This window comes from Rhizobium sp. BK289, assembly GCF_014193575.1.
GTDB classification, from domain to species: Bacteria; Pseudomonadota; Alphaproteobacteria; order Rhizobiales; family Rhizobiaceae; genus Rhizobium; species Rhizobium tropici_C.
The window spans coordinates 57,516-115,186 of the sequence record NZ_JACHZO010000012.1; the positions used below are offsets into that span (position 1 = coordinate 57,516).

At 60.7% G+C, this 57,671-nt stretch carries 52 protein-coding genes (2 of these 52 cut by a window edge); 27 read left to right on the forward strand and 25 right to left on the reverse strand.

From position 1 onward, the window contains the following. The 4 genes from FHT84_RS22130 to FHT84_RS22145 form a co-directional block, all read right to left on the reverse strand. A protein-coding gene (locus FHT84_RS22130) for an L-aspartate oxidase (protein ID WP_112342289.1) crosses the window boundary here: on the reverse strand, positions 1–125 show its beginning. Its footprint begins 1,417 nt before the window's first position; 125 of the gene's 1,542 nt are visible here — the first part of the coding sequence; it begins with the start codon at positions 123–125; its stop codon lies beyond the left edge, outside the window. Further along, positions 122–1,093 (reverse strand): quinolinate synthase NadA, encoded by a 972-nt coding sequence (gene nadA / locus FHT84_RS22135; protein ID WP_112342290.1) that lies wholly within the window; start codon positions 1,091–1,093, stop codon positions 122–124. Before nadA ends, FHT84_RS22130 begins: the two co-directional genes overlap by 4 nt. Positions 1,094–1,162: 69 nt before the next feature. After that, entirely contained in the window at positions 1,163–2,065 is a 903-nt protein-coding gene (locus FHT84_RS22140) for a hypothetical protein (protein WP_112342291.1), read from the reverse strand. Between the two features lie 110 nt (positions 2,066–2,175). Beyond that, on the reverse strand, positions 2,176–2,868 hold the full coding sequence (locus FHT84_RS22145; RefSeq protein ID WP_183764078.1) for a GntR family transcriptional regulator: 693 nt from the start codon (positions 2,866–2,868) through the stop codon (positions 2,176–2,178). Positions 2,869–3,087: 219 nt separating this feature from the next. Between FHT84_RS22145 and araD the strand changes: the two genes are divergently transcribed. Further along, positions 3,088–4,824 (forward strand): L-arabinonate dehydratase, encoded by a 1,737-nt coding sequence (araD, locus tag FHT84_RS22150; protein ID WP_112342293.1) that lies wholly within the window; start codon positions 3,088–3,090, stop codon positions 4,822–4,824. An 18-nt stretch (positions 4,825–4,842) separates the two neighbouring features. Continuing rightward, positions 4,843–5,568, forward strand: coding sequence for a ribonuclease activity regulator RraA (locus tag FHT84_RS22155; RefSeq protein ID WP_112342294.1), 726 nt, complete (start codon positions 4,843–4,845; stop codon positions 5,566–5,568). A gap of 51 nt (positions 5,569–5,619) precedes the next feature. On the opposite strand, the gene FHT84_RS22160 is transcribed toward FHT84_RS22155, so the two are convergent. Next, a complete protein-coding gene (locus FHT84_RS22160) occupies positions 5,620–6,198 on the reverse strand; it encodes a DUF922 domain-containing protein (RefSeq protein WP_246698598.1) in 579 nt (192 codons plus the stop codon). A 99-nt stretch (positions 6,199–6,297) separates the two neighbouring features. Further along, complete coding sequence (gene recX, locus FHT84_RS22165; RefSeq protein WP_112342296.1) at positions 6,298–6,834, reverse strand: recombination regulator RecX; 537 nt, start codon at positions 6,832–6,834, stop codon at positions 6,298–6,300. 260 nt (positions 6,835–7,094) lie between these two features. Here recX and FHT84_RS22170 point away from each other — a divergent pair, with 260 nt between their 5' ends. Then, on the forward strand, positions 7,095–8,126 hold the full coding sequence (locus tag FHT84_RS22170; protein ID WP_112342493.1) for an aldo/keto reductase: 1,032 nt from the start codon (positions 7,095–7,097) through the stop codon (positions 8,124–8,126). A 73-nt stretch (positions 8,127–8,199) separates the two neighbouring features. Here the strand turns inward: FHT84_RS22170 and FHT84_RS22175 are convergent, their stop codons facing one another. Next, positions 8,200–9,234, reverse strand: coding sequence for an aldo/keto reductase (locus tag FHT84_RS22175; protein ID WP_112342297.1), 1,035 nt, complete (start codon positions 9,232–9,234; stop codon positions 8,200–8,202). Between the two features lie 94 nt (positions 9,235–9,328). Between FHT84_RS22175 and FHT84_RS22180 the strand changes: the two genes are divergently transcribed. After that, positions 9,329–10,231 (forward strand): LysR family transcriptional regulator, encoded by a 903-nt coding sequence (locus FHT84_RS22180; RefSeq protein ID WP_112342298.1) that lies wholly within the window; start codon positions 9,329–9,331, stop codon positions 10,229–10,231. A 63-nt stretch (positions 10,232–10,294) separates the two neighbouring features. Here the strand turns inward: FHT84_RS22180 and FHT84_RS22185 are convergent, their stop codons facing one another. From FHT84_RS22185 to FHT84_RS22215, 7 genes are all read right to left on the reverse strand, one after another. After that, positions 10,295–10,954 carry a peroxiredoxin gene (locus FHT84_RS22185; protein WP_112342299.1) on the reverse strand — a complete coding sequence of 220 codons (660 nt, stop codon included), beginning with the start codon at positions 10,952–10,954 and terminating at the stop codon, positions 10,295–10,297. 114 nt (positions 10,955–11,068) lie between these two features. Beyond that, positions 11,069–11,653: an alpha/beta hydrolase gene (locus tag FHT84_RS22190; RefSeq protein WP_112342300.1), complete on the reverse strand. Its 585-nt coding sequence runs from the start codon at positions 11,651–11,653 to the stop codon at positions 11,069–11,071. A gap of 65 nt (positions 11,654–11,718) precedes the next feature. Further along, positions 11,719–11,895: a hypothetical protein gene (locus tag FHT84_RS22195; protein WP_162736953.1), complete on the reverse strand. Its 177-nt coding sequence runs from the start codon at positions 11,893–11,895 to the stop codon at positions 11,719–11,721. A 51-nt stretch (positions 11,896–11,946) separates the two neighbouring features. Then, on the reverse strand, positions 11,947–12,507 hold the full coding sequence (gene msuE, locus FHT84_RS22200; protein WP_112342301.1) for an FMN reductase: 561 nt from the start codon (positions 12,505–12,507) through the stop codon (positions 11,947–11,949). Positions 12,508–12,925: 418 nt separating this feature from the next. After that, positions 12,926–13,828 carry an NADP-dependent oxidoreductase gene (locus FHT84_RS22205; RefSeq protein ID WP_112342302.1) on the reverse strand — a complete coding sequence of 301 codons (903 nt, stop codon included), beginning with the start codon at positions 13,826–13,828 and terminating at the stop codon, positions 12,926–12,928. A 161-nt stretch (positions 13,829–13,989) separates the two neighbouring features. Further along, on the reverse strand, positions 13,990–14,412 hold the full coding sequence (locus FHT84_RS22210) for a DoxX family protein (protein ID WP_112342303.1): 423 nt from the start codon (positions 14,410–14,412) through the stop codon (positions 13,990–13,992). A 109-nt stretch (positions 14,413–14,521) separates the two neighbouring features. Further along, positions 14,522–15,370, reverse strand: coding sequence for a class III extradiol ring-cleavage dioxygenase (locus tag FHT84_RS22215; protein ID WP_112342304.1), 849 nt, complete (start codon positions 15,368–15,370; stop codon positions 14,522–14,524). A gap of 149 nt (positions 15,371–15,519) precedes the next feature. Here FHT84_RS22215 and FHT84_RS22220 point away from each other — a divergent pair, with 149 nt between their 5' ends. Both FHT84_RS22220 and FHT84_RS22225 read left to right on the forward strand, forming a co-directional pair. Further along, positions 15,520–16,443: a LysR family transcriptional regulator gene (locus FHT84_RS22220; protein WP_113249709.1), complete on the forward strand. Its 924-nt coding sequence runs from the start codon at positions 15,520–15,522 to the stop codon at positions 16,441–16,443. Between the two features lie 226 nt (positions 16,444–16,669). Then, complete coding sequence (locus FHT84_RS22225; protein WP_183764072.1) at positions 16,670–18,106, forward strand: family 16 glycosylhydrolase; 1,437 nt, start codon at positions 16,670–16,672, stop codon at positions 18,104–18,106. 90 nt (positions 18,107–18,196) lie between these two features. Here FHT84_RS22225 and FHT84_RS22230 read toward each other — a convergent pair whose 3' ends face one another. From FHT84_RS22230 to htpG, 4 genes are all read right to left on the reverse strand, one after another. Further along, entirely contained in the window at positions 18,197–19,507 is a 1,311-nt protein-coding gene (locus FHT84_RS22230; protein WP_183764069.1) for an HlyD family type I secretion periplasmic adaptor subunit, read from the reverse strand. Then, a complete protein-coding gene (locus FHT84_RS22235) occupies positions 19,504–21,198 on the reverse strand; it encodes a type I secretion system permease/ATPase (protein ID WP_210278915.1) in 1,695 nt (564 codons plus the stop codon). Before FHT84_RS22235 ends, FHT84_RS22230 begins: the two co-directional genes overlap by 4 nt. Before the next feature lie 378 nt (positions 21,199–21,576). Next, a complete protein-coding gene (locus tag FHT84_RS22240; protein WP_183764063.1) occupies positions 21,577–22,350 on the reverse strand; it encodes a siderophore-interacting protein in 774 nt (257 codons plus the stop codon). Between the two features lie 275 nt (positions 22,351–22,625). Continuing rightward, the gene (gene htpG, locus FHT84_RS22245) at positions 22,626–24,515 is read right to left on the reverse strand and encodes a molecular chaperone HtpG (RefSeq protein ID WP_183764060.1); all 1,890 of its coding nucleotides are present in this window, start codon (positions 24,513–24,515) and stop codon (positions 22,626–22,628) included. 326 nt (positions 24,516–24,841) lie between these two features. Here htpG and FHT84_RS22250 point away from each other — a divergent pair, with 326 nt between their 5' ends. The 17 genes from FHT84_RS22250 (at position 24,842) to FHT84_RS22330 (ending at position 46,229) form a co-directional block, all read left to right on the forward strand. Then, positions 24,842–25,492 carry a hypothetical protein gene (locus FHT84_RS22250; protein ID WP_183764057.1) on the forward strand — a complete coding sequence of 217 codons (651 nt, stop codon included), beginning with the start codon at positions 24,842–24,844 and terminating at the stop codon, positions 25,490–25,492. A 205-nt stretch (positions 25,493–25,697) separates the two neighbouring features. Next, positions 25,698–26,582 (forward strand): AraC family transcriptional regulator, encoded by an 885-nt coding sequence (locus tag FHT84_RS22255; RefSeq protein WP_183764054.1) that lies wholly within the window; start codon positions 25,698–25,700, stop codon positions 26,580–26,582. Positions 26,583–26,751: 169 nt separating this feature from the next. Continuing rightward, positions 26,752–28,938: a TonB-dependent siderophore receptor gene (locus FHT84_RS22260; RefSeq protein WP_112342313.1), complete on the forward strand. Its 2,187-nt coding sequence runs from the start codon at positions 26,752–26,754 to the stop codon at positions 28,936–28,938. A gap of 101 nt (positions 28,939–29,039) precedes the next feature. Further along, positions 29,040–29,933 carry an ABC transporter substrate-binding protein gene (locus FHT84_RS22265; protein WP_112342314.1) on the forward strand — a complete coding sequence of 298 codons (894 nt, stop codon included), beginning with the start codon at positions 29,040–29,042 and terminating at the stop codon, positions 29,931–29,933. Positions 29,934–29,979: 46 nt separating this feature from the next. Beyond that, complete coding sequence (gene fhuB, locus FHT84_RS22270; RefSeq protein ID WP_245430349.1) at positions 29,980–31,932, forward strand: Fe(3+)-hydroxamate ABC transporter permease FhuB; 1,953 nt, start codon at positions 29,980–29,982, stop codon at positions 31,930–31,932. Further along, entirely contained in the window at positions 31,929–32,981 is a 1,053-nt protein-coding gene (locus FHT84_RS22275; protein WP_112342315.1) for a siderophore-interacting protein, read from the forward strand. Before fhuB ends, FHT84_RS22275 begins: the two co-directional genes overlap by 4 nt. A gap of 116 nt (positions 32,982–33,097) precedes the next feature. Next, a complete protein-coding gene (locus FHT84_RS22280) occupies positions 33,098–33,685 on the forward strand; it encodes an ANTAR domain-containing response regulator (RefSeq protein ID WP_112342316.1) in 588 nt (195 codons plus the stop codon). Between the two features lie 55 nt (positions 33,686–33,740). After that, on the forward strand, positions 33,741–35,039 hold the full coding sequence (locus FHT84_RS22285; protein ID WP_245430361.1) for a CmpA/NrtA family ABC transporter substrate-binding protein: 1,299 nt from the start codon (positions 33,741–33,743) through the stop codon (positions 35,037–35,039). Positions 35,040–35,405: 366 nt separating this feature from the next. After that, on the forward strand, positions 35,406–36,704 hold the full coding sequence (locus tag FHT84_RS22290; RefSeq protein WP_183764051.1) for a CmpA/NrtA family ABC transporter substrate-binding protein: 1,299 nt from the start codon (positions 35,406–35,408) through the stop codon (positions 36,702–36,704). Between the two features lie 34 nt (positions 36,705–36,738). Beyond that, positions 36,739–37,635, forward strand: a complete 897-nt coding sequence (gene ntrB, locus FHT84_RS22295; protein WP_112342319.1) for a nitrate ABC transporter permease — start codon at positions 36,739–36,741, stop codon at positions 37,633–37,635. Between the two features lie 10 nt (positions 37,636–37,645). After that, positions 37,646–38,443 (forward strand): ABC transporter ATP-binding protein, encoded by a 798-nt coding sequence (locus FHT84_RS22300; protein WP_183764048.1) that lies wholly within the window; start codon positions 37,646–37,648, stop codon positions 38,441–38,443. Positions 38,444–38,447: 4 nt separating this feature from the next. Next, on the forward strand, positions 38,448–40,898 hold the full coding sequence (gene nirB, locus FHT84_RS22305) for a nitrite reductase large subunit NirB (protein ID WP_112342321.1): 2,451 nt from the start codon (positions 38,448–38,450) through the stop codon (positions 40,896–40,898). A gap of 4 nt (positions 40,899–40,902) precedes the next feature. After that, positions 40,903–41,238, forward strand: a complete 336-nt coding sequence (gene nirD, locus FHT84_RS22310; protein ID WP_112342322.1) for a nitrite reductase small subunit NirD — start codon at positions 40,903–40,905, stop codon at positions 41,236–41,238. A gap of 219 nt (positions 41,239–41,457) precedes the next feature. Further along, positions 41,458–44,115 (forward strand): nitrate reductase, encoded by a 2,658-nt coding sequence (locus tag FHT84_RS22315; RefSeq protein WP_145644626.1) that lies wholly within the window; start codon positions 41,458–41,460, stop codon positions 44,113–44,115. 136 nt (positions 44,116–44,251) lie between these two features. Next, positions 44,252–45,283, forward strand: coding sequence for a zinc transporter ZntB (locus FHT84_RS22320; RefSeq protein ID WP_112342324.1), 1,032 nt, complete (start codon positions 44,252–44,254; stop codon positions 45,281–45,283). A gap of 262 nt (positions 45,284–45,545) precedes the next feature. Then, on the forward strand, positions 45,546–45,854 hold the full coding sequence (locus FHT84_RS31775; protein ID WP_348647368.1) for a hypothetical protein: 309 nt from the start codon (positions 45,546–45,548) through the stop codon (positions 45,852–45,854). Between the two features lie 201 nt (positions 45,855–46,055). After that, a complete protein-coding gene (locus FHT84_RS22330; RefSeq protein ID WP_015342656.1) occupies positions 46,056–46,229 on the forward strand; it encodes a hypothetical protein in 174 nt (57 codons plus the stop codon). A 77-nt stretch (positions 46,230–46,306) separates the two neighbouring features. Here FHT84_RS22330 and FHT84_RS22335 read toward each other — a convergent pair whose 3' ends face one another. From FHT84_RS22335 to FHT84_RS22345, 3 genes are all read right to left on the reverse strand, one after another. Continuing rightward, positions 46,307–47,140 carry an alpha/beta hydrolase gene (locus FHT84_RS22335; protein ID WP_112342326.1) on the reverse strand — a complete coding sequence of 278 codons (834 nt, stop codon included), beginning with the start codon at positions 47,138–47,140 and terminating at the stop codon, positions 46,307–46,309. A 354-nt stretch (positions 47,141–47,494) separates the two neighbouring features. Then, positions 47,495–48,427, reverse strand: coding sequence for an alpha/beta hydrolase (locus FHT84_RS22340; protein WP_246698597.1), 933 nt, complete (start codon positions 48,425–48,427; stop codon positions 47,495–47,497). 339 nt (positions 48,428–48,766) lie between these two features. Further along, on the reverse strand, positions 48,767–49,456 hold the full coding sequence (locus FHT84_RS22345; protein ID WP_183764040.1) for a DJ-1/PfpI family protein: 690 nt from the start codon (positions 49,454–49,456) through the stop codon (positions 48,767–48,769). 85 nt (positions 49,457–49,541) lie between these two features. Here FHT84_RS22345 and FHT84_RS22350 point away from each other — a divergent pair, with 85 nt between their 5' ends. Together FHT84_RS22350 and FHT84_RS22355 are read left to right on the forward strand one after the other, a co-directional pair. Beyond that, positions 49,542–50,492: a GlxA family transcriptional regulator gene (locus tag FHT84_RS22350; protein ID WP_183764037.1), complete on the forward strand. Its 951-nt coding sequence runs from the start codon at positions 49,542–49,544 to the stop codon at positions 50,490–50,492. A 141-nt stretch (positions 50,493–50,633) separates the two neighbouring features. Beyond that, the gene (locus FHT84_RS22355; protein WP_183764034.1) at positions 50,634–51,545 is read left to right on the forward strand and encodes an acetamidase/formamidase family protein; all 912 of its coding nucleotides are present in this window, start codon (positions 50,634–50,636) and stop codon (positions 51,543–51,545) included. Between the two features lie 15 nt (positions 51,546–51,560). On the opposite strand, the gene FHT84_RS22360 is transcribed toward FHT84_RS22355, so the two are convergent. Further along, a complete protein-coding gene (locus tag FHT84_RS22360) occupies positions 51,561–53,303 on the reverse strand; it encodes a cation:proton antiporter (RefSeq protein ID WP_183764031.1) in 1,743 nt (580 codons plus the stop codon). A gap of 172 nt (positions 53,304–53,475) precedes the next feature. Continuing rightward, entirely contained in the window at positions 53,476–54,522 is a 1,047-nt protein-coding gene (locus FHT84_RS22365; RefSeq protein ID WP_183764028.1) for an NAD(P)-dependent alcohol dehydrogenase, read from the reverse strand. A 248-nt stretch (positions 54,523–54,770) separates the two neighbouring features. On the opposite strand from FHT84_RS22365, the gene FHT84_RS22370 reads away from it, so the two are divergent. Further along, complete coding sequence (locus tag FHT84_RS22370; protein WP_162943969.1) at positions 54,771–54,911, forward strand: hypothetical protein; 141 nt, start codon at positions 54,771–54,773, stop codon at positions 54,909–54,911. Between the two features lie 22 nt (positions 54,912–54,933). On the opposite strand, the gene FHT84_RS22375 is transcribed toward FHT84_RS22370, so the two are convergent. After that, positions 54,934–56,394 carry a DHA2 family efflux MFS transporter permease subunit gene (locus tag FHT84_RS22375; RefSeq protein WP_210278914.1) on the reverse strand — a complete coding sequence of 487 codons (1,461 nt, stop codon included), beginning with the start codon at positions 56,392–56,394 and terminating at the stop codon, positions 54,934–54,936. Between the two features lie 414 nt (positions 56,395–56,808). Between FHT84_RS22375 and FHT84_RS22380 the strand changes: the two genes are divergently transcribed. Further along, the gene (locus tag FHT84_RS22380) at positions 56,809–57,603 is read left to right on the forward strand and encodes a FadR/GntR family transcriptional regulator (RefSeq protein ID WP_112342333.1); all 795 of its coding nucleotides are present in this window, start codon (positions 56,809–56,811) and stop codon (positions 57,601–57,603) included. Positions 57,604–57,609: 6 nt separating this feature from the next. Here the strand turns inward: FHT84_RS22380 and FHT84_RS22385 are convergent, their stop codons facing one another. Beyond that, positions 57,610–57,671: the 3' end of an MDR family MFS transporter gene (locus FHT84_RS22385; RefSeq protein ID WP_183764025.1), read on the reverse strand. Its footprint extends 1,438 nt past the window's final position; only the last 62 of its 1,500 coding nucleotides appear in the window; its start codon lies beyond the right edge, outside the window; the stop codon is at positions 57,610–57,612.

A 57,671-nucleotide genomic window follows, 5' to 3' on the forward strand; every position in this document is an offset into this window, starting at 1 on the left:
CCGATCAGGGCACGGGTGACGATAACGGCCGGCTCGGGCGCCAGCGTCAGCGCCGTCATCAATCCGGCAAGGCCGCTGCCGACGATGACGACGCGGCCGCCAAGTTCTTCGAGGATCTCGCTCATATCGCCAGCATCCTTTCTACCGCCCGACGGGCGTCGGCGGCAATTGCCGGGTCGACCGTCACCTCATGCCGCCCTTCTTCCAGGGCCTTGCGGATGTTGCCGAGGGTGATGCGCTTCATATGCGGGCAGAGATTGCAGGGCCGGATGAACTCGACGTCCGGATGATGCACAGCGACATTGTCGCTCATCGAACATTCGGTGAGCAAGACGACGCGCGACGGACGTTTCTTGCCGACATAGTCGGACATGACGGCAGTCGAGCCGGCGAAGTCCGCCGCCTCGACGACATCGGGCGGGCATTCCGGATGAGCCAGCACGGTTACGCCGGGATAATTCTCACGGAGCTGGCGTATATCGTCCGCTGTGAAGAGTTCGTGAACCTCGCAATGCCCATGCCAGGCGATGAGCTCGACATTGGTTTCGCGCGCGACGTTGCGCGCAAGATATTCATCCGGCAGCATCAGCACCTTCGGCACGCCGAGCGATTCCACCACCTGCCGGGCATTGCCCGAAGTACAGCAGATATCGGAAGCCGCCTTCACGGCTGCCGACGTATTGACGTAGGTGACGACGGGAACGCCGGGATGAGCCTGACGCAGCAAGGCGATATCCTCCGGCGTGATCGATTCCGCGAGGGAGCAACCGGCCTCCAGATCAGGGATCAAAACGGTCTTTTCCGGGTTCAGTAGCTTGGCAGTCTCTGCCATGAAGTGCACGCCGGCCAGGACGATGATGTCGGCATCGACCTCCACGGCCTTCCGCGCAAGCGCGAGACTGTCGCCGACGATATCGGCAACACCATGGAAGATTTCCGGTGTCTGATAGTTGTGGGCGAGAATGACGGCATTGTGCCGCCGCTTCAAACCAAGGATCGCCTCGACGTCGTCCTGGAATGACAGCCATTCGGCTTTCGGGATGACGCGGCTGACACGATCGTAGAGTGGGGATGCGGATACGGGAAGATTCATGACCGGCTCCTTATTATACTCATTTTGAGTATATTATGAGCAAATAGATATTCTCAGTGTGAGCATATGTCAATTGCGGGAGAGGGGTAATTTCGTTCCGGCGAATTCACGCTCTTCAAGCACGGCGCGGCGGAAGCGGAAGAGCTTGGCGGGACGGCCGCCGGTTTCGCTTTCAGTGCCGCCGGTTTCCTCGACCAGCTCCTGCTGCTCGATAAGCCGGCGGAAATTCTGCTTGTGCAGCGTCAGGCCGGCGAGCGCCTCGACCGTCTTCTGCAATTGCAGCAGCGTAAAATTCTCGGGCATGAGCTCGAAGACGACGGGACGGTACTTGATCTTGGCCCGCAGCCGGGCCATGCCGGTCGCAAGGATGCGGCGATGATCGGCAAACATCGACCGGCCGAAATTATGCTTGAGATCGCAGCCCGCCTCGGCAACGAGCCCTGCTTCGTAGAGCAGTTCATAGCGCTGCAGAACGAGATCCTCGTTCCATGCCGCACCATTCAGCCCGAAATCGAAGTCGGCCCGCCGGCGGCGCTGGCCCCTGCGCATCGCGTCCTCCTCGATCCAGGATGTGAGCCGAGCGGCGATATCGTCCAGCATCGCCGGTCGCCCGCCCCGATGATCCTCCCAAGGGAGATATTCATACCAGCCATGCCAGCCCGGCGTTCCGCCCCCGGGGGCCGCCTGCTCGCGCACGAGCCCCAGATAGCTGATGGAAATCGTGCGCCCGCCGAGAATTTCGTTGTTTCGATCGCGATCAGCAAACGTGTAGAGCTGCTCCAGATAGCCGACAGGGTGGGCCGTCTGTTCCTGAATCCATTCGCGCAATCCGCTCTGCAGCGTGCGATGTCCGAGTTCAAACGGGCCGGATGGCAAGGCATCGCCCGACCGAACCGTCATCACCCTTGGATCGCCGCCCGTAACGGCCGTCAAAACTGCGATCAACTCGGCATGCGCAAGCCCGATGGTCAAGCGAACTCCATGATTTGTTTGCCTGTAAACCTTGTCGCATGAAGTAAGACACAAGCCAATGCGGGTTCTGGTACGCTCCACACCTCACATCGGTCCGAAAAGCCGACAGGCTAACGGCTCACATAATCCGGATATTGCTCGCAAATGAGATCGACGATCGACAAGGTGCCTGACAAATGCCGGCGCAGAGCAGCGACGGCGGCTTCCGCATCGGCCGAGCGGACAGTATCGACCACGGCTTGATGATCGACAATGATCTGCTCGAGCTTGCCTGGCATTGGCAGGTTGAGCATGCGCAGCCGGTCGAGATGCACGCTTTGGCGCCGGACCGTAGACCAGAGACCGAGAATGCCGGCCCGCTCATAGAGAACGCGATGGAAATCCTTGTCGAGCATGTCGAAGAGATCATAGGTTTCCTGTGACGCCATATGCTTCTGGCGCGCCAGGATGCCTTCGAGGATTGCTGCGGTTTCCGCAGGCGAATCCGCAGCCAGCCTGCGGACCGCCTCGAGTTCGATCGACAATCGCAGGAAATGCGCCTCGGTCGCGTTGCGAATATCGATCCTCGCAACGACAGTCGCATATTGCGGATAGACCTCCACCAGCCCCTCCTCCTCAAGCCGGATCAGGGCATCGCGCACGGGGGTCTGGCTGACATTGAATTCGCGTTGCAGCGAGATGCGCGACAAGACTGTCGTTGGCGGCAGGCTCATCGAAAGAATGCGTGATCGCAGGATCTCCAGAATCTGAGGCGCGACTTGGCGGGAGCGATCAAGGGCAAATTCCTTCGGATTGAGCTTCACCGGCGGCCTTTCTGGTCAAGAGCGTCTACTCATTAAGCACAATTCATGGCTTGATGCACTGATACATTAGTGCTTTAGTGAGCCGACGCCAACCTCATTTCTGGCAGTTGGCGCAATCAACAGGATTGAGCGTGCAGATGTCGCAGCCAGCAATCGGAATTGTGCGACGCTTACATCGCCCCACTCTTCGCCCCTCGTTAAAGACAAGGCGCAAATACGATGAACAGCAGGAAGAAGCCCCAGGACTTGCGCAGTGCCAGATGGTTTGCGCCTGATGATCTCAGAAGCTCGGGACACCGCTCACGCACGATGCAGATGGGCTATGCGCCCGAAGAATGGACCGATAAGCCCGTCATCGCCATCCTGAACACATGGTCCGACGCCAATCCCTGCCATGCGCATTTCAAGCATCGCGTCGAGGACGTCAAACGCGGCATCCTGCAAGCCGGCGGCTTCCCTCTGGAACTGCCTGCCCTTTCGCTGTCGGAAAGCTATGTGAAGCCGACGACCATGCTCTATCGCAACATGCTGGCGATGGAAGCAGAAGAACTCTTGCGCTCGCACCCTGTCGACGGCGCCGTGCTGATGGGCGGCTGCGACAAGACCACGCCCGGCCTCGTCATGGGCGCGCTTTCCATGGGGCTGCCGATGATCTACCTCCCGGCCGGCCCGATGCTGCGCGGCAATTATCGCGGCGAATATCTGGGGTCGGGATCCGATGCCTGGAAATTCTGGGATGAGCGCCGCGCCGGCACCATTTCGGAGAAGGAATGGGTCGATGTCGAGGCCGGCATCGCCCGCTCCTATGGTCACTGCATGACCATGGGCACGGCAAGCACGATGACGGCGATCGCCGAGGCGCTGGGCCTCAACCTGCCTGGTGCAAGCTCGATCCCCGCGCCGGATGCCAATCACATCCGCATGTCATCAGCTGTCGGCCGGCGTATCGTCGAGATGGTTTGGGAAGATCTGGTCCCCTCGAAGATCGTCACGCAGGCCGCCGTCAACAATGCGGTTGCGGTGGCGATGGCGACGGGCTGTTCCACCAATGCCGTCGTGCATCTGATCGCGATGGCCAGGCGCGCCGGCATCAATCTCTCGCTCGACGATCTCGACAAGGCAGGGCGCACGACGCCGGTGCTCGCCAATATCAGACCGACCGGCAAGACCTATCTGATGGAGGATTTCTACTATGCCGGCGGCCTGCGCGCGCTGATGGCGAAGCTCTCTTCCAAGCTCGATCTCTCGGCGCTGACCGTCTCCGGCGTCACCCTCGGCGAGACGCTGGAGGGGGCGAAATGCTACAATGACGACGTCATCCGCTCGCTCGACAATCCGGTCTATCATGAGGGGTCGCTTGCGGTGCTGAAGGGCAATCTTGCGCCGACCGGCGCCGTCATCAAACCGGCCGCCTGCGACCCACGCTTCCACAAGCATCAGGGACCGGCACTGGTCTTCGACAGCTATCCGGAGATGAAGGCGGCCGTCGACAACGAGAATCTCGACATCACACCCGACCACGTCATGGTACTGCGCGGCGCCGGCCCGCAAGGCGGCCCCGGCATGCCGGAATGGGGAATGCTGCCGATCCCGAAAGCACTGCTGAAGAAGGGCTACAGGGACATGCTCCGCCTCTCCGATGCCCGCATGAGCGGCACGAGCTATGGCGCCTGCATCCTGCACGTCTCGCCGGAATCTTATGTCGGCGGCCCGCTGGCGCTGCTGCGCAACGGCGATATCGTTCGTCTTGATCTCGAGGCGCGGCGCATCGACATGCTTGTCGACGAGGACGAGCTGAAGCGGCGGCGCGATGCCTGGGTCAAGCCGGCGGAAAAATTCGGCCGCGGCTATGGCTGGATGTTCTCGCGCCATGTGGCGCAGGCCGATACCGGCTGCGATTTCGACTTCCTGGAACGCAGCTTCGGCCCGACGCCGGGCGAACCCGACATCTATTGATCACGAGGGATTTATCGCATGAGCAATTTTGTGCTGAGCAATGAGACGCGCGACAAGCTGATGGGCGTCGCAACACCGACGATCGCCACCGCACTTTTCCGGCGTGGCCTGCGCAACCAATTCATTCAGGATGTGCGGCCGCTCTCACCGAAGAAGGCGAACATGGTCGGCCAGGCCTTCACGCTGCGCTATATTCCGGCGCGAGAGGACCTGAACACGCTCGAAGTCTTCCGCAACCCCGAGCATCCGCAACGGGCCGCCGTCGAACAATGCCCGCCCGGCTTCGTACTGGTCATGGATAGCCGCAAGGATGCACGCGCCGCCTCGGCCGGCTCCATTCTCATCTCGCGCCTACAGGTACGTGGCGTGGCCGGCGTCGTCACCGATGGCGGCTTGCGCGACAGCCCGGAAATCGCCGCCCTCGACATTCCCTCCTATCATCACCGCCCGTCCGCGCCGACGAACCTGACGCTGCATCAGGCCATCGAAATCAATGGCCCGATCGGCTGCGGCGATGTGGCGGTTTTCCCAGGCGACGTTCTCGTCGGCGACAATGAGGGCGTCATCGTCATTCCGGCGCACCTTGCCGATGAAATCGCCACTGAGACCGTGGAAATGACGGCCTATGAGGATTTCGTCACCGAGGAAGTCATGAACGGCGCGACCATCATCGGTCTTTATCCTGCGACCAGCGACGCCCCGAGACAGAAATTCGCCGAATGGCGAAAGAGGAAGGGCCGATAAAACCACATTAGGTCACGCAGCCGGCGGATTTGCCCGGCTGCGGTCCCTCAATTACTCTTCCTTGACCAGCTTCAAGACCAGCTGCTGGAGATTGCCGCCGTCGCTGAATTCGACCTTGTCGAAGTCGCTGTTTTTCTGCCGCTCTTTGCTGGAAATCTCCCCGAGCCGTTTTGTGAGCTCGACGCGGATCTTGCTGCATTTCGGGTCATCCGGCACGGAGAAGCCGACGCTCACGGCTTCGATCTCCTTGACCATGTCCTTGATGAAGCCGCCATGCACACGCTCATGCGCTTCGACCCCGGCGATGAATTTTTGCCAGCTTTTGCGGGTCGAAGCGGGCAATTGCGCCGAAGGTTTCGGCAATGTGTAAGTGATGATCAGCTTCGGTATGTTGACCGTGATCATGCAGGCGCCATCCGGCTGCGGTTCGTATTTCCGGGTCCAGGTCAGCTTGAAATCGGTATGGGCAATCGCCCTCACCTTGGGTCCGAGCAAGGGAGCGCGCTCGCCGATCGAATCGTAGAGTTCACGCCCCGATCTTCCGGCAATCGCGTAGGTCTTGACGGTCTCGATCGGCTGCCAATCCGCCTGTGCTGCAAAAGGATAAAAAGCGATGCCCATCGCCACCATACCCAACGCAATATCTGATTTCACCAAGATCCCCATGCATCGCCGCACGCAAGCGCGGCAAATTAGCTGGCGCGATCAACCATGACAATGCGGCCCGTGTCAAACGGCCGAGGTCGATTGCAACAGGTCTTCGGCATCTTCACGCTCCATATCGAAAACCCGTTTGCCAATCGCAAAGCTGAAACCGTTGCGGGCGAAGGCGGATAATTCCTTTGCCTTGCGCTTCTCGTCGAGGTCACCGCGCCGGAAGGGGCCGAAGCCACGCTTCCGGGCAAAGATGACGGCGGAATGGAGATCATCGACCTCCTCCACGGCCGCAACGACCGTTTCACCGGCAATTCCCTTGGATGCGAGCTTGAAGGCGATGGCTTTCCTCGACTTGCCTGATCGAACTGCCGAACGCGTGCTGATCTCGGCATAGGCGACGTCATCGAGCACCTTCAGCTCATAAGCGAATTTGACGGCAAAATCGGCAAGCGCCCTGACCTGTGTATCGTTGATATCCTCGAACTTCTGCCGCGCCTTTTTAGCGATCGCATCGAACAGCTGCTTTTCAGTCATCATCCGGCGTTCGAGGCGATAGATGGTGGAGTTGCGTGCCCAGGAGAGCATGCGGCTTGTCGGCGCTTCATCCATGAAGGGGGACATTCGAGAAGAGAGGAATCATCACGGAGAATTTTACGCGAGCAAGGCCAACCAGGCAATGAATGCACTTGGTAATCATGGGATGATTGGCTATGGTGTCTCTGCGGCCACGGCATTGAAACGCCGAGCGTCGAACCCCCATCGACGGTGGAGGCCGTCTCAAGCATCACATTGCTATGGATCACGGAGCCTGCGGCTTTCCCGACCGCTTTGCCGATCGGGCACCAGCGCTCCGTTCAGAGGAGGCAGAAATGGATTATCGCAAGCTCGGCCCAAGCGGGGCCGTTGTCACGGCCTATTGCCTTGGCACCATGACTTTCGGCGCGGAAGCAGACGAGGCCGCATCGCATAAACTTCTTGACGATTATTTCGCATGGGGCGGCAATTTCATCGACACCGCCGATGTCTACAGCGCCGGCAAGTCTGAGGAGATCATCGGCCGCTGGCTGAAAGCTCGCCCCGCCGAGGCCCGCCAGGCCATCATCGCAACCAAGGGCCGTTTCCCAATGGGCAACGGTCCGAACGATCTCGGTCTGTCGCGTCGTCATCTCGGCCAGGCGCTGGACGATTCCCTGCGCCGTCTCGGCATCGAACATATCGATCTTTATCAGATGCATGCCTGGGATGCCCTGACGCCGATCGAGGAGACGTTGCGGTTTCTCGACGATGCCGTGCGCGCCGGCAAGATCGGCTATTACGGCTTCTCCAATTACGTCGGCTGGCATATCGCCAAGGCCGTCGAGATCGCCAAGGCACAGGGCTACACGCGGCCGGTGACGCTGCAGCCGCAATATAATCTGCTCGTTCGCGACATCGAACTCGAGATCGTCGATGCCTGCCTTGATGCCGGCTTGGGCCTGCTTCCCTGGTCGCCACTTGGCGGCGGATGGCTAACAGGCAAATACAAGCGCGACGAAATGCCGACCGGCGCCACGCGGCTTGGCGAGAACCCCAACCGCGGCAGCGAATCCTTTGCTCCACGCAACGCACAGGAGCGCACCTGGGCGATCATCGCCGCCGTGGAGGAGATCGCCAAGGCGCGTGGCGTTACCATGGCGCAGGTGGCGCTTGCCTGGACAGCAGCCCGGCCCGCGGTCACCTCCGTTATCCTCGGCGCCCGCACGCGTGAGCAGCTTGCCGACAATCTGGGTGCGGCCGAACTGAAGCTCACGGAGGCGGAAATGGACAGGCTGAACGAGATCAGCGCTCCTCAGCCCGCCGCCTATCCTTATGGCGAGAGCGGCAGGAACCAGCGCCATCGCAAGATGGAGGGCGGCCGCTAAATGCTGTTGGCGGCGGGACAGCCAATTTGCTCCGCCGCCTTCGTTGCCATGGTCCACAGGAATACCTGCCGCGTCAGACCAGCGGCGGATTGAGTCTCGCAAAGCCTTCCTGACGCCGATACGGAAAATAGGGATAGGGAGCCGTCAGCTCGCTCACCTTGTCCAACTTCTCGATCTGCTCTTTCGAAAGCGTCCAGCCGACCGCGCCGAGATTCTGGCGCAACTGCTCCTCATTGCGCGCGCCGATGATGACGCTTGCAACCGTCGGCCGGGACAGCAGCCAGTTGATCGCGATCTGCGGCACGCTCTTTCCGGTCTCGACAGCAATCTCATCCAGCACATCGACAATATCGAACAGCTTCTCGTCATCGACGGGCGGGCCGAATGACGCCGTCTCATGCAAGCGGCTCTTTTCGGGCAATGGCTGGCCGCGGCGGATCTTGCCAGTGAGCCTGCCCCATGCCAGCGGACTCCAGACCAGGGCGCCGACGTTCTGATCATGACCCAGCGGCATCAATTCCCATTCGTAATCGCGGCCAGCGAGCGAATAATAGACCTGATGGGCGACATGGCGTGCGTAGCCGTACTTCTCGGAGATCGCGAGCGATTTCATCAGCTCCCAGCCGGCGAAGTTGGAAGCGCCGATGTAGCGGATCTTTCCCGCCTTCACCAAGCCATCGAGTGTGGAAAGCGTTTCCTCAATGGGCGTCGAGGCATCGAAAGCATGCAATTGTAAAAGGTCGATGTAATCGGTCCCGAGACGCCGCAAGGCGGCGTCGACCGATGTGATCAATCGCGAACGCGAACTCCCCCAGTCGGCCGGCCCGTCGCCCATCGGCAGTGCTGTCTTCGTCGAGATCAGCACGGCATCCCGCCTGCCCCGGATCGCTTGGCCGAGCACCTCCTCCGATGCGCCTGCCGAATAGACATCCGCCGTATCGAAGAGATTGACGCCCGCCTCCAGGCAGATGTCGACCAGACGGCGCGCTTCCGTCGCATCCGTCGAACCCCAGGCGCTGAAGAGGAGCCCGCTACCGGCAAACGTGCCGGCGCCGAAACTGAGCACGGGGACGCGCAGGCCGGAGGCGCCGAGATTTCTGTAGTCCATCGTCTATCTCCTGTTGGTTCTTCAGATAGATAGACTGCTAAAAAGGCATGATATAGATTGCCGATCAGAAATTGATTTGTGATTTTAATTCATCATGAGCCGCCAAGAAATCAATCGTTCCGGCGAAATGGAAGTCTTCGTGCGCGCCGTGGAGCTTGGTGGCTTCACTGCCGCCGCCATGGCCTGCCGCATGACGCCCTCGGCGGTCAGCAAACTCATCACGAGGCTGGAAAGGCGTCTCGGCGCCCGTCTCATCAACCGCTCGACACGGCGGCTGCAGCTAACCCCCGAGGGCTGCGCATTCTTCGAACGGAGCGTTGCCATCCTCGCCGATATCGCCGAGGCCGAACGCCACGCCTCGGCGGGAGAGCAGGCTGCCGGCCATATCCGCATCAACACCAGCGGCTCCTTCGGCAATCATGTGCTGGCCCCGCTTGTGCCCGCCTTCATGGCGCTGCACCCGAATATCTCATTGGAGATTTTTCACACAGACCGGATCGTCGACCTGATGGAAGAGCGGGCCGATGTCGCAATCCGCGCCGGACCGCTGAAGAGCTCCAGTCTGACGGCCCGCAAGCTTGGAGCAGCGCGTAAGGTCATCGTCGCCTCGCCAGCTTATCTGCAGCGGCACGGCACGCCCCGCTCCTTAAGAGAACTGGAGAAACATTGCCGCATCGGTTTTGCCTATTCCCGCGCAATCGAAGGCTGGCCGTTGCTGGTAGACGGCGAGATCGCGACGGTACCGCCCCCTCGCAGTCTGCAGGTGAGCGACGGAGAGGCCATGCGCCACCTTGCGCTCGGTGGTGCCGGTCTGGCACGGCTTGCCGCCTTCACCGTCGGATCGGATATCGCGGCTGGTCGCCTGCTGCCGGTCCTTGAAGAGCTAAACCCCGGCGATATCGAGGAGTTCCATGCCGTCTATATCGGCCAGGGCGGCCCGCTGCCGGCCCGCGTGCGCGCGCTGCTGGAGTTTCTGCGTGAAAACGTCAGCCTTTGAAAAGAGTGATGCGGCTTTTGGAGCCGCATCACCTTTTTTGCAAATTTCAACCGCTGATCCCCATCAGGCTGATGGCTGGCGGGTCTTGCGCAGATAGGGCAACACCGTGTCAAACGAGCCGAAACGGGCAATAGCGTCTTCGTTGGAGACGGCTGCCGTGATGATGACGTCTTCGCCCTGCTGCCAGTTTGCCGGTGTGGCAACCTGATGCTTCGATGTCAGCTGGATCGAGTCGATCGCACGCAGGATTTCTCCGAAATTGCGGCCCGTCGTCATCGGATAGGTGAGGATCAGCTTGATCTTCTTGTCGGGCCCGATGACGAAGACGGAGCGCACGGTGGCGTTGTCGGCCGGCGTGCGGCCTTCCGAACTCTCGCCCGCACCGGCCGGCAGCATGTCATAGAGCTTGGCGACGTTGAGGTCCTTGTCGCCGATCAGCGGATAGTCGACATCGAAACCGGTCGCCGTCTTGATGTCGTTCTTCCAGCGACCGTGACTTTCGACGGGATCGACAGAGATGCCAATGATCTTGACGCCGCGCTTGCGGAATTCGCCTTCCAAGCCGGCCATCGCGCCGAGCTCTGTCGTGCAGACCGGCGTGAAGTTCTTCGGATGCGAAAAGAGCACGGCCCAGCCATTACCGATCCAGTCATGGAACTTAATCTCGCCCTGTGTCGTCTCGGCCGTAAAATCCGGGGCGATATCGTTGATGCGCAAACTCATTGTCTTACCTCCAAAGTTCTGCCCCCGTTGCTCGCCTTGAATGCGCCGATGTGGGGTACGATCAGAACATCCGCAGCACAATGGCGTCGAACGTTCGATATGAAAAGCCTTCTTTTAAATGGAAACGGCGACAGCCCTCGAAAACCCCTGCGGCTGGCGATGTCTGCTGCGGCTCTTCAGTATTTCCAGGAAGCCATAACCGCTTGGCCAGCGCCCGAAGCCGCTGGCAATATTGATGTGCCCCGCAAGGCCGATATTGCGGACATCGGAATTCCAGAGCCGCCCGAACAAGGTCAGCCGGTCGAGCCTCATATAGATATCGTTCAGGCTTCCGATCGTGATGCTGGGAAAAGGCAAGGCTTCCGTCGGCATCGTGCCGAAGGAAAGATGCCCGGCATGCAGGGCTTCCGTCACCGGAATGTCGCAGGGTGCGACGAGCAGCGCTCCCTTGACCCTTCGCGCGGCCGGACGGCCGGCCAATCTTGCCGTCAATACGCAGCCCAGGCTGTGCGCCACGATATAGGCATCGCCGGCCTCTTCCAGCGCTTCCTCCAGCCTTTCCATCCAGCTGCCGAGATGGGGAAAATCCCAATCGTCCTGCTCGACTAGTTGGACATCCTGATGATCCTGCAGCCAGTGACGCTGCCAATGCCCCTCACCCGAGCCAAAGAGACCCGGCACGATCAGTACTCTGGTCATGGAAGCCTCGCGACGAATAACGATAGGAAACTCAATTCGCGACACGACATCAAAGGCACCTCCTTTCAATACCAGGGCGCCGGCGTGGAGCACCAGTAATAGATCTCGTAGTCACGGGCGGAGAGTTCTCGTTCCCGCTCCACAGATTCAACCCAGTCAACGGACCGCGTGCGAACATCCACCCTCTGCAGCGCGGGACCGGCAAAAATCGTCTTCAGGCGGCTGATGACATTCCATCTCATGTAAGCCTCCATTCCGGTGACAAATCCAAGACGTTCGGGCGTCACCGCCCATCATTCCGCAGCGGCAAGCCTCGTCACCGGATGCGGGAAAAAGGCCCCGAGCTCGCCGACAACCTCGTTGATGCGGTTGGCCAGCGGCTCTGACGACACCTTGTAGTCGGCGAAATCGCGATCCGATGCATAGACCGCCGTCGGCAAGGTATGGGCCATGAAGAAGCCGAAGAGCGGCCGCAGCTGATGTTCGACCATCAGCGCATGCCGGTCTCCACCGCCGGTCGCCGTGATGATGATCGGCTTGGCCCGCAGCTCATGCGGATCGATGAGGTCGATCAGATGCTTGAACAGTCCGGGATAGGATCCCTTGAAGGTCGGCGAACCGATGACGAGAGCATCGGCCGACACGATCTCATCGATGACGCTTCTCGCCTGATCGTCCAGATCTTTGCGCCATTTCGCCAGTCCGAGCGAGGCGCCGACATCGTGCAGATCGTAAACCCTGTTGGTGAAGCCATATTGCTCGCTTGCCAGGTCGGCAACGGTCTGCACCAGCGCGTAGGTCTTCGACGGCCTGTTGAAGCTGCCGGCAAAGCCGACGAGTTTGGGCGCACTCATTCTCATCCTTTCGCTCATCCCTTTCGGAAATCACATGCGTTTTCGATAATGCGAATATTGTCCACAAAAATGGTAGATTAAAAGGAACGGTGATCTCCTGGGCCACTGGAAACGGAAAATCTCTTCCCGCCTCATGCCCTCCGGCGTCACTGCTTAGGCTGCCGGCTGGTCAACCCGGCTCGCAGGGCCTCAGCACCTACTCATCGAGCAGCGGCGGGCGCCATCTTTGCCAAGCGAAGTGCATATGATGAAACACGTGCCACGGATCGCGACACGTGCTCCCAGTACTGACGCTGTCATCAATTGATCGGCTTTTTGGCAAAGGCTATCGAACCAGCAAGCGGGACTGAAAACGTCGTTTCAGCGCCTGCTGGCGGCTGCAATGGCGAAGATTGCGCTACCACCGATGCTGTAATGCTCAATGCTTGAGCACGACTTTACCCTGTGCTCCCCTGGCGACCGCATCTTGGGCCAAGCCCAATTCCTCCAGGGCAAAAACCTGCGAAATCGGTATCAGCAGCAATCCTCGCGCTGCAGCGTCGAGAACCGCGTCAAGCGTTGCGGCATCGGTTCGATGATAGAGCTCGCGGATGGCCACGCGGTTGCCTTGGTTGGCGTCCTCGGGTACTGGAACAATGCTTGCGACCTGGCCGCCATCGACCACATTTTCGATGAGATTTTTAGCCACCGGCGCAGCGGCGCTGATGGCATATTGAAAGCTGGGGCTCTTTGCCGGCACGGTAATGTCCACGCCTTCCCCGACCAGCTCGCGCGCCTCGCCCATCCGCTCGGGCCGAACGCCCGCGACCGGCTGGGCACCTATTTGCTTGAGATATTGGATGGCGGCACGGCCGACGGAGCCGAGCGCACCCGAGATCAATACCCGGTCACCTGTCTTGACACCCAAGGCATCCACAGTCTGTCTCCCGGTCAGGCCAGCCTTTACCAATGCCGCTCCCTGCTCGAAACTCAACGCAGCGGGCAGCTTGGCAACGGAGGTGGCTGGAACGAGCCCGAATTCGGCATGCGCTCCTTTGCCATTCGCGGGGAAATCGACTACGACGCGATCGCCAACCGCCAACCCTTCGACACCTTCGCCAATGTCTGCAATCGTGCCGGCGGCGTCCCCGCCTAGAACCGCCGGGAGCGGAAGCGGAATGTATTGCGACATGAAACCCTGGCGCAAAATGAGATCGAACGGATTGACGGCCGATGCCTCGATCTTGATCAAAACCTCGCCGGCACCCGGCTTTGGCGCAGGAATATCGCCGATTTCGAATTGATCGATGTCGCCATAGGATTTCAGAAGCACAGCCTTCATTGCTTGTCTCCATGGGTTCGCTATGGCCTCTACGGATTCCGGCTCCTGTGCAGAGCGTCGAGGAGGCCAATGAATGGGCTACCGGATCGGCAAGAAACGCCGACCGCTATTCAGATCGCTTGGATGACACGCTCCCATCGAATGACGGGAGCGCATTGGCTTCATGCTCGTTCCGTGAGCGATACCTGTTTCGAAGAGCCGCGCAGGGCGTTGTCCAATGCCCAGCTGCCGGCGCCGGCAAAGGCGATATAGAGGAAGATGAAGCAAAACATGATGGCGGCCTCACCCATGTTGAGCGCCGGCCAGAAGCCCTGAGGTGCATGCGCCATCCAATAAGCGGCCGCCATTTCGCCCGATGCGACAAAGGCAGCGATGCGCGTATAGAGACCGATGGTCATCAGCAGGCCGGTGACGATTTCAATGGCGCCGGCGGCGAGCATGATGGCCGGCAACGGATAGCTTACGCCGGGAATTGCCGCTGGGAACTGGAAGAACTTCATGGTCGCATGTTCAAGGAACAGCAGCGCGGTGACGATCCGCAAAATCCCGAGAACATGGGGCGTCCATTTGGTGGTATTCAACATAGTGCTTCTCCTGATTGGCCGTTGAGTGCATCAACCGGCGATGGATTTGAGTTTGAGATTTTCCGTCCGGAGGCCCCGTCAGCGGCGTGAGTACGCTTCGACAGCTCGCTCATTTGGCTGATCCGTCGGCTGCCACCAATGCCGGTACATCGCCGAAGCGGAAGCTGGATGCCGTAAGCCCGCCTGCAAAATCGGTCTGGTGATAGGTGACGGCGCCCGGTTCATCCCTTGCCGCGCCGACAGCCACCATCAACGGAATGAGATGATCCTCGCGTGGATGTGCCGCGCGGGCAGATGGTGCCTGTTCCCATTCGAGCAGCAGCTTTGCGCGCTCATAGGCGGACGAATGGACCAGGATCTGCTGGAGCCAGGCGTCAAACTGCCGGGATGGTTCGTAGCCCTCCTTCCCGCGCATTGCGGGAAGATTATGATAACTGAGGCCGCTTCCGATGATCAGAACGCCCTCGTCGCGCAGCGGGGCCAGCGCGCGCCCGACTTCAAGGTGCAGGGCGGGATCGTAGCCGGCATCGAGCGAAAGCTGAACGACCGGAACATCTTCTTCGGGATAGAGCGGCTTGAGAATGCTGAAGGTGCCATGGTCGAAGCCTCGGGTCGGATTGAGCCCTGCCTCGATGCCGCGTTCCTGCAGCAATGCCTGCACGCTCCTGGCAAGTTCCGGCGAGCCGGGCGCGCCGTATTTGATGCTGTAAAGATATTCCGGAAAGCCGTGATAGTCGTAGACCATCCCCGGATGGGCACCTGATGATATGGCGAAACCATGCTCTTCCCAGTGACCGGAAACGACCAGTACTGCCTGGACCGTATTGCCGAGCTCAAGACGCATGTCGATCAAGGATTGCTCGAGCTTGTCGAAATTACTGCGGAAATCACCGGTCATATATGGCCAGGGACCGCCGCCATGGCTGATGAAATAGGTTGGGAGGCGAAACTTATTCACGGTGTTGCATCCTTTCGAGGCGACTGCCACCAGCCTCAAAACCAGAGAGGTGATGAGTTACGCAGCGTCGCGCAATGCAAATTGATCTTTCATTATCATTGATCAATGCGACTTACATTGAAGGAACATTTCCTCTATGTTGATGATCTATGGATACGTTGATGAGCCTGCGGGTCTTTTGCACGGTGGCTGAGCTGAAGAGCTTTACCGCCGCAGCCGATCGCCTTGGTCTCTCGCCTGCAATGGCGAGCAAACATGTCATGCATCTGGAAAATCGGCTGGGCACTCGCTTGCTGAACCGAACCAGCCGCCATGTCAGCATGACGGAGAGCGGTATGCTCTACTTCAACCAGAGCCGACAAATGCTTGACGGCCTTGACGAAGTGGAAGCGGCCGTCAGCAACGTCACCGTCATGCCGCGCGGAACCTTGAGATTGAGCGCTCCGGTGTGGATAGCAAATGCGCTTGTCGCACGCGCGCTCGCCGAATATCACCAGCGCTATCCGGACGTGCGCTTCGACATGGATCTCAGCGGCCGGATCGTCAATCTGGTCGACGAAGGCTTCGATCTTGCCCTGCGTGCGACAACACCGGGGCGGCTCGATCCCGGCCTCGTCGCACGTCCCTTGTTGCAGGTCCCTTTTCACCTCGTGGGATCGCCCGCTTATCTCGCGCGCACCGGGCGTCCGGCCGAGGTGAGCAATCTCAATGGTCATTCACTGCTGGCCTATAGCGGCATGAATGCGAGTGGCAATTTCGCACTCGATGGGAGGAAAGGCCCTGAAACAGTGAGCTTCCGCACGGTCATGCAAAGCGAAAACGAAATCATGCTGCATCTGGCAGCATTGGAAGGCATGGGCCTGGTCTTTTTGCCGGTATGGATGACACAGGCCGACGTCGCCGATGGCCACTTGGAAATGGTTCTGCCTGAGGATGTGACATTCAAAGCCACCCTGCATGCGGTCTATCCCACCAGAAAATACCTTTCCGCCAAAGTTCGCACCTTCATCGATTTCCTCGCCTCCCGAAAAAGCCTTTGCCCGATGTCGGCCGAGACTCAATTGGCGACATAGGCCTGCCTGATCTGCAAGTCACGCCAGGGCGGCACAGCAAGAAAGCGGAACGGACGCGGGCGTTTCCGCTTATCCGCCCATAGCGCTCCCATCCTTGGCGATAGCGGCGAAAAAACTTGCCGCCGGGGCTGGGCGGAAAAACAATGCACGCTATCTGATGCATATGAGTGGGGAGAAATATTAGATCGGTGGAGGAGCTGGTCCGGCACCAAGGAAGAGGTTTCTCATGCCCAATTCAGTTTTGAATGCTCTTGGACAACCGCTTTACTATAGCGGTACGTCGACAGGTTTCTTTTCCGCCACCGGCTCGGGACCGACCCTCTACGGTACCGCTGGCAATGATTCCATATGGGGCGACAACACCGTCAACGTAACGCTAATGGGCGGCACAGGCGACGACATCTATTATATCTACTCGAGCAACAATCGGGTCTATGAAGCCCCCAATGCCGGCATCGATACCATCAACACCTGGATGGATTACACGCTGCCCGCCAATGTCGAAAATCTTACCGTCACGGGTGACAACCGTCACGCCTATGGCAACGACGCCGACAACATCATCACCGGCGGTAGCGGCAGCCAGACCATCGACGGACGCGGCGGCAACGATGTGCTCATTGGCGGCGGCGGGGCTGATACCTTCCTCATCACCAAGGGTAACGGCAGCGATCTCATCGCCGACTTCAGCGATGACGACAAGGTTCGGCTCAATCAATACGGCCTGACGTCCTTCGATCAGGTTGTCAGCCATTCCACGCAGGAAGGCGCCAATGTCCGGCTCGATCTCGGCAATGGCGAAAGTCTGGTCTTCGCCAACAAGACCATCTCCGATCTGCATGAAGATCAGTTTCAGCTCGGGCTCGACAGAGCATCGCTGACGCAGACTTTTTCGGACGATTTCAATACGCTGTCGCTGCACGAGGGAACGCAGGGCACCTGGGATGCGAAATATTCCTGGGCGCCGGACAAGGGCAGCAGCCTGAATGACGAGCTGCAATGGTACATCAATCCGTCCTACGCGCCGACTGCATCCGTAAACCCATTTTCCGTCTCGGACGGCGTTCTGACCATCACGGCGAAACAGACGCCGGATGCGTTGAAATCGACCGTCGAGAACCATGATTACACCTCCGGCCTTCTGACCACCCACTCCACCTTCTCCCAGACCTATGGCTATTTCGAAATGCGGGCGGAGATGCCGCATAATCAGGGCGTCTGGCCAGCCTTCTGGCTGCTGCCGGAGGATGGCTCATGGCCGCCGGAGCTCGATGTCGTGGAAATGCGTGGGCAGAACCCCACCACTGTCAATGTGACTGTTCATTCGAATGCCACCGGCGAGCACACGAAAACGTCCATTCCAGTGGAAGTCCCAAGCACGAACGGCTTCCACAATTACGGCGTGCTCTGGGACAAGGATCAGATCGTCTGGTATTTCGACGACGTCGCCGTCGCCCATGCCGATACGCCGGCTGATATGCACGGCCCGATGTATATGCTCGTCGATCTCGCCGTCGGCGGCGTGGCGGGCACGCCGACTGATGGACTCCCGAACGGGTCCGAGATGAAGATCGACTATATCAAGGCCTATTCCCTGGACGATCATGCCGCCCAGCTCACCACCTCGGCCCAATCAGCCCATACGACGGACTGGCATATCTGAGCGGTCTCGGAACTCGACGCACTCCAGAGCGGCCGTCCGACGCAAATCGGGCGGCCGCTGGGAAGAGACTGTAACCCGGTCGAAACCACCCTAATCCTCCCTGAACGCCCGCCGGATCTGGTCGGTCATCGGCTTTGTCAGATAGGCAAGAACACTTCTCTCGCCCGTCTGCAGAAAGGCCTCCACAGGCATGCCGGGCAGCGGTGTAAGCTGCCCCAGCCGATCCCATTCCGGCTTTGCCACCTTGACCCGTACGACATAATAGCTTTGTCCCGAACGCTGATCCGTCGTCAGGTCCGCCGAGATCGTATCGACATGCCCGTTCAGCTCCGGGGTGATCCGCTGATTGAAGGCGGGAAAGCGCAGGGATACCGCCTGGCCCACGGTAATCTGGTCGATATCCTGCGGCGCAAGTTTCAACTCCGCTACCAGCGCATCCTTATCCGGGACTATCTGCAGGATCGCTTCTGCCGGCGAAATGACTGCCCCTTCGGCATGGATGCTCAGCTGATCGACGATCCCTGACTGCGGCGCCTTGATGTCGATCCGCTTCAGATCGTCCTCGGCGGCGATAAGGCGCTCGGCAAACTGACCGCTATCGCTTTCCGCCTGGCGCAATTGCTCGGATACTTCCGAACTGCGGTCAGCATCGATCTGCAGGATCTGCAGCTCGGTTTCCGCAATCTTGCCTTTGGTCTGGGCGATCGACGAGACGAGGTTTCCGAGATCGCCGTTCAGCGAAGCGCTTTCCCGCTGCAGCGAATAGACCTTCGTCGCCGAAATGATGCCCTGATCGAGCAAGCCTTGGAGACTGCCGAGCTCCTTGGCGATGAGCGCGATCTCCTGGCGTTTGCCCTCTTCCTGGGCGACGAGACCGTCAATCTCCTGCCTGAGCTGCTGAATGCGCTCGTGAAGCTGCGATTTCTGCCCGTCGCGCGATATCTGACGATCGCGAAAGAGCCGGCGCTCGCCTGCCAGAATAGCCGCGACATCTGCGTCAGTAGCGTCCGAGAGAAGTTCGGTGGGAAAGGCGATATCCTGCCTGCCGTCGCGCTCCGCCGCCAGACGCGCCGTGCGGGCGGAAAGCTCGTTCAGCCGCTTGCGGATGATGGCAAGGTTGGCCTTGGTCTGCGTGTCGTCCAGGCGCACGAGCACCTGGCCGGCCGCGACATGATCGCCGTTCTTCACCAGGATCGCGCGGGCGATCCCGCCTTTCAGGTGCTTCACCGGCTTCACATAGCTGTCCACGACAAGCGTGCCCGAGGCAATCACCGCTCCGGAAATCCTGGTCGCCGCCGCAAGGCCGCCCATCACACCAAACAGCAGCGCTACGGCCGCCACCACAAGCAGGGACAGGCGGCGGATCGTCCGTTCGGTCGATGGCGAAGCCTTGTCGGTCATCCGTGCGTCTCCCCGCCGGCAACGGCAAAATGCGTCGTTCCGACCTGCTTGGGCGATGGCCCGAGTATGTCTTTCTTCGGACCGAACGCCTGAACCTGACCGCCGGCAACGATCATGACGGTATCGGCAGCGGCCAGGGCGCTTGGCCTGTGGGCAATGACGATCGCGATGGCGCCGCGCTTCCGCACGCCTGCGAGGGCCTCGGTCAGCGCGGCCTCTCCCTCCGCATCCAGATTGGAGTTCGGCTCATCGAGAACCACCAGGAATGGATCGTTGTAAAGCGCTCTCGCCAGGGCTATGCGCTGCCTCTGCCCGGCTGAAAGGCGCGATCCGCTCTCGCCGATCCTCGTATCGAAGCCATCCGGAAGCTTGACGATCATGTCGTAAACCCCCGCAGCCTTCGCCGCAGCGATGATCGGCTTCGTATCCACTTCCTCGGCAAACCGGGAAATGTTTTCGGCGATCGAGCCGTCGAACAGGTCCACATCCTGCGGCAGATAGCCGATATGCCGACCGAGTTCGTCGCTATTCCATTGCGACAGCGCGGCACGATCGAGCCGCACGGCGCCAAGGGGAACCGGCCATAGGCCGGCGATCGCCCGCGCAAGGGAGGACTTGCCCGACGCGCTCGGACCGATGACGCCGAGCACCGTGCCCGACGATATCCTGAACGAGATATTGCGCAGGATGAGATCGCGGCTGCCTGGAGAAGTAACGCTGATATTCTCGACGCTAAGCTCGCGCGACGGCGGCGGCAAAGCGAAGGCCTGCTGCTCGGGCGGCACGACGTCGAGGAGCGCGGCAAGCCGCACCCAGCCCTGACGCGCGGCGACAAGGCCTTTCCACTGGCCGATCGCGAGCTCGACGGGCGCCAGCGCCCGTGTCACCAGGATCGAACTGGCAATGATGATGCCACCCGTCGCCTCCTGCCGAATGACGAGGATCGCCCCGACGGCGAGAACGCCGGACTGAAGCATCATGCGCGCCATCTTGGCAGCGATTGTGAGTGCCCCGACGATCGTGCTCGCCGCCAGCTGATGTCGGAGATAGTCGCCGTTCATGGCCGCCCACTTCTCGCTCAGACGGCCAACAAACCCCATGGCAATGGCCGCCTCCCAATTGCGTCGCGCCGCCTGGGCGAAACCGAGACGCATGGCCGAAGACTTGGCCGCCGCCTCAGCCGGTCGACGCGACAGCAGTTCGGCAAGCACTGTAATGCCGACGAGCAAAAGGGCACCACACAGAGCCGTGAAGCCGATCCAGAAATGGAACAGAAAGCAAAGGATCAGATAGAACGGCACCCACGGCAGATCGAAAAGCGCCGTCGAGCCGTTACCAGAAAGGAAGGAACGAATCTGCTCGAGATCGCGGACCGATTGCAAGCCGTCGTCCGACGTCTGTTTCCTGGTTGGCAGGAACAGGAGCGAGCGGAAGACCTTTTTGTTCAATCGTTCATCAAGCGACATGCCGATACGAACAAGCAGCATGGAACGCAGGAACTCGATAATGCCTTGGAACAGGAAGAGGACCGCAACGATGATGACGAGGCCGGACAATGTCGGCAGGCTGCGGCTCGGAATGACCCGGTCATAGACCTGCAGCATGAAGAAAGAGCCGGTCAAGGCCAATATATTGATGGCGGCACTCGCCAGCGCGATACCGGCGAAGGCCTTGCGAAGCGCCGACAGCATCAACGCGATAAATGTCCGCGGAGGGTCTTTCGGGACGGCAAGCACCTTGGCTTTATCCTCAATATTAGCCGTCGTGCACGGCAGGGATCGACATGACGTCCAAAGTACCGCCTCCCGCTCGGCGCCATGAACCCGCAAAGCGATCGGGAGCGGTCTCCGCCACCACGCCCTCTTCACGCCTAACCTTCGACGATCCCATCCAATTCAGGAAATCGAAATCTACGGAACGCAATTTCGATGAACCCAAGCTTATCATGGAACGCCTTATCCCTTTCCGGGACGATTGGGCCATGAAATGGGGCAGCAGCCGATTCCGGCAAGATGCCTGATCCATCAACATTGAGACGCGGGCGGCGTCTTGCCGCCTGCGTCCCGCATTCAATCGAATTTCTCCGTCGTGTCTGCCTTGCCTTTGACCCAATAGCCCGATGCCTTGATCCAGCTCAGCGGATAACCGCGTTCCTCGACGAGGTAGGAGCGCAGGGCGCGCGTGACGGAAGCCTCGGCGGCGATCCAGACGAAAGTGCCGGAAACCACATCGATCGACTGCAATATCTTCAAGAGAGGGGATGGATCGGTCGCCTCCGAAAGGGGCCGATGCGCCCAGTGCATATCAAGCTGCGCGTCGGTTTGAAATGCTTGATGTTCGTGAGCATCCGCAACCGCGGCGATCGCCGTTATGCGCGCAGCCGCAGGCGCCTCCTCAATCCGGCGGCCGATGGCCGGCAGCGCCGTCTCGTCGCCGATGAGCAGCCAGTTCTCGATATCTGCGGACACTACGGCCGAGCCGCGGGGACCGCCGATCTCCAGCCTGTCGCCGACGCGGGCGTCGAGCGCCCATTGCGTGGCGGGGCCTGCCTCATGGACGGCAAAATCGAGGACGAGCGTGCGCGCGTCGGTGTCGTAATGGCGGGGCGTATAATCACGCCGCTCCATCTCCTCGCCCGCGCCGGCTACGAAAACCTTGATGTGGTCGTCGGGCGCCAGGCTGACGAAATCGGCAAGGTCTTCGCCGGTCAGCCGAATGCGCAGCATGCCGGGCGTGATCCTCTCGATTGCCGTTACCGTCAAAGAGCGCCGCTTCAGCTCATGCCGCACGCGCTCGATCTTCGGGGCGGAGATGGCCGGGTTGGAATTATGAGGGGTATCCATCGGTGTCCTTTCGAGGCGCTTCGATCTCGATCCGCAGGACACAGTCGCGCAGACCGAAGCCGCAGAGCCGTTCGATCATACGCGTTGAGTGACGTTAACGCTTACGTGGCAGAGCAAGGCCCTGCCAATCTGACATTTTTATAGAAGAAGAGCCCTCGCCCCGCAACGAAAAGATGATAAATTTAGGCAAGTTTTTTGCGCCTCAGCATAACGTGATCGCAGCCCTCCGCGAATGGATCGGCACAGCCGTTTCGAGCCGTGCCGATCCCGTTGGATTACTGCAGCGCCTTCTCCATCAGCCGTGCCAGACGTTCGGCAAAAGCGCGCGGATCGGCAGGCTTGTCGCCATCCAGCACGCGGGCCTGATCGAGCAAAAGGAAGGCGGCATCATCGCGCAGGGCCGGTGAATCGGCCTTGGCGGCAATGGCCTTGACGACAGGATGATCCATGTTGATTTCCAGGATCGGTTTGGCGCCGGACTGTAGACGGCCGGCGCCCTGCAAGATCTTCTCCAACTGGCGATCATAACCCTGCTCGGAGGCAACGAGGCAGACGGCGCTTTCAATCAGACGGTCGGATGCGCGCACATCGGAGACCTCATCGGCCAGCTTCTGCTTGGCATAGTCCAGGAATGCCTGGACTTCGGCGGGCGCGCTTTCGCTTTCAGGCTTGTCTTCGTCCTGCTTCTTGAACTGGGCAAGATCAGCAGAGCCCTGCGTAATCGATTTGAAGCTCTTGCCTTCAAATTCCGGGGCGTTGGTCACCCAGAAGCTATCGACGGAATCGGTCAGCAACAGGACTTCGATGCCGCGGGCACGGAAACCTTCAAGCTGGGGCGAAGCCTTCAGCTGCTCCAGGCTGCCACCGACGAGATAGTAGATCGACTGCTGGCCTTCCTTGGCATCCTTGATGTAGTCGGCAAGCGAGCGATAGCCGTCGCCCGACGTCGTGGTGCGGAAGCGCGAAAGTGCCAGAAGCTGAGAACGACGTTCGAAGTCCTCATAGATGCCTTCCTTGATGAGACTGCCAAAATTCTCCCAGATCTTCAGGAAGGCGTCATGATCGCTCTCCGCCTGTTTCTCGATCGCCGTGATGATGCGATTAGTCACACCCTTGCGGATCGCCGTCAGGATCGGGCTTTCCTGGATCATCTCGCGCGAGACGTTGAGCGGCAGGTCCGACGTGTCGACCAGCCCGCGCACGAAGCGGAGATAGCGCGGCAGCAATTCGGCTTCATCGGTGATGAAGACGCGCTTCACATAGAGCTTCATGCGGCCCTTGCGATCGGGATCGAAGAGGTCAAAGGGCTGCGAGCCAGGCACGAAAGCGAGCGCTGAATATTCATGGCGCCCCTCAGCGCGGAAATGCACCGTCAGCGCCGGCTCGTCATACTGGCCGGAAACGCCGCGATAGAAATCGGTATATTCCTCGGCCGTGATATCGTTCTTCGATTTCGTCCAGAGCGCGGTGCCGTCGGTGAGCTGCGTCGCTTCCTCGCCGGGCTTTTCGGCGATCTTGATCGGCACCGGCACATGGCCGGACTGTTCCTTGACGATGCGCTCGACGCTCCAGCGCGAAGCGTAGCTCTTGGCATCTTCCATCAGATGCAGCGTGATGCGGGTGCCGCGCGCCGGCGCTTCGCTGACATCGACGGGCGCAACGCTGTAGCCGCCCTTGCCATCGGAAGACCAAAGCCAGGCATCTTCCGCACCGGCGCGCCGCGAGACGACATCGACGCGGTCGGCCACCATGAAGCAGGAATAGAAGCCGACGCCGAACTGGCCGATAAGCTGCGCGCCCTCGCCCTGCTTATTGGCCTCGATGCGCTCCATGAAGGCGCGCGTGCCGGAACGGGCGATCGTGCCCAGCGCCTCGATCATCTCGTCGCGGCTCATGCCGATGCCGTTATCTTCGACGACGAGTTTGCTGCCATCGGCGTCGAGCGTCAGCAGGATGCCGCTGTCGGGATCGTTCGCAAGCAGGCCGGGCTGCGCGATCGCCTCATAGCGCAGCTTCTCGCAGGCATCGGCCGCATTCGAGATCAGCTCGCGCAGGAAGACATCCTTGTCCGAATAAACCGAGTGAACCATCATATGCAGAAGGCGGGCAACGTCGGCCTCGAAGACGTGGCTCTCGGCGGTCATTTCTGCGGCGGTGGTTGTCATATGCGTCTAGTCTCCTGGGAATGTTGAACGTCGCGCCGAACAGGTGGCGGAAGACGAGGGAAATTTCAAGCTTGCGTTGTCATGCCAGACTCAAAATGGGCGAATGGCCTTTCTTTCACGGTTAGAAATCATCGGTCCGGCAATGTCTGTATTTGGATCTATCATGCAGGATTGACATCTGTACGGCGCAGCTGCGGCGCGGTGCCGCAGGGATTGCCATAAATTTGGCGGAGGCCGGGCCAAGATCGAAATCGTCGCATCGACAGGTTTCGAAGCCATTCGTTCGAAAACCCGTCGGAGATGTTCTTCAAGCAAAGGAGACCATTGTGCAAACCCTCCGCAATACACTTCTCATCGGCGCTGGTCTTATCGCCGCCGCAGGATTGGCGGGTCAGGCATTCGCTCAGCAGAAGACCGAGCAATCCGCCCAGATGCATCAAATGACGGTCCGCTTGCCGGACGGCTCACTGGAGGTGATCCGCTATAGCGGCGATCAGCCTCCAGTTATATCGTTTCGAGGCAATCCCGATGCGGCTTCCTCCCTCATTGCCGCCTTCGATCCATTCGACGACGCCTCGCCCTTCGCCGACATGGAGCGCATCTCGGCCGCCATGGATCGGGAGATGGCGGCCATGTTGCACAACGCGCCGCTCTTGGCGCAATGGCCCGATGGCGCGGATAACCTCACGAAGATAGAGCTCTCCCGCCTTCCTCCAGGTGCTCAGGGATATACGATGATTTCTACGACATCGGGCAAGGGCACCTGCACGCGAACCATGCAATATTTCAGCACGGGGAGCGGCAAGCCGCAGGTCAAGACAAGCAGTTCGGGAAGCTGCGGCACGCTGCGGGGCTCGGGGGCCACGCCCGCGCACGCCATTGCGCCACAGCCGTCATCCAAGCGCCAGCCCTCCGGTATAATCGAGGCCTCTTATCAGCCGAATTCGAAGACGATGAGAACGGCAGGGCTGTTCTAGGATAAGGTTCCGGCGCAGGCAGCTTCAATATTGGCAGATTCGACATCGCAAACGGGATGCCCGAAGAGGGCATCCCGTTTGCTTTCGCGTGCATGCCGCTCTCCGTGCGGCAACCACACGGAGATTGCCATCCAAAAGGTGTTGCTGTAATAACTTGAGTATAATTTGAAGGATTAAAGCGGGAAAGCGACGCCGGAAGCTGCGAATGACGTTTCAACCACGAATGCAAAACAAGATCGGAGGCTTTTCCGTGATCGGCGGCATGCATCGCCGCCGATGGAACGGCATGGTTGCCGACATCTGGAACGTCAATTGCGCGGCACAGGCCGGCGGGTACTATGTCGCGAGGGACCCGCGGCTTTTCATCCTGCTGGAGCAGCGCGGCCCAGGCACGACCAATGTCCGCCCGTCGCCACGCGCACAAGGCCGGCTGCAGAATTACGATAGCGGACGCATCTCCTACATTCCCGCTGGCATGGAGCTCTGGGTCGACATGGCAGGCGTCGAGTTCGTGCGCCACCTCGATATTCATTTCGATGCTGGCATTGTCAGCCAGCGCCTGATGGAACATATCGACCCGGCGCGGCTCGACCGTCCGCAGCTGCATTTCAACGACCCGCGGGTGATGGCGCTTGCCGAGCTGATCGCGGCCGAGTGCGAAAACCCCGAGCCGCTGCACGATCTCTATGGCGACGGCCTGACACTTTCGCTGTTGATCAATGTTCTGCAACTGCGCGGCACCCGGCCCCGCAAGCGCAGCGGTCTCGCCACCTGGCAGCTGCGCCGTGCGGTGGACTATATCGAAGAGAACTGCACGCGCGCCATCCGGCTGGAAGAACTGGCCGAATTGACCGGCCTCTCGCAATCGCATTTCAGCCATGCCTTCAAGGCGTCCACAGGTGTGCCGCCGCATCAGTGGCAAACGCAGGCCAGGCTCGAAAAGGCCAAGCATCTGCTCCTGAACAGCGAGATGCCGCTAACGACCGTCGCCGTCGAAACCGGCTTTGCCGATCAGGCGCATTTCACCCGCGTCTTCCGAAAGAATGTCGGTACCGCGCCGGCGAGTTGGAAACGCAGCAAGCTGGCCTGAAAACCACAGTCTGCGAGCAATTGTATCTCTCGCGGAGAATTGCCCAAAAACATTCAATTTTCCCCGTTACAGACAAGCCGCGCCGGTAAATATGAGTTAACTCCTCACCTTATTGAGGGATCGGCTGTCATAGCCGAACGGGCGCAAGAATTCGGGACAAATAGCGGAAATGCAGGGATTGAAGCAGGACGTATCGCGGGCGCGGCTCATGGCGACGGGCGTAGCCATTTTGGCACTTCTGGCAGGCTCTCAGGCCAACGCGCAGGAAAAGCCGACCGAGCTGCAGCCGTTGGTCATTCAAGGCTCGCAAGAGAAGAGCGAAGCCAGCGGCACGGCCCCGGTCAAGGGCTATGTCGCCAAGAAGACCACGGCGGGCTCGAAATCCGACACGCCGATCACCGAGGTGCCGCAATCGGTTTCTGTCATCGGCCAACAGGAAATGCAGGATCGCGGCATCACCAACAAGGTCGACGAGGCGCTGCGCTACACGCCGGGCGTCACCACGCAGCCCTTCGGCAATGACGGCGATACTGACTGGTTCTACATCCGCGGCTTCGATGCGACGCAGAGCGGCGTCTTCATGAATGGCCTGACGCTCTACAGCTACGGCTTCGGCGGCTTCCAGATCGATCCGTTCATGCTCGAGCGCGTCGAAGTGCTGAAGGGTCCGTCCTCCGTACTTTACGGCGGCTCCAATCCCGGCGGCCTCGTCAACATGGTCCGCAAGGAGCCGACCGACGATCCCTATTATTATACTGAGATCGGCATCAACAATCTCGGCAACGCCTTCGTCGGCTTCGACTTCTCCGACAAGCTTTCGGCCGACGGCGTCTATCGCTACCGCCTGACCGGCAAGATCGCCGGCGGCGACACCTATAGCGACGGCACCCACGATCTGCGCGGCTTCATCATGCCGCAGGTCACCATCTCGCCGGACGATTCCACCAAGCTGACCGTCTTCGGCATGCTGAGCGGTCTTGACGAAATCCACAGCGGCAATGGCTTCTTCCCCTATGTCGGCACCGTGGTCGATGCACCCTTCGGCAAGATTAAGCGCGATGCCTTCTATGGCGAACGCAGTATCGACAATCTGAAATATGCCCAGCAGATGCTCGGCTATGAATTCTCGCATGATTTCGACGGCGGCTGGACCGTGTCGCAGAATGCGCGCTACGGTCACCTCTACAAGCGCGAGGAAGGCCCGTATCTGAACGGCTATGTGGATGGCAATCCGCTCAGCCCAGGCTACGACGATCCCAACTACATGCTGAACCGCATCGGTTTCTTCGAGCGCTCCAAGGTCGATACCTTCTCCGTCGACACCCGTGCGGAAAACAAGTTCGACACCGGTCCCTTAAGCCACGATTTCCTGATCGGCACCGACTACTCGATCTACCGCCTCGACCAGATACAGGCCTGCTGCGGCTCCAACCCGATCAGCGCCATCAATCCGGTCTACGGCACCGCTCAAGGTACGAACTTCGTCTATCTCAACCAGGTGCTGACGCAGCAGCAATTGGGCGTCTATACGCAGGACCAGATCCGCTTCGGCGGCGGCTGGCTGGTGACGCTCAACGGCCGCTACGACTTCGTCGACACCAATTCCGATGCAAAGGTCGGCACCACCTACAGCTCGAACGACAGCGCACCGAGCGGCCGCGTGGGCCTCGCCTACGAATTCGCCAACGGCATCACGCCCTATGTCAGCGCCGGCACCTTCTTCCGGCCGCTGGTCGGCACCAGCGTCACCGGCGGAGGGCTGCTTCCGGAAAAGGGCGAGCAGTACGAAGCGGGCGTCAAATACGAGCCGGACTTCATCGACGGCCTGTTCACGGCGTCCATCTTCCAGATCGATCGCAAGAACATGGCTCTGACCGATCCTGTCACCTTCCTGCAGCGACAGGTCGGCGAGGTCCGTTCGCGCGGCGTGGAATTCGAAGGCAAGGTCAATCTGGACGAAAACTGGAAGCTGCTCGGCTCCTACTCCTATACCGATCTCGAAGTCACCAAGGACCTGGACTCCTCCATCGTCGGCAACTCGCCCTATCTGGTGCCGAACTCCACGGCGTCGCTCTGGCTCGACTACGCCTTCACCAGCGACGCCCTTGACGGCCTTAGCATCGGTGCCGGCGTGCGCTACCAGGGCAAGTCCTGGGCGGACCAGGCCAACACCCTGCGCGTGCCTTCGGCAACGCTCTTCGATGCGGGCATCCGCTACGAGAAGAAGGGCTGGGGTGCAGCGCTCAACGTTTCGAACCTGTTCGACAAGGAATATGTCTCGGGTTGCGCCGGCGAGAACGTCTGCGGCTACGGCGAAGCGAGAACCGTTACCTTCAAGCTCAGCAAGAAGTGGTAAGTTGATAATAAAGGTATACTTTGTTTTTCAATGATGGCAAGGAACCGGGGATTGCTGCAAGGCAATCCCCGCACCGATTTGAAACCAGAGGCGACGCCAGCATGACGGCAAGAAGCGCTCACAGGCTATCACGTCGGCAACTGCTAGCCATGACGGGTGCCGCTGCGCTTATCGGTTTGACGCCAGCGCGCGCCACGACGAGCCGACGTGTCGCGACGCTCGATTGGGCCATTCTGGAAACCCTACTGGCGCTTGGCGCCAATGTGGTCGCCGGCACCGAGCTGCTGCAGTTCCGAGACCTTGCCGTCACGCCGGCTATTCCCGCTGATGTCGCCGATCTCGGGCTGCGCGGAACGCCGAATTTCGAGGTCCTTTATGCCGCCAAGCCTGAGCTGATCCTCAACTCCAATTTCTATGCCTGGGCCGACGATCGCCTGCGCCTGATCGCCCCGGTCGAGAGCCATGCCGTCTATCGGCCAGGAGCCAGCCCCTACCGGCTTTCCGAAGAGATGACGCTTGCGATCGCAGAGCGGCTCGAGCTTCCGACCGGCCGTGCGCTCGTCGAGGCCTTGCGGCAAAAGCTGGAGGCCTATCGCGTCAGCTTCGGCAAGGGCGATCATCGCCCGATCCTGCCGATCAACCTCGGCGACGCCAGGCATTTCCGCGTTTTCGGCTCCGACAGCATGTTCGGAGAGGTCCTGGCCCGCACCGGGCTTGCCAATGCCTGGCCGGACCTCACGAGCTATTCGGCGACCGCGCCCGTTGGCATCGAGCGGCTGGCCGCCATACCGGACACGTGGATCGTCCTGATCCCGCCACATCCCGCCGAAGCCTTGGCCGAACTCCGGCAAAGCGCATTCTGGAAGGCGCTCCCGCCGGTACAGCAAGGCCGCGTTCTCCTGCTCGGCTCCATCAATCCCTATGGTGCGCTGCCCGCAGCGGAGCGCTTCGCCGATCTGCTTGCGGGAGGGCTCGCCCGTGCATGGAATGGCTGATCGCCGCATGATTGCCAGAGACATGATTGGCGGGGATAGGCCGCTGATGCGCAATGCCACCCTGCTTGCTGCCGTCTGCATCCTTGCCTTTGCGGCGCTCGTCTTCCTGCGGCCGAAGCTTGCCGCGGATACGCCCGATGCTGCAGCGCTCAATCACATCCTGCTCATCGATAGCCTGCTGCCGCGCTCGGCGATCGCGATCATCGCTGGCGCAGCGCTCGGCCTTTCCGGCGCTCTGCTGCAAAGGATCTTGCGCAACCCGATCGCCGATGCATCGACCCTTGGGATCGCCGCCGGCTCGCAGCTGGCGATGACGATCGCCGTTGGCCTCTTTCCGCTTCTCCTCGGCTTGCCGCGGGAAATGTCCGCCTTTGCCGGCGGGCTTGCGGCTGTCCTGATCGTTCTTGCTCTGAGCTGGCGTCGCAGCCTCGATCCGGTGACTGTAGCACTCTGCGGCATGATGGTGACATTGGTCGCGACCGCACTCAGCGTCACCATCATTCTTGCACGTGGCGAATACGCCATGTCCGTCTTTATCTGGGGTGCGGGCGCGCTCAATCAGCAGAGCTGGGATGGCGTCGTCACGCTTGTCCCTCGCCTTGCTATTGGCTTTGCAGCAGCCCTCCTACTCGTTCGCCCGCTCACGGTCATGAGCCTGGACGATAATAGCGCAAAGAGCCTCGGCCTGGCCTTGCACGGCATGCGCTTTACTGTTCTGGCACTCGCCGTCTGGCTCGCAGCCTCGGTGACGGCGCAAGTCGGCATCATCGGCTTTCTCGGCCTTGCAGCGCCGCATCTGGCAAGATTTTGTGGTGCACGCGGCACCAGGCAACTGCTGATTGCCGCGCCGCTTGCCGGCGCCGGGCTGTTGTTCCTTACGGATTGCGTCGTCCAGCTTCTGTCGCCGGGATTTACCGATCTCGCCCCGACAGGGGCGGCGACCGCACTTCTCGGCGGACCGCTCCTGTTTCTACTCTTGCCGCGCCTGCATTCGCGCAGCGCACCGCACGCCGATGGCATCCCACCGGCACGGCGAAACCTTGCCGCTCCCGGGCGGGCGCTTGTCTTGCTCGCCGTCGGCTTCATTCTTCTGCTGGTCTTTGCTCTGTCGGTCGGACGCGGCATCGAGGGTTGGCAGGTGGCGCTCGGCAGCCGGTTCTCGGAGCTTTTGCCTTTTCGCCTGCCACGCACTATCGTTGCAGCGACTGCCGGCGCGATGCTGGCCGCAGCCGGCTTCATCATGCAGCGTCTGACCGCCAATCCGCTTGCAAGCCCCGAGGTCCTCGGCGTCAGTGCTGGCGGTGGCGCCGGACTGACGGCGGCCCTCTTCCTGTTCGTCTTCCCCTCGCCCGCCATCACCATCACGGCGATGACGCTCGGAGCGTTGATTGCATTCCTTACCATCATGGCATTCAGCGCTCGCGGCGGCTTTGGTTCGGAGCGTCTGCTGCTCTCCGGCATTGCGATCGGTGCGCTGTCGATGGCGATCGTCACGATCGTTCTTTCGCGTGGCGACTTGCGCGGTTATCTGCTACTGAGCTGGCTGTCGGGCTCCACCAACCGCGCCGGCTCCTTCGAGGCCTGGACCGGTGTCATTTCGGCCGCCCTCCTCATACCGGCATTGCCCGTCCTGCGGCGGTGGTTCGACATCCTGCCGCTTGGCGGCGACGTCTCCCGCTCCGTCGGCCTGTCGGTCGCGGCAAGCCGGTTGACTTTGGCGGTACTGGCAGCCCTCCTGACCGCGATCCCCTCTTTCCTCGTCGGCCCGCTTAGTTTGACAGGGCTGATCGCGCCGCATCTGGCCCGCCTTATCGGCTTCCGCGAGACGGTCAAGCAATTGCTGGCCAGCCTGCTGCTTGGCGCCATGCTGCTCGTGCTGGCCGATTGGCTGTCGCGAATGGTGATCTTTCCCTACGAGGTTCCCGTCGGTCTGTTCGCAGCCCTGATCGGCGGCCCCTATCTCATCTGGTTCCTGACCCGCAAGGAGACTAAGCAATGATGCATGCCAGGGATTTCACCGCTTCCGGCGTGGCCACACATAAGGATGCCGGCCTGCTGCTGGATCAGTTCTGCGCGCGGTTTGCCGAGCATGTCACTATCACGCGGAGCGAGGCCGGAGCCCGCCTCGACACCGTCATCGGCAGCGCCGACATCGCCGTCAGCAGCGATCGCCTCGACATCAAGCTGCGCTGCCCGACAGCGGCGATGCTCTTCACGATCCGCAGCATGGTCGCCGAAAACCTGTTCGAACTTTCCACCGGCAACACGCTCGCCCTCAATTGGGCCGATGGGCCACAACCATCAGCCATACCGAACTTCCGCCAAATCAGGGTCGCCGATGCCCACGATATCACCCCGCATATGCGCCGCGTCGTCGTCGCGACCGATGATGCCGGGCATTTCGTCGAGGGCGGCATGCATGTTCGCCTGCTCATTCCACCGAAGGGTCGCGAGCCGGTCTGGCCGCATACGGAGCCGGACGGCCGCATCCATTGGCCGAAGGGCGATGATGCACTGACCATCCGCGCCTATACAATCCGCAGCATCGATCTTGCCCGCGGCGAGATGAACATCGATTTCGTCGTGCATGAAGGTGACAACGTTCCTGGAGCGAACTGGGCGATGACTGCCCGCCCGGGCGATCGCGCCGGCCTCATCGGCCCCGGCGGCGGCGGCGTGCCGACAGCGCGCAAGCTCATCCTCGCCGGCGACGAAACCGCGCTGCCGGCCATCGCCCGCATCGCGGCCTCCGTGCCTGCCGATGCCGAGCTGCGGATCTTTCTCGAGGTCGCCGGCAAGCAAGAAGAGCAGCCGCTGACATCAAGCGCATCGATGGATGTCAGCTGGCTGCATCGCAACGGCGCGGCCGCCGGGACGACCGATACGCTTGAACGCATTCTGCGCGACATCGTGCCTGCGGCCGATCCGGAGACCTTTGTCTGGGCCGCGTGCGAACAGAAGCAGGCCCGTGCCGTCCGCGCTTTCGTCAAGAGCGAGATCGCCAGGGATCCCGGCACGTTCAGCATAGCCGCCTATTGGCAGCGTTGATGAGGAAATAGTCAGAACAGGTCGAAGTAGCCCAATATTTAGGCTATGTTTTAAATCGCCCAATATTTCAGCGAGCAACACTTGTTCGCCTTGCTGCATTGCGCCATAAAGATGGCATGAGCCGTCTCGATCTGACCATTCTTGTGATCGATGAAAACACCATCCGGGCCTCGATCATCGAGGAAGGCCTGCGGGAGGCTGGTCATGCGCGGGTGACGGTCATCCATGAAGTGCAGGGCGTGGCGCGCACGATCGAGACACTTCACCCTGATGTCATCATCATCGATCTTGAAAATCCGAACCGCGACATGATGGAACATCTGTTTCAGCTGACGCGAACCGTGGGCCGGCCGATCGCCATGTTCGTCGACCGCTCCGATACGGCCTCGATCGAAGCAGCCGTCGAGGCCGGCGTTTCGGCCTATATCGTCGACGGTCTGAAGAAGGAGCGGGTCAAGCCGATCCTCGATATGGCGGTCAGCCGCTTCAACGCCTTCAGCCGATTGCAACGGGAATTGGCGGAGGCCAAGTCGGCGCTGGAGGAACGCAAGATCGTCGAGCGCGCCAAGGGCATCCTCATGAAGATGCGCGGACTTTCGGAAGATGAGGCCTTTGCGCTGCTGCGGCAGACGGCCATGAACGAGAAGAAGAAAATGTCCGAGATCGCGCAAAGCGTCGTGACGGCAGCGGGATTGCTGATGTGAGCGCGCTGAGACCAACCTCGTCCGCCACGCGCGCATGGGAGACATCGGAGTGAACATGAGAATGCAGGCAGCCCATTTCGCCAGTGCTCGCAAGGCAGGCAGTAGCAACCCTGCCGCGCCTGCGCGAATTGCAAGCGAAGGCCCGCGCACACTGCGTGCAGGCTTCATTCCACTGGTCGATGCTTCAGTTCTGATCGCGGCCGCGGAATTCGGTTTCGCGCGCAAGGAGGGAATCGCGCTCGATCTCATCAAGGATGTTTCCTGGGCCAATATCCGAGACCGGCTTGCCTTTCGTCAGTTCGATATCGCCCATATGCTCTCGCCCATGCCGGTCGCGGCGATGCTGGGGCTCGGCTCGAATCCCTCGCCGACGATTACGCCATTCTCGCTCGGCAACGGCGGCAATGCCATCACGCTGTCGACACGGCTCTTCGAGCGCATGTGCAACGACACCGGCCTCTCCGACCACGCCAGCGCATTGGAAAATTCGCAGGCGTTCGCAAAGGTGGTCGGCACGATGAAAGCACGCGGCGAGCAGCCGCCGACACTCGGCATGACCTATCCGTTCTCATCGCATAACTACGAGTTCCGCTATTGGCTGGCCGCCGGCGGCATCGATCCCGACCGGGACGTGAAGCTTGTCGTCGTACCGCCGCCGCTGACTTCCGATGCCCTTGCGGCCGGAGCAATCGACGGCTTTTGTGTCGGCGCGCCATGGAACATGGTCGCCTCCGAGCGTGGCGTCGGCCGCATCGTTGCCGCCAAGCAGGACATATGGCCCTCGGCGCCGGAAAAGGTGATCGGCATGCGCCCGGAATGGGCAGAAAGCCACCCCGAAATCGTTTCGCGCCTCATCGTGGCGCTCGACGCGGCAGCGCGCTGGTGCGACAAAGCAGAAAATCATGATGCCCTTGCCGAAGCACTTGCCGATCAGCGCTATATCGCAGCGCCTGTCGGCATTATCCGCCACGTGCTGGCGGGCGAGTTCAATCTCGACGCCAAGGGCAATCGGCGGGTGATCGACCGATATTTCAGCTTTCATGCCGGCTTCGCCAATTACCCGCGCCCGAGCCTGGCCCTGTGGATATTCAGCCAGATGGTGCGCTGGGGGCAAAGCGCGCTTTCCAAGCAGAACATGGCGATGGCGGCTTCCGCCTATCGATCGGACCTCTACCGGCTAGCCCTTGGAAACGAGGCCTCGCCCGATGACGCAGATATCCGCATAGAGGGCGACAGGGATGGCGACCGCTTCATGGACGGTCACGTTTTCGATCCCGCAGACCTGGCGAGCTATATCGACGGCTTCGCGGTGAAGACGACGAGTGCGGCGCAATTTTCCGCCGACGATATTTAGTCGGCGGCTCTGCACTGCACAGAATAAACGCAGGGTTCCAGGCAGGATGGCAACCATCCGCCCAAAATTTTAGCAGCTTCAGCATTCGCACACAAAACAGCCAAGGCCGGTATTAACTGAAATAATTACATGATTTCAGTGCATTAACAACAATATCGAAAACTGGCACGCAGCTTGCTTATCTAGTTTCGCTTCGGTCAACGGCGATCGAAGCACGCAATGCGCTGATAACGCGCTCGCAAAGACATCGACGTCGCAAGGTTCTTGCCCCGAGGATTTCCTTCCTGTCCCGGGCTGCATCGACCGAGCGGCGTTTTTTTATGTCCAAAATCCACGCGTCACGAGCAAAACAAGGGGAAACTGCAAGTGAAGAAGATCCTGTCCGGTGGTATTACGCGCCGAAACCTTTTGAAGACATCCGCCACGGCAGCCCTGATCGGCGCCGTCAGGACGGCTTTCCCCTCCGGCGCCTTCGCAGCAACCGCCGGACCTGAAGTGTCGGATGTGAAGCTTGGTTACATCGCGCTAACGGATGCCGCGCCGCTGGTCATTGCCAAGGAAAAAGGCCTGTTCGAAAAGCATGGCCTTTCCAACGTCGATGTGGCCAAGCAGGCATCCTGGGGTGCAACCCGCGACAACCTCGTGCTTGGCGGGGCGGCAAACGGCATCGACGGCGCCCATATTCTCTCGCCGCTCCCCTATCTCATACACACCGGCAACGTAACGCAGAACAACCAGCCCGTGCCGATGGCGATCCTCGCGCGTCTCAATTACGACAGCCAGGGCATTTCGGTCGCAAAGGAATATGCGGAAACCGGCGTGCAGCTTGACGCATCCGGGCTGAAAGCCGCCTTCGATGCGAAAAGAGCCGCAGGCAAAGAGATCAAGGCGGCCATGACCTTCCCGGGCGGCACGCATGATCTGTGGATCCGCTATTGGCTGGCCGCCGGCGGCATCCATCCCGACAAGGACGTCTCGACCATCGTCGTGCCGCCGCCGCAGATGGTGGCGAACATGAAGGTCGGCAACATGGACGTCTTCTGCGTCGGCGAGCCTTGGAACGAGCAGCTCGTCAATCAGGGGATCGGCTTTACAGCCTGTACGACCGGCGAAATCTGGAAGGGCCACCCGGAAAAAGCGCTCGGCATGCGCGCAGACTGGATCGAGAAGAATCCGAATGCCGCCAAGGCCCTGCTGATGGCGGTCATGGAAGCCCAGCAATGGTGCGACAGCATGGATAACAAGGAGGAGATGGCGACCATCCTCGGCAAGCGGCAATGGTTCAACGTGCCGCCAAAGGATGTAATCGGCCGCCTCAAGGGCGACATCAACTACGGCAACGGCCGGATCGCCAAGGGTACCGATCTTTACATGAAGTTCTGGAAGGGCGGCGTTTCCTATCCCTATCATAGCCATGACGCCTGGTTCATTGCCGAAAACATTCGCTGGGGCAAGTTCGCTCCCAATACCGACATCAAGACGCTGGTCGGCCAGGTGAACCGCCAGGATATCTGGCGCGACGCGGCCAAGGATCTCGGCGTTGCCTCAGCCGATATTCCCGCATCGACCTCACGCGGCAAAGAGACCTTCTTCGACGGCAAGGTTTTCGATCCCGAAAACCCCACTGCCTATCTCGAAAGCCTCTCGATCAAGGTGGCGTCGTGATGGTCGGCACTCTCTTCCAAAAAGGATTCGTTCAATGTCCGTAACCGCCCGCAAACAGCAAGCCGCCGTTGCGCAAGCGCCTGCTCCCGCAAAGAGCCATGTCGTGACATTGGCGGTCCACCCGGCTCGGCGCATCGATCCAGGTCGTATCGCCGTCTCGGTCTTGCGCAGCGTCCTGCCGCCCCTGGTAGTCCTGGTGCTTCTGCTCGCTATCTGGCAGCTGCTCTGTGAGCAGCCGGGCGCAAGCCTGCCGCCGCCTTCGCAGGTCTGGCAGGACAGCTACGACCTCATCGTCTATCCGTTCTTCTATAATGGACCGCAGGATATCGGGCTTGCCTGGCGCGTGCTCGTCTCGCTGCAACGCGTCGCCTATGGCTTCGGCCTTGCGGCCGTTGCCGGCGTGCTGATCGGTGCGGTGATCGGACAATCGGTCTGGGCGATGCGTGGGCTCGATCCGATCTTCCAGGTACTGCGCACCGTGCCGCCGCTGGCGTGGCTGCCGCTGTCGCTCGCGGCCTTCCAGAATTCCAACCCGTCGGCGATTTTCGTGATCTTCATCACCTCGATCTGGCCAGTCATCATCAACACGGCGGTCGGCGTTCGCAACATTCCGCAGGATTATCGCAACGTCGCCAAGGTGCTGCGGCTGAACCAGATCGAATTCTTCTTCCGCATCATGGTGCCGGCGGCCGCCCCCTACATCTTCACGGGTCTTCGCATCGGCGCAGGCCTCTCCTGGCTAGCGATCGTTGCCGCCGAAATGCTAACCGGCGGTGTCGGCATCGGCTTCTTCATCTGGGACGCGTGGAACTCGTCGCGCCTGCCCGACATCATCGTCGCGCTCGCTTATATCGGCATCACCGGCTTTGTCCTCGACCGTCTGGTCGCAGGCCTTGGTGCTGTCGTGACCCGCGGCGTGACTGGCAATTGAGGAGAACAGGATGAGCGCCTATCTGAAGCTCGATCATATCGACAAGTATTTCGACCGCGGCGGCCAGCGTGCCGAAGTCCTGAAGGGCATCGAACTCGTCATCGACAAGGGCGAATTCGTGTCGATCATCGGCCATTCGGGCTGCGGCAAATCCACCCTGCTGAACCTCATTGCCGGCCTGACGCCGGTCTCTGCCGGCGCGGTGCTGCTTGAGAACCGCGAGGTGAACTCACCGGGTCCTGATCGGGCCGTGGTCTTCCAGAACCACAGCCTACTGCCCTGGCTCAGCGTCTACGAGAACGTCAATCTCGCCGTTTCGAAGGTGTTCCGTGGCACCAAAAGTAAGGCCGAGCGTCATGACTGGGTCATGCGCAACCTCGATCTCGTGCAGATGGCACATGCCAAGGACAAGCGTCCCTCGGAAATCTCCGGCGGCATGAAGCAGCGTGTCGGCATTGCCCGCGCGCTCGCCATGCAGCCCAAGATCCTGTTGCTCGACGAGCCCTTCGGGGCACTGGATGCGCTCACCCGCGCCCATCTTCAGGATGCCGTCATGGAAATCCATGGCCGCCTCGGCAGCACCATGGTGATGATCACCCATGATGTCGATGAAGCCGTATTGCTCTCCGACCGCATCGTCATGATGACCAACGGCCCGGCTGCCCATATCGGCGATATCCTCGAAGTGCCGATCCCGCGGCCGCGCAACCGCATCGAGCTTGCGTCCGACAGAACCTACCTCAAATGCCGCGAGGCCGTGCTGAAGTTCCTCTACGAACGCCACCGCTTCGTTGAAGCCGCGGAGTGATACCATGACCCAGAAACTCGTCATCATCGGCAACGGCATGGCGCCAGGGCGCATGCTGGAGCACCTGCTGGAAAAAGCGCCGGATCTCTATCAGGTCACGATCTTCAACGCCGAGCCGCGCGTCAATTACGACCGCATCATGCTGTCGCCGGTTCTTTCCGGCGAAAAGGACTTCGAGCAGATTATCATCCATGGCGACGGCTGGTACATCAAGCACGGCATCACCCTCTACAAGGGACACAAGATCGTCGCCATCGACCGGGTGGCAAAGACGGTCACCTCCGATCATGGCGTGACCGAGAGCTATGACAAGCTTGTCATCGCAACCGGTTCCGTCCCCTTCATCATTCCGGTTCCGGGCAAGGAATTGCGTGGGGTCATCACCTATCGCGATCTAGACGATGTGCAGGCCATGCTGCTTGCGGCTCAGTCGCGCGAGAAGGCCGTTGTCATCGGCGGCGGCCTGCTCGGTCTCGAAGCCGCCGCCGGCCTCAGCCTGCGTGGTATGGATGTCACCGTTCTCCATGTGCAGCCGACGCTGATGGAACGTCAGCTCGATCCGGCCGCCGGCTATCTCCTGCAAAAGGCCGTCGAGGAGCGCGGCATCAAGGTCATCACCAAGGCCAACACCAAGGCGATCATCGGTGATGGCAAGGTCGAGGGGATCGAACTCGACGACGGCCGCGTGATCCCGGCCACGCTCGTCGTCATGGCCGTCGGGATCCGTCCCAATGTCGGCCTTGCCAAGGAAGCCGGCATCGCCGTCAACCGCGGCATCGTCGTCGATGACGGCATGCAGACCTCGGACGGCTCGATCATGGCACTTGGCGAATGTGCCGAAGTTGGCGGCATGGTCTATGGGCTCGTTGCCCCACTCTACGAGATGGCGCGTGTGGCCGCCTCGCATCTGGCCGGCGATACGAGCGCCGCTTTCGTACACTCGGACACGCCGACAAAGCTCAAGGTCACGGGCATCGACCTGTTCTCGCTCGGCGACTTCGCCGATGGCGACGACCGCGAAGAGATCGTCCTGCGCGATGCGGCGGCCGGGGTCTATAAGCGCCTCGTGCTGAAAGACAACAAGATCATCGGCACCGTGCTTTACGGCGAGACGGCCGACGGCGCCTGGTTCAACGACCTGAAGAAGAAGGCGATCGATATCTCCGATATGCGCGAAACCCTGATCTTCGGCCAGGCCTATCAGGGAGGGTCACCGCTGGACCCTATGGCGGCCGTTGCAGCCTTGCCGGATGATGCGGAGATCTGCGGCTGCAACGGCGTCTGCAAGGGCAAGATCACCTCGACGATCACGGCCAAGGGCCTGACCTCACTCGACGACGTGCGCGCCCACACGAAGGCTTCGGCCTCCTGCGGCTCCTGCACCGGACTCGTCGAACAGCTGATGTCGATCACGCTCGGCGACAGCTACAATCCTGCCACCGTCCAGCCGATGTGCACCTGCACCGAGCTCGGCCATGACGATGTCAGAAGGCTGATAAAAGCCAAGGGCCTGAAGACCATTCCTGCCGTCATGCAGGAGCTTGAATGGAAGACCTCCTGCGGCTGCGCGAAATGCCGCCCGGCGTTGAATTACTACCTCGTCTGCGACTGGCCGGATGAATATGCCGACGACTATCAGTCGCGCTTCATCAATGAGCGCGTCCACGCCAACATCCAGAAGGACGGCACTTATTCCGTCGTGCCGCGCATGTGGGGTGGCGTCACCAGCTCGAACGAGCTGCGGGCCATCGCCGATGTCGTCGACAAGTTCGAGATCCCGATGGTGAAGGTCACCGGCGGTCAGCGCATCGACTTGCTTGGCGTGCAGAAGGAGGACCTGCCCGCCGTCTGGGCCGACCTCGGCAAGGCCGGTTTCATCTCCGGCCAGGCTTATGCCAAGGGCCTGCGCACGGTGAAGACCTGCGTCGGCTCCGACTGGTGCCGCTTCGGAACGCAGGATTCGACCGGCCTCGGCATCCGCATCGAGAAGTTCATGTGGGGCTCGTGGACGCCGGCGAAGGTGAAGATGGCGGTTTCCGGCTGTCCGCGCAATTGTGCCGAGGCGACCTGCAAGGATGTCGGCGTCATCTGCGTCGACAGCGGCTTCGAAATCCACTTCGCCGGTGCCGCCGGTCTCGACATCAAGGGCACGGAAGTGCTGGGCCTCGTCAAGACGGAAGACGAGGCGCTTGAACATATCGTGGCGCTGACGCAGATGTACCGCGAACAGGCCCGCTACCTCGAACGTATCTACAAATGGGCCAAGCGCATCGGCCTCGACGAAATCCGCCGCCAGATCATGGGTGATGCCGAAAAGCGCAAGGCCTATTACGAGCGCTTCGTCTTCAGCCAGAAATTCGCGCAGGTCGACCCCTGGTCCGAGCGCGTCTCCGGTAAGGACAAACACGAGTTCAAGCCGATGGCGACAGTCGGCTTCCCGCAGGCCGCCGAGTGAGGAGATGAATATGAATTGGATCGAAATCGGCGACATCTCCGACATCCCGCCTCGCGGCGCACGCTGCGTGAAAACCCCGCAGGGCAAGATCGCCGTGTTCCGCACGGCCGAAAACGAGGTCTTCGCCATCGAGGACCACTGCCCACACAAGGGCGGCCCGCTCTCGGAGGGCATCGTCCACGGGAAAGCCGTGACCTGCCCGCTGCACAACTGGGTGATCTCGCTCGAAACCGGCAAGGCACTTGGAGCCGACCAGGGCGAGGTGCGGACCATTCCCGTCCGCAACGAGGACGGCGCGCTTTTCATCGCGCTCGAAAGCCTGATGATGGCGGCGGAGTGACGATGACGGTGCGCGGGAAAAATCCCCCCCCTCTGTCAGCTTCGCTGACATCTCCCCCACAAGGGGGGAGATTGGCCGGAGCGAGACGTCACCTTTATCGAGCCAAAACGGAAAGATCGGCAAAAACGGCACCAGGTGATCTCCCCCCTTGTGGGGGAGATGTCCCGCAGGGACAGAGGGGGGTGTTCTCCCAGGCTCTAACCTTCATGGACGCAATCCATGTCCATTGAAACCAAAACCACCTGCCCCTATTGCGGCGTCGGATGCGGCGTCATCGCCAAGGTCGACCATGACGGCAAGGTTTCCGTCAAAGGCGACCCTGACCACCCTGCCAACTTCGGACGCCTGTGCTCGAAGGGCTCCGCCCTTGCCGAAACGATCGACCTCGACGGACGCCTGCTCCATCCGGAAATTGCCGGCCAGAGGGCAAGCTGGGACGAGGCGCTTGATCTGGTCGCGAAACGCTTCAGTGAGACGATTGCCGAGCATGGCCCTGATGCCGTTGGCTTCTACGTCTCCGGCCAGCTGCTGACGGAGGATTATTACGTTGCCAACAAGCTGATGAAGGGCTTTATCGGCTCGGGCAATATCGACACGAATTCGCGGCTCTGCATGTCATCCTCGGTCGCCGGTCATCGCCGCGCCTTCGGTTCGGATACGGTGCCGGGCACTTACGAGGACATCGAGCTTGCCGACCTCATCATCCTCACCGGCTCCAATCTAGCCTGGTGCCACCCGGTCATCTACCAGCGACTGGCGGCGGCAAAGGCGGCACGGCCGGCGATGAAGATCGTCGTCGTCGACCCGCGCCGGACCATGACCTGCGATATCGCCGATCTGCATCTGGCGATCCGGCCGGATGGCGACGTTGCCCTTTTCCTGGGCCTGTTCGAGCATTTGATCACAAGCAACACCATCGACCAGAATTACATTGCCGAGCATACCGGCAGCTTTGCCGAGGCTTTCGCCGCCGCCGGCGCCCTGTCGTTCAACCGCATGCTTGAACTGACGGGCTTGCCCGCCATGCAGCTTCGCGAATTCTACCGGCTGTTTGCACAGACGGAGAAGGTCGTGACCTGCTACAGCCAGGGCGTCAACCAATCCTCATCCGGCACCGACAAGGTCAACGCCATCATCAATTGCCATCTCGCGACCGGCCGCATCGGCCGGCCCGGCATGGGACCCTTCTCGCTGACCGGCCAGCCGAATGCTATGGGCGGCCGCGAGGTCGGCGGTCTCGCCAACATGCTTGCCGCTCACATGGCGATCGAGAATGCCGGGGATCGCGATCGCGTGCAGCGCTTCTGGCAGTCGCCGCGGATTGCCGGAAAGCCGGGATTGAAGGCGGTCGACATGTTTCGCGCCGTCGCCGACGGCCGCATCAAGGCATTGTGGATCATGGCGACCAACCCGGTCGTCTCCATGCCGGACGCCGATGCCGTCGAGGCGGCCATCAAGGCCTGCCCCTTCGTCGTCGTCTCCGACATCCTGCGCGAGACGGATACGACGCGGCACGCGCGTGTGTTGCTGCCCTCGCTGGGTTGGGGCGAAAAGGACGGCACCGTCACCAATTCCGAACGGCGGATGTCCAGGCAGCGCCGGTTTCTGGCAGCCCCGGGCGAAGCCAGGCCCGACTGGTGGCAAATGGCCGAAGTCGGCCGCCGCATGGGATTTTCCCAAGCCTTTTCCTTTCGTACGAATGCGGAGATCTTCGCCGAGCACGCAGGTCTTTCCGGCTTCGAAAACGAGGGAAGCCGGGACTTCGACATCGGCGCTTATCAAGCGATCGCCACAGAAGAATACGACGCGCTCACGCCGTTCCAATGGCCACAGCCAGCCGGGGCGGCACCACGGATCACCCGCTTCTTCGCAGATGGCGGATTTTATCACTCCGATCGCAAGGCGCGCTTCATCGCCATAGCCCCCCCGGCAACCGATCGAACCGATAGCCGCTTCCCCCTGACGCTCAATACCGGGCGCGTTCGCGATCACTGGCACACGATGACGCGCACCGGCAAGAGCGCGCGGCTATCGGCCCACATCGCCGAGCCCTTCGCCGAGATCCATCCGCGCGACGCGATCGAGATCGGGGTCGCCGAAGCCGGCCTGGTCGAAATCGAAAGCCCGCACGGCAAGGTGATCGTCCGCGCCTTGGTGACGGAGCGGCAGGCGCGCGGCAGCCTCTTCGTACCGATGCACTGGAACGACAGCTTCGCCGCCAAAGCCCGTATCGACGCCGTGGTCGCTCCCGTTACGGACCCGATTTCCGGCCAGCCCGCGTCGAAGAATATCGCAGTCCGCGCCCGCCGCTTCCAGGCCTCGCATTATTGCTTCGCGGTCTCAACAGCAAAGCCGCACGATCTCGACAGCGCCTATTGGGCGCTTGCCAGGGCCGATGGCGGCTGGCGGACGGAACTTGCATTCGATCTGGCGCCTGACGACTGGGTCGGCTGGTGCCGCATGACATTCGACATACCTGCCGATCTCGAGCCGCTCGGCTATGCCGATCAGACCTCCGGAGACCTGCGTCTTGCCTTCTTCGATGGCGAGCGGCTGCTTGCGGCTCTCTTCGTCGCGCGGCAGCCTGTAGCCGTGGCCAGAAACTGGGCGATCGCCCAGCTTTCGGCACCGCATGGCAATCTCAGCAAACGGTTTGCGCTCATCGCCGGCAGACCGGGAGCCGATACGATCGACGCCGGTGCGACGGTCTGCTCCTGCTTCGGCGTCGGCGTCAATCAGATCGTCGCGGCCATTCGGGGCGGTTGCCATAGCGTGGAAGCCGTCGGCAGGGAGCTCAATGCCGGAACCAATTGCGGCTCCTGCCGCGCCGAGATCCGCACCATCATCGACGGCTGTCTTGCCGCGGCGGCGGAATAATCGCCTTACCCTGAAAGCCCATAAACACGAGCATCCGCCATAGACTCCAGTTCCGCCTCAAGCCGAGCGGTGCTAGAACTACAAAAATAGACGCATGATTTCGCTTTCTTTTATACTCGGGGGAGGATGGGAGCGGATGGAGATTGCAGGCCAGAAGGTTCAACTCAGCTACGGCGTCGAGCCCGGCATACGTTTCGCGGTTCTTCTCGACGGCAATGGCGGCTGTCGCGAGATTGGCGCAGCCGGCCTGCAGAACTGGAAGCCCGCGGATGGCGTTCTCTGGGTCCATCTCGAGCGTAATCATGATGCTGCGGCAGCATGGGTAATGAGCAGTGGCGGCTTCGATCCACTCGTCGCCGATGCCCTGCTGGAAGACGAATCCCGCCCCCGCGTCGAGCCGGTTGACGACGGCCTGCTGATCATCCTTCGCGGCGTGTGCGCCGCTCCTCCTGAGGATGTCGAAGGCGCCGCGGAGGAGCTGGATCTCGTGCCCATTCATGCCTGGGTGGACGAGAACCGTGTCGTGACGCTTCGCGACAGAGGACATTACATCACAGCCCTTCGCGATATTCGCCAGGCGCTGGGGAAAGGCAAAGGGCCCAAGCGTACCGGCGAACTGCTTGCTCTCGTCAGCGACAAGCTCGTGAGGGACCTGGAGCCCGTTCTTGATCAGATGGATGAGGAAGTGGACGAGCTGGATGAGCTGATCTTCCATGGCGAAGCAGCCGAAGTCCGCGAGCGGCTGAAGCTGCTTCGCCGCCAGGCCGTGCAGCTGCGCCGTTATCTTTCGCCGCAGCGCGATGCCCTCACCCGCATCGAACATGACGACGCCCCCTGGCTTGCCGAGCGCGATAAACTCCGAATGCGCGAGGTCATCGACAAGCTGATGCGCTGCATCGAATATCTCGACGCGATCCGTGACCGGACAAGCATTCTGCACGACGACCTTTCCACCGTCATCAGCGAGCGCATCGCCCGCAACTCAAACCGGCTTGCAGCGCTCGCTGCGCTCCTCCTGCCTCCGAGTGTCGTCGCCGGTCTTTTCGGCATGAATGTCGGCGGCATTCCAGGCGTCAACGACACCTGGGCGTTCGTCATCATCGTCGCTTTGGTCGCCGTTACCTCCGTCATTACCCTTTATGTGCTGAAGCGCATCAATTGGCTGTGACTGCGGCGGAACCGTCGATGTCTTTGCAGCGTTCTCCATCAATTCCCGTGAAAAGGCTTTCACCATGCGCCGACAGGCATGCCTTCTCGCAATCCTTGCAGGGTTTTGTGCTGCAGCTCCCGCAGCTGCGGATGAGAGTGGATTTCTGGAACCGTTGAACGGCAGCTGGACGGGAACCGGCAAGGTGCTTCGAACAATCGGCAGCCCACCCATTAATGTCTCCTGCGGATTCGACATCAACGCACCGGGTACTTCGATTTCCATGAGAGGGAACTGCCGCGGCCTTCTCATCATCAGCCGTGCGATTTCGGCGCAGCTCACGGCCCGGGGAAACCGATATTCCGGCACCTATACCGGCCCATCCGGCGCGACATCGCAGCTTTCGGGCAGCAGGCAGGGCGATGTCATCAATCTGGCGGTGAACTGGGCTCGCCTCGTCAATGGCGACAGGAATGCCAATATGATCATCCGCAGACAGGGTAGCGGCCAGCTGACGCTGAGGACCATCGACAAGGATCCGACCTCCGGCCAATCCATCATTACCAGTGAGATCAACCTGCGCCGCCAGTAGCGATCCAGGCAGCCAAACAATCGGCCGATCGAAGTCTCGGCCCATCGAAGCCGGGCAATCGCATAGGGGCATGCCGGCGCCACAAGTTCCTCCCCTGAGGGAAGAAGGAATGCCCTGTCGATGGCAATCGGCCTGAGCTCCTGCCTTGCTTGACTTTGTGTGTCCAATATGAGAACATAAAGTGAACAAATGGAGATTTCCATGACCAAGGCAGAACAAGTCATCGAACGTGCAATGACCTTTGTCGCTGTCTCGAAGGCACTTCGGGAGCGCGAACAAGAACGGCGCGCCACCTGGACGCGCCGTGTCGAAATCAGCCGGCCGCTACCGCCCTTGCCGCGCGCCGTTCAGCTCTCGTTGAAACTCGACAGCTGAAATGGTGGGGGCGGTAACAGCACCCGGCAGGCTGTGAAGCGCCCGCCAAAAGGCGGGCGCACTGCTCTTGGATTGCTTCAGGCCTTGAAGAAGGCCAGCAGATCCGCATTGATGATGTCCGCATGCGTAGTGGCCATGCCGTGTGGGAAGCCCTTGTAGACCTTGAGCGTGCCGTTCTTCAGGAGCTTCGAGGAGAGAAGCGCCGAATCCGCGATCGGCACGATCTGGTCATCGTCGCCATGCATGACGAGCGTCGGCACTTCGATCTTCTTCAGATCTTCGGTGAAATCGGTTTCCGAGAAGGCCTTGATGCAATCATAATGGGCCTTGGTGCCGCCCATCATGCCCTGACGCCACCAATTGTCGATCACGCCCTGCGAAACGACGGCGCCGGGGCGGTTGAAACCATAGAACGGTCCCGCCGGAATATCGCGGAAGAACTGGGCGCGGTTGGCCGCAAGCGCGGCGCGGAAACCATCGAAGACTTCCAGCGGCAGGCCGCCGGGGTTCTTTTCGGATTTGACCATGATCGGCGGCACTGCGCCGATCAGCACAGCCTTCGAAACACGACCATGACCGCCATACTGCGCCACATAGCGGGCAACTTCGCCGCCGCCCGTGGAATGGCCAACATGGATGGCGCCCTTGAGGTCGAGATGCTCGGCAAGTGCTGCCACATCGGCGGCGTATGTATCCATCTCGTTGCCGGTTGCCGTCTGGCTGGAGCGGCCGTGGCCGCGGCGGTCATGGGCGATGACGCGGTAGCCCTGATGAAGGAAGAAGAGCATCTGGGCGTCCCAATCGTCGGAACTCAAGGGCCATCCGTGATGGAAGACGATCGGCTGGCCTGTTCCCCAATCCTTGTAGAAGATCTGCGTGCCGTCCTTGGTGGTGATCGTGCTGCTGCTCATTGTGTCCTTACCTTTCGAAGTTGGTTGCTTTGTAGAGGCTTGTGCAGGTTGAGCGAATGGGGTGATGGCTGCAGCGGCGGCAAGGCCGAGCCCGGCCGTCATAACGCCCCGGCGGGTAGCTTGATGGATCGACTGGCTCATTTCAATCTCCATTAAATGTTATTGCGCGATTTATTATCGCGATAAACATATGCATAAGACCTTTCTTTTGCCTTGTCTACCTAAAAAATATCTCGCAATCATTTATCGCGATAAATAAATAGTGTTGCGATGGCGGCGCAAAGACAGGCAAAACAAACACTCGCCACCCGATCTCGTATGGATCAAGGCTTGGCACGCCCTTGCGCGTGAAAACTATTGCATCGGCCTATCGGCAAAATGCGATATCGCGAATTCCGCAACTCTCGCATTCGACTTTCTGGCATCGTCGAGCCAGAAGGGGAAAATCTGCCACTGATGGATCATGCCCGGCCAGATTTCCAGATTCACGCTGCCACCTGCCTGACGCACCTTGTCCGCCAGCCTCGTGCTGTCGTCGAGCAGCGTCTCGCGCGAACCGACTTGTATCAGCAGCGGCGGAAAGCCGGAGAAATTGCCATAGAGCGGCGATATGTCCGAATCGTCGAGGGATCGATCCCGAACGAATGCATTGCGGATGAGGGTGAGCTCGTCCTTGCCCATGAATGGATCCTCGGACGCATTGGTCACCAGCGAGGCTCCTGTTCCCGCAAAGTCGGTGACCGGGCTCATTGCGACGATAGCCGCAGGCAGCGGCCCTCTCAGGTGGAGCTGGTTGAGAACGACCTCGATGGCCAAGGTTGCGCCGACCGATTCGCCGGCAATAACGATATTGCCGGCCTTGTATCCCGACGTCAGAAGCCAGCGATAGGCCGCAACGGCATCGTCCCTTTGCGCGGGAAAGCTACTCTCCGGCGCAAGGCGATAATCGATCAGCAGGACATCGGCCGATGCCGCCTTGGCAAGCGCGCCCGCGATGTTGATATGCGTTCGGAGCGAACCGCTGTAGAAGCCGCCGCCATGCAGGTAGAGAACGGCGCGCCGACCGATCGGATGATGCAATCGCGCGGGCCATATCAAATCGCCATCGACACCATTGGCATCGACATGCCGTATCTGCACGCGCATCGGACCTGGCGTCGATGCCATGAGCCTTTCGAAACCGGCACGCCGCTGCACAAGGTCCGCGCCTGACATGGCATTGCTGTCGCGCAATGTGCCTATGAGCTTTTCCACTTGCTCGCTCGACGCCTTGGTCTGCGGCGCCATCTCGGATGTCTCGGCAGCGACAACCGGGAATATCGGAGAAAGACTTGCGCTGATCAGGCCTGCGCCGATCAGGATTGTCGTCGCCATGAAGACGCGTGACACACAGCGAAATGATCGGAACCAGTTCATCAAATGAGCTTTTTTCCCCGCAAGGCCGTGGACGATGTCATGATCCCACGGTCGCAGAAAAGCTATTTGTGTCAAGTATGATGGGTGACGTGAGACTGGAATTCCATTTGCCCGTCCGCCCATCACGACCTCGACATGATCAACCTACGATCGCCTCCCTATCGGCGCTCCGTTTCATTCAGGTGACAATGCCGGTGGACAAATCGATGCTCATCCGGGCTGGTGTCGGGCGGCCGCAAGGCGAGCCATGATCGCCTCTCGCGCCGTCCTCGAGCCGGCAAGGCGCGCCTTGGTTCCTGCTAGCACCTCGGCGCTGGCCTCTTCCGGCAATCCGGAATGAAACGGCGGCTCCGGCGCATATTCCAGCGACAACTGGATGCCTTCGGCTTCCTCCCGGCCACGCAAGGCGGCAACGATCGTCAGTCCGAAATCGATGCCGGCAGTCACGCCGCCCGCCGTAAGGAGATTGCCGTCCCGCACGACGCGCCCCGGCGTGGCGATGGCTCCGAAACTCTCGAGGAAATCGCACGCATTCCAATGGGTCGTCGCCTTCTTGCCCTTGAGCAGACCGGCCGCGCCGAGGACGAGAGCCCCGGTGCACACCGACGTCACGAAGCGGGCTCGGGCTGCCTGCTTCCGGATGAAACCGAGGACCGCTTCATCCTCCAGCAGTGCATTGACCCCGACGCCTCCGGGGACGCAGATCACATCGAGCGGCGGGCATTCGGCAAACGTCGTCGTCGGTTGCAACACCAGCTTCGTCGCCGAAACGACAGGCGACGCATCCTTCCAGATGAGATGCACCTCGGCATCATCCATGGAGGCGAATACCTCGTAAGGTGCGGTCAGATCGAGTTGCTGGACGCCTGGAAAGGCAAGCAGGCCGAAGCGAATGGTCATGACATGTCTCCGATGATTGATTTTTCCAAACCTATGCGACAACGATCTGGCATATTTGCCAAACCACCGTCATTTCTTGCCAATCATGCGCCGCATCGAAATTCTCGCTTTTGACAACGCCCAGCTGCTTGACATTACCGGCCCGCTGCAGGTCTTTACCAGCGCCAACGAGGCGGTGCTCGGGCTCGGTCGGCCGAAACCCTACGAGGCTGTCGTGGTGGCGGAACACACGCAGACCCGAACCAGCTCGGGCCTGGCGCTCGTGACCGCGCCGCTTAACGATACCGGTGGTCCGCTCGACACCTTGATCATCGCCGGCGGCTGGGGCGTCAATAAAGCTTGCGACAATCTCGGCCTGATCGAATGGGTACGCCGGCGAGCCGTGAGCGCCCGGCGGATAGCTTCCGTCTGCAGCGGCGCCTTTCTGCTTGCAGAAGCCGGTCTTCTGGACGGGCGACGGGCGGCGACCCATTGGAACCGTTGCGAAGAATTCGCCAGGCGCTTTCCGCAGGTGAAGCTCGAGCCCGATCCGATCTTCGTCCAGGACGGGCAGATCTGGAGTTCCGCCGGCGTCACCGCCGGCATCGATCTTTCCCTCGCCTTGATCGAGGCAGACCTTGGCCGTACGCTGGCACTTTCGGTCGCGCGCGAACTCGTCGTCTTTCTGAAGCGTCCTGGCGGTCAGGCGCAATTCAGTACGACGCTAAAGCTTCAGGAAGGCGGCGAACGCTTCGACCGTCTGCATGGCTGGATCATGGACAATCTGCGCACCGATCTTTCCCTGCCGGCGCTCGCCGAGCAGGCGAATATGAGCGCACGCAGCTTCTCGCGCCATTACCTGAAGGCGACCGGGCGCACGCCCGCGCGAGCCGTCGAGGAAATCCGCATCGAAGCGGCCCGCCGCCTTCTGGAGGACGGCCTGAGCGTGCATCAGGTACGCATGCGCTGCGGCTTCACATCGGAAGAGACCATGCGCCGCAATTTCATGCGGAAATTCGGGACCACGCCGCAGGCATTTCGCGACCATTTTGCTTAAGGGTTGACTGCGACGGCCAACATTTGCCCGCACCTCAAGCGAAGTGGCCTTTCTGCATAAATATGGTCGCTGCGCTCTTTCCCCGACATTCGAAGTCGGCGTAGGCTGCAGCGATCGGAATCCACACAAGGCTTAAGCAGGATGGCGACCCATCGTTTCATTCCCAACACCTATCACAATATCATCGGTTCGCTGCCACCGGCCTTGCATGTTGCCGATGGCGATACGGTTATTACCGAAACGCTCGATGCCGCCGGCTACGACAAGCATGATGTCCGCCAGATATCCGGCCCCAATCCGATGAACGGCCCGATCTTCGTCGAGGGCGCTGAGCCGGGAGATTCTCTCAAGGTCGAGATCGTCGCAATGGTGCCGACGCGCGATACGGGCTTCACCGGCAGCGTGGTCGCCGCCAATGTCGTCGATCCACAGGATGTCCGGGCGCTACCGGCACGCGAGAAGGTGATCTGGCAGATCGACCGCCAGAATCTCACGGCACGATTGGCCGAACCGGTGGCGGGTCTCGAAACCCTTACGCTGCCGCTCGCTCCGATGATCGGCTGCTTCGGGGTCGCACCATCGCTTGGCCAGGCAATATCGACCGCCACCAGCGGCGAATTCGGCGGTAACATGGATTATCGGCTGCTCGGACCGGGCACGACCGTCTGGTTCCCGGTCTCAGCACCCGGGGCGCTCTTCTTTCTGGGCGATTGTCATGCGGTGCAAGGCGACGGCGAGATCGTCGGCACCGGGATCGAAACCACGTTCGAAGTGACGGTGCGCCTCAGCGTCGAAAAGAAAAGGACGATTATCTGGCCACGCGGCGAGACGACGGAGGATATCTTCACCATCGGCAATGCCCGGCCGCTCGATCAAGCCCTGCAGCATGCCACCAGCGAAATGCTGCGCTGGCTCGGCTCCGATTACGGCCTCGACAAGACGGCGGCGAGCCACCTTCTCGGCCAGGTGGTACGCTATGATGTCGGCAACGTCTTCGACCCTGCCTATACCATGGCCTGCCGCGTTTCGAAAAACTGGCTGAAACGTCGATAAAGCGCCGGCCTGATATCAGCCTGCATCCTGCGACAGGTCACGCCTCTGGCGTGACACGTTGCTCTCCTGCCGCTCGCGCGCCATGCGGCTGACGGCGGCCCGCAATTGCGGATGACGCGACATGAAGAGATTGAAGTCACGGCGGTCCAGCACGAAGAGCTGACAGAAATCGACGGCGACGACGTCGGCCGTGCGGCGTGCGCCGGTCAGTAGCGCCATTTCGCCGAAGAAGGAGCCGGCGCCGAGCCGGATCTCGTCATCCTCCAGCTGTACCTCGACCGCACCGGAGGCGATGAAGAACATGCTGTCGCCGCGATCCCCGGTTCGAATGACGCGGTCACCCGGCGAGGCCGATCGCGGCCGGAAGAGCAGCAGCAGCTCCTCATGCTCGTTATCGTCAAGTTCGGCAAACATCGGGAAAGTTTCGATGAGCTGCTCGATTTCGAGATGATGCTGGCGATCGCGCTCCTCGCGCTGCTTGTTGATCGCGGTCAGTTGACGACGCAGGCCGTCCTGCTTGGCCATGCCGTATTTATTTGCCAGGAACGGCCAGCGGGCAAAGGTCCACTTTTCCAGCTTCTCCGTGGCGTAGAAGGCCAATGGATTGAGCGTGATCGACAGGATCGCGCCGGCAAGGATGAGATCCTGCCCTTCCCGTGTCAGCAACCCCAGCGAAACGCCGAGCCCCGCCAGAATGAAGGAGAATTCGCCGATCTGTGCCAGACCTGCCGCAACGGCAAAGCCGATGCTGGCGGGATAGCGCAGCAACAGCACGACGCCGAAGGCGATCAGCGACTTGCCCAGCATGATCAGCGCAAGTACGCCGATGATCATCAGCGGTTCGCGGATCAGGACCGAGGGATCGAAAAGCATGCCGACGGATACGAAGAACAGCACCGAAAAGGCATTCTGCAACGGTAGCGAGTCGGCTGCCGCCCTGTGGCTGAGATGCGATTCACTCATCACGAGGCCGGCAAAGAAGGCACCCAGCGCAAACGACACGCCGAAGATTTCCGCAGCGCCGAAGGCAATGCCGAGCGCGATCGCCAGAACCGACAGCGTGAAGAGCTCGCGCGAGCCTGTGCGGGCAACCGAGGTCAAAAGCCAAGGCACCACGCGCGGCCCGATGAAGATCGCAACGGCTGCGAAGGCGGCCACCTTGAGGAGCGTCATGCCGATCGTCAGCCAGATCGAGCCGGAAGCGGCATGTTCGCCCGCATCGACGTGACCACCCAGAACGCCGGCAAAAGCAGGCAGCAGCACGAGCGCCAGCACCATGGCCAGATCTTCGACGATCAGCCAGCCGACAGCGACGCGGCCATTGGTCGAACTGACCAGATTGCGCTCTTCCAGCGCCTTCAACAGCACGACGGTACTGGCAACGGCAAGGCTGAGACCGAAGACCACGCCGGCGCCGACGCTCCAGCCCCATAGCGACGTCAACCCGACACCCAGCACCGTCGCGATTGCGATCTGTCCGATGGCGCCCGGAATGGCGACGCCGCGCACCGCCAGAAGGTCGGCGGCGGAGAAGTGCAGGCCAACGCCGAACATCAGCAGAATGACGCCGATCTCGGCCAACTGCGACGCCAGCGACACATCGGCGACAAAGCCCGGTGTCGACGAGCCGATGATGACACCGGCCACCAGATAGCCGACCAGCGGCGGCAGATGCAGCCTGTCGGCCAGATAGCCGAAAATGGCCGCGAACACGAAGCCGGCGGCAATCAATGCGATCAATGCAACGTCGTGCGGCACGGCGGTCCTTCCCGTTTCACGGCGTTAAAGCCTATTCCCTCTGTTGAAGGCTACCTAGCATCGCTTTTGCCGGGCCGTCTACCGGGTCGTATGCAACTGAGGAAAAACATCGCCTTGCCGATACACGGAACCCGGTATCAGGCTCAAGGCAAGGCGATGTGACAGCTGAAGCTTACTGATCCAGAACGATCTGCAACTTGACGTCCGTAGGCCGTGCCTCGACGGCTCGGTCGAAGGCCTTGATGGAATCCTCGAAGACAAAGGTTTCCGAGATCAGCGGCTTCAGATCGACGCGGCCGGATGCGATCAGCGCGATGGAACGTTCGTACTGATGCGCATAGCGGAAGATCGTCTCGATGCGAATTTCCTTGGTCGAAGCCGTCGAAACGTCGAAGCCGACCGGATTGACCGGCAAGCCGACGGCAACGATGACGCCGCCGGGACGCGGCAGTGCCATGACGGTTTCCCAAGCCTTCGGCGAACCCGAGCATTCGAAGACGACATCGGCGCCCCAGCCGTCCGTGAGCCGGCTGACCTCTTCCACCAGGTTGTTCTCGCGAATGTTGACGGGGATGACGCCCTGATACTGAGCGGCGATATCGAGCTTTGGCTGGGCAAGATCGGCAACGATCGCCCGTGCACAGCCGCCGGCAAGTGCTGCGACCGCAACCATGATGCCGATCGGACCGGCACCGAGCACGACAGCGGTGTCGCCGGGCGTGATGCGGGCCTTGGTCGCCGCCTGCATGCCCACCGCGAAGGGCTCGACCATCGCACCTTCCGCAAAGCTGACATTGTCGGGTAGCCTGAAAGTATAGTTGGCCGGATGAACGACGAAGGGCGTGAGAACGCCATGGATCGGCGGTGTCGCCCAGAAGGTGACGGCCGGATCGACATTGTACATGCCGAGGCGGCTAGCCTTCGAATTGGCATCGGGAATGCCGGGTTCCATGCAGACCCGGTCGCCGACTTTCAGATGCGTCACGCCGGCACCGACTTCGACCACCGTGCCCGCTGCTTCATGGCCGAGCACCATCGGCGCGTTGACGACGAAGGGGCCGATTTTGCCATGCGTATAGTAGTGCACGTCGGATCCGCAGACGCCGACGGTATGGATCTTGATCTTCACCTCGCCTTGCCCGACCTCCTGCGGCAGATCGATATCGCGGATCGACAGTTCATGCTGACGCTCCAAAACTAGGGCACGCATCTTGCTCATCGCCTCTTCCTCTTTCCAAGCAACCAACGCCCCGCTGACACAGGGACGAAACCTTTGTCCGTTATATCGTGTGAGCTGACGTCACAAAACGATCTTTAAGCGATGCCGATAAACTTCCGCCGCCCTCCTGCAGGCAACAGTTCATCAGCATTAATATTAGGAATTCCTTATTCTTTAGCTCCCTATTGCCAATATTGACTGGAGTTCCATTTCTTGCCTTTCTAATAATAGAGAAGGAGGGGCTCATTATGACAGTATATGATTGGACCGGTCAGCGCGCCCGCCGGATGAAGATGCTGCGTGCGGCAAGCTTCGCAATGCTTCTGATCATCCTGATGGCGATACCCGTGATATTGCTGCACTACAACATCATCGAATACCCGCACTGACCACTTCGGAAAGACATGATCGTCAAGCCGCCTTCCTCGCCATTTTCGGCTTGCGCGAGACATTGTCACCTGCCCTGCGGTCCAGCGGCAGGCAGTCCAGTACGGCTAGCAGCGCAATGATACCCAGCATGACGAAAGCCAAGCGGAATTCGATGGCAACGACGCCGCTTGCACCAAGCGGCGCGCTGATTGCCTGGCCGATGCGGATGCCGATGGCGCCGACGGCGATGCCCATGCCCATGGTCAGCTGAAAGGCCGTGCTGAACAGCGTGTTGGCGCCTGTCATCTGCAGCGGCGGAATATCGGCAAAAGCGATCGTATTCAGCGCGGTGAAGTGCATCGACCGGCACATGCCGCCGATGAACAGCACCGGCACGATGAACCAGAGAGGCGTATCAGGCGAAAACAGCGCACAGGCCGCGATGAAGATGGCATTGAGGATGCCGTTGACGATCAGGACCGGCTTGAAGCCGAAGCGGCGCAGGATGGGCGTTGTTGCCGGCTTCATCGCCAGATTGCCGGCAAAGACGGCGAGCGTCAGCATGCCGGCGTGAAAGGCGCTGAGCCCGAAGCCGACCTGTAGCATCAGCGGCAGCAGAAAGGGAACCGCACCGATCGCGGTGCGGAACAGCGATCCGCCTGAGATGGTGATGGCGAAGGTAGGCAGCTTCAGCCCCGAGAGATCGATGAGCGGATGCTCCGTCCGGAGAAAATGGAATACGGCAACGGCAAGCAGGACGAAGCCTGCAAGCACATAGGCCCAGGCCTCCAGCCATAGCGGTTCCGGCCGCCCGATCAGCTCCAACCCATACATCAGGCTCGCCAGACCAATGCCGCTGACGATGAAGCCGATCCAATCGAAAGGCGGACGCGCCGTACTCTTGGTTTCGGGAATGAGCATGAGCGAAAAGACAAAGGCGAGAATGCCGAGCGGCAGATTGAGGAAGAAGATCCAGCGCCAGCTTGCATGGTCGGTGATGAAGCCGCCGAGCGGCGGCCCGAGGATCGGCGCCACCAGCGCCGGCCAGGTGATCGTTGCGATAGCCGAAATCAGCTTGTCCTTCGGCGTGTTGTTCAAAACGACCAATCTGCCCACCGGCACCATCATCGCCCCGCCGATGCCCTGCAGGATGCGCATGGCGACGAAGGAGCCGACACCATTGGCAAAGCCGCACAGGACCGAGGCGAGCGTGAAGACGACGACCGCCGTCGTGAAGACAAGCCGCGCGCCGAAACGATCGCTGATCCAGCCGCTGATCGGAATGAAGACGCCAAGCGTCAGCAGATAGGCACTCATGCCGATATTGAGATCGACGGGGCGGGCACCGAAGGAAACGGCCATCTGCGGCAATGCAGTCGCGATGACGGTGCCGTCGAGATTTTCCATGAAGAAGGCACCTGCCACCAGCAATGCAATCAACAACGACCGGGACCCGGTCTCTTGTCGCTCCTCCCTGTGCCCACGCGTGGACATGTCATTCATCTGTCGGCCACTCCGAATCCGCCTCGCACCCGAATGCATTTAATCGGTTCGGGAACGTTTACGATAGGCCGAAATCGTCCCATCAATCGATTGGGCGATCACGTTTCGCGAAGCGGAGGGCACGCAATTTGATCGGCAAGCCGACCGCTCTCGATCCAAACACGCGTCATGCGAGGCGTGCCGGCAGGTTCATGTTGGTGAACGGAGCGATCAATCCGCCGCCAGTAGGCATGCATGCGCAAGACATGCTAGGGTTTTTCGTCGGAAGAAGGCCGCAGGGAGAACTACAGGATCAACGTCATAACAATATGGAACAGCCCCAAACTAACCGAGACACGGTTTTAAGCCTCCCAATGGGTCTAGGCTGACGAGTGTCTTCGCAACGGCGCATCAATAAGGAACAAGAGCCCCATAATGAAACATGGCCACGACGCATTGATCCCCCCGGCGACGCCGGAGTCAAAACTGATCGTAACCCAATCGCCCTTCGACGCCTTTGTGCGAAAATACGGTACGATCCCGCGGCGCGGCGTCTTCGGCTATTTCGTCCATGAGCTCGGCCGCCGTATCGTGCGCAGCGACTATCCTGTCGGCACGACGCTGCCGAACGAACCGGACCTCGTCGAACAGTTCGGCATCAGCCGCACCGTCATTCGCGAAGCGATGAAATGCCTTGCCGGCAAGGGGTTGGTGGAGATCAAGACCCGCGTCGGCACACGCGTCAAGGAACGTTCCAACTGGCATCACCTCGATACGGATGTCATGGTCTGGTACTACGAAACCGGCCCATCGGTCGAAATCATGCGTTCGATCAAGGATTTGCGGCTGGCGCTCGAGCCGGAAGCCACCGCCCGCGCAGCTCTGCGCCGCACCGAGAGCGACATTGCCGCGATCAGTTCCGCCTACGAGGAGATGGCGTCCACCATCGGCGACGTCAATAGCAATGCCGATGCCGATCTGCGCTTCCATACGGCGATCTTCGCCGCCACGCACAACATGATCTATTCGCAGCTGATCGACCTGATCGCCGTCGGGATCTACGCCAACCGCACTCTTTCCGGCCAGGAAGACATAGCCGAAGGCCAAAAGCGTGCCCTGCCCCTTCATAAGGCCATCCTCGACGCCATCGTCGCGCAGGATACGGATGCTGCAATCAAGGCATCGAGAAACCTGCTGGATGCCTGGCTTGCCCGCGACTACGGCTTCTGACGCGGGTTAGTGAGTCATCGCATCCCGGGCATCCGTCTTGGGGACGGACGATCCGCGACCAGCGTCAC

Excerpts from the sequence above, each read along its gene's own strand:
- nadA (WP_112342290.1), bottom strand. The coding sequence starts at position 1,093 with ATGAATCTTCCCGTATCCGCATCCCCACTCTACGATCGTGTCAGCCGC.
- araD (WP_112342293.1), top strand. The coding sequence starts at position 3,088 with ATGAACAGCAGGAAGAAGCCCCAGGACTTGCGCAGTGCCAGATGGTTT.
- FHT84_RS22155 (WP_112342294.1), top strand. The coding sequence starts at position 4,843 with ATGAGCAATTTTGTGCTGAGCAATGAGACGCGCGACAAGCTGATGGGC.
- FHT84_RS22160 (WP_246698598.1), bottom strand. The coding sequence starts at position 6,198 with ATGGTGGCGATGGGCATCGCTTTTTATCCTTTTGCAGCACAGGCGGAT.
- recX (WP_112342296.1), bottom strand. The coding sequence starts at position 6,834 with ATGGATGAAGCGCCGACAAGCCGCATGCTCTCCTGGGCACGCAACTCC.
- FHT84_RS22170 (WP_112342493.1), top strand. The coding sequence starts at position 7,095 with ATGGATTATCGCAAGCTCGGCCCAAGCGGGGCCGTTGTCACGGCCTAT.
- FHT84_RS22175 (WP_112342297.1), bottom strand. The coding sequence starts at position 9,234 with ATGGACTACAGAAATCTCGGCGCCTCCGGCCTGCGCGTCCCCGTGCTC.
- FHT84_RS22180 (WP_112342298.1), top strand. The coding sequence starts at position 9,329 with ATGAGCCGCCAAGAAATCAATCGTTCCGGCGAAATGGAAGTCTTCGTG.
- FHT84_RS22185 (WP_112342299.1), bottom strand. The coding sequence starts at position 10,954 with ATGAGTTTGCGCATCAACGATATCGCCCCGGATTTTACGGCCGAGACG.
- FHT84_RS22190 (WP_112342300.1), bottom strand. The coding sequence starts at position 11,653 with ATGACCAGAGTACTGATCGTGCCGGGTCTCTTTGGCTCGGGTGAGGGG.
- FHT84_RS22195 (WP_162736953.1), bottom strand. The coding sequence starts at position 11,895 with ATGAGATGGAATGTCATCAGCCGCCTGAAGACGATTTTTGCCGGTCCC.
- msuE (WP_112342301.1), bottom strand. The coding sequence starts at position 12,507 with ATGAGTGCGCCCAAACTCGTCGGCTTTGCCGGCAGCTTCAACAGGCCG.
- FHT84_RS22205 (WP_112342302.1), bottom strand. The coding sequence starts at position 13,828 with ATGAAGGCTGTGCTTCTGAAATCCTATGGCGACATCGATCAATTCGAA.
- FHT84_RS22210 (WP_112342303.1), bottom strand. The coding sequence starts at position 14,412 with ATGTTGAATACCACCAAATGGACGCCCCATGTTCTCGGGATTTTGCGG.
- FHT84_RS22220 (WP_113249709.1), top strand. The coding sequence starts at position 15,520 with ATGGATACGTTGATGAGCCTGCGGGTCTTTTGCACGGTGGCTGAGCTG.
- FHT84_RS22225 (WP_183764072.1), top strand. The coding sequence starts at position 16,670 with ATGCCCAATTCAGTTTTGAATGCTCTTGGACAACCGCTTTACTATAGC.
- FHT84_RS22230 (WP_183764069.1), bottom strand. The coding sequence starts at position 19,507 with ATGACCGACAAGGCTTCGCCATCGACCGAACGGACGATCCGCCGCCTG.
- FHT84_RS22235 (WP_210278915.1), bottom strand. The coding sequence starts at position 21,198 with ATGCTGTCGGCGCTTCGCAAGGCCTTCGCCGGTATCGCGCTGGCGAGT.
- FHT84_RS22240 (WP_183764063.1), bottom strand. The coding sequence starts at position 22,350 with ATGGATACCCCTCATAATTCCAACCCGGCCATCTCCGCCCCGAAGATC.
- htpG (WP_183764060.1), bottom strand. The coding sequence starts at position 24,515 with ATGACAACCACCGCCGCAGAAATGACCGCCGAGAGCCACGTCTTCGAG.
- FHT84_RS22255 (WP_183764054.1), top strand. The coding sequence starts at position 25,698 with ATGACGTTTCAACCACGAATGCAAAACAAGATCGGAGGCTTTTCCGTG.
- FHT84_RS22260 (WP_112342313.1), top strand. The coding sequence starts at position 26,752 with ATGCAGGGATTGAAGCAGGACGTATCGCGGGCGCGGCTCATGGCGACG.
- FHT84_RS22265 (WP_112342314.1), top strand. The coding sequence starts at position 29,040 with ATGACGGCAAGAAGCGCTCACAGGCTATCACGTCGGCAACTGCTAGCC.
- fhuB (WP_245430349.1), top strand. The coding sequence starts at position 29,980 with ATGCGCAATGCCACCCTGCTTGCTGCCGTCTGCATCCTTGCCTTTGCG.
- FHT84_RS22275 (WP_112342315.1), top strand. The coding sequence starts at position 31,929 with ATGATGCATGCCAGGGATTTCACCGCTTCCGGCGTGGCCACACATAAG.
- FHT84_RS22280 (WP_112342316.1), top strand. The coding sequence starts at position 33,098 with ATGAGCCGTCTCGATCTGACCATTCTTGTGATCGATGAAAACACCATC.
- FHT84_RS22285 (WP_245430361.1), top strand. The coding sequence starts at position 33,741 with ATGAGAATGCAGGCAGCCCATTTCGCCAGTGCTCGCAAGGCAGGCAGT.
- ntrB (WP_112342319.1), top strand. The coding sequence starts at position 36,739 with ATGTCCGTAACCGCCCGCAAACAGCAAGCCGCCGTTGCGCAAGCGCCT.
- FHT84_RS22300 (WP_183764048.1), top strand. The coding sequence starts at position 37,646 with ATGAGCGCCTATCTGAAGCTCGATCATATCGACAAGTATTTCGACCGC.
- nirB (WP_112342321.1), top strand. The coding sequence starts at position 38,448 with ATGACCCAGAAACTCGTCATCATCGGCAACGGCATGGCGCCAGGGCGC.
- nirD (WP_112342322.1), top strand. The coding sequence starts at position 40,903 with ATGAATATGAATTGGATCGAAATCGGCGACATCTCCGACATCCCGCCT.
- FHT84_RS22315 (WP_145644626.1), top strand. The coding sequence starts at position 41,458 with ATGTCCATTGAAACCAAAACCACCTGCCCCTATTGCGGCGTCGGATGC.
- FHT84_RS22320 (WP_112342324.1), top strand. The coding sequence starts at position 44,252 with ATGGAGATTGCAGGCCAGAAGGTTCAACTCAGCTACGGCGTCGAGCCC.
- FHT84_RS31775 (WP_348647368.1), top strand. The coding sequence starts at position 45,546 with ATGAGAGGGAACTGCCGCGGCCTTCTCATCATCAGCCGTGCGATTTCG.
- FHT84_RS22330 (WP_015342656.1), top strand. The coding sequence starts at position 46,056 with ATGACCAAGGCAGAACAAGTCATCGAACGTGCAATGACCTTTGTCGCT.
- FHT84_RS22335 (WP_112342326.1), bottom strand. The coding sequence starts at position 47,140 with ATGAGCAGCAGCACGATCACCACCAAGGACGGCACGCAGATCTTCTAC.
- FHT84_RS22340 (WP_246698597.1), bottom strand. The coding sequence starts at position 48,427 with ATGGCGCCGCAGACCAAGGCGTCGAGCGAGCAAGTGGAAAAGCTCATA.
- FHT84_RS22345 (WP_183764040.1), bottom strand. The coding sequence starts at position 49,456 with ATGACCATTCGCTTCGGCCTGCTTGCCTTTCCAGGCGTCCAGCAACTC.
- FHT84_RS22350 (WP_183764037.1), top strand. The coding sequence starts at position 49,542 with ATGCGCCGCATCGAAATTCTCGCTTTTGACAACGCCCAGCTGCTTGAC.
- FHT84_RS22355 (WP_183764034.1), top strand. The coding sequence starts at position 50,634 with ATGGCGACCCATCGTTTCATTCCCAACACCTATCACAATATCATCGGT.
- FHT84_RS22365 (WP_183764028.1), bottom strand. The coding sequence starts at position 54,522 with ATGAGCAAGATGCGTGCCCTAGTTTTGGAGCGTCAGCATGAACTGTCG.
- FHT84_RS22370 (WP_162943969.1), top strand. The coding sequence starts at position 54,771 with ATGACAGTATATGATTGGACCGGTCAGCGCGCCCGCCGGATGAAGATG.
- FHT84_RS22375 (WP_210278914.1), bottom strand. The coding sequence starts at position 56,394 with ATGAATGACATGTCCACGCGTGGGCACAGGGAGGAGCGACAAGAGACC.
- FHT84_RS22380 (WP_112342333.1), top strand. The coding sequence starts at position 56,809 with ATGAAACATGGCCACGACGCATTGATCCCCCCGGCGACGCCGGAGTCA.